The sequence below is a fragment of the Bordetella ansorpii genome (assembly GCF_900078315.1).
Classification (GTDB): domain Bacteria; phylum Pseudomonadota; class Gammaproteobacteria; order Burkholderiales; family Burkholderiaceae_B; genus Bordetella; species Bordetella ansorpii.
Window position 1 is genome coordinate 282,497 of record NZ_FKBS01000007.1, and the last position, 52,943, is coordinate 335,439.

The 52,943-nt window shown below is 68.1% G+C and carries 43 protein-coding genes (1 of these 43 cut by a window edge); 19 read left to right on the plus strand and 24 right to left on the minus strand.

Annotation, left to right across the window (positions count from 1 at the left end; all coding sequences use genetic code 11):
* Nucleotides 1-991, minus strand: the 5' portion of a protein-coding gene (locus A7W11_RS03670; protein WP_235816792.1) for an MFS transporter. Its footprint begins 251 nt before the window's first position; only the first 991 of its 1,242 coding nucleotides appear in the window; the start codon lies at nt 989-991; its stop codon lies off the left edge, out of view.
* 267 nt (nt 992-1,258) lie between these two features.
* Here A7W11_RS03670 and A7W11_RS03675 point away from each other — a divergent pair, with 267 nt between their 5' ends.
* From A7W11_RS03675 to A7W11_RS03690, 4 genes are all read left to right on the plus strand, one after another.
* Nucleotides 1,259-2,455, plus strand: a complete 1,197-nt coding sequence (locus A7W11_RS03675) for an efflux RND transporter periplasmic adaptor subunit (RefSeq protein WP_066408257.1) — start codon at nt 1,259-1,261, stop codon at nt 2,453-2,455.
* Between the two features lies 1 nt (nt 2,456).
* Complete coding sequence (locus A7W11_RS03680) at nt 2,457-4,421, plus strand: MacB family efflux pump subunit (RefSeq protein ID WP_066408622.1); 1,965 nt, start codon at nt 2,457-2,459, stop codon at nt 4,419-4,421.
* A gap of 2 nt (nt 4,422-4,423) precedes the next feature.
* The gene (locus tag A7W11_RS03685; RefSeq protein WP_082887072.1) at nt 4,424-5,875 is read left to right on the plus strand and encodes an efflux transporter outer membrane subunit; all 1,452 of its coding nucleotides are present in this window, start codon (nt 4,424-4,426) and stop codon (nt 5,873-5,875) included.
* 61 nt (nt 5,876-5,936) lie between these two features.
* Complete coding sequence (locus A7W11_RS03690; protein ID WP_066408261.1) at nt 5,937-6,794, plus strand: tRNA threonylcarbamoyladenosine dehydratase; 858 nt, start codon at nt 5,937-5,939, stop codon at nt 6,792-6,794.
* Nucleotides 6,795-6,910: 116 nt separating this feature from the next.
* On the opposite strand, the gene A7W11_RS03695 is transcribed toward A7W11_RS03690, so the two are convergent.
* From A7W11_RS03695 to A7W11_RS03705, 3 genes are read right to left on the minus strand one after another with little or no spacing between them, the layout of a single operon-like run.
* A complete protein-coding gene (locus A7W11_RS03695; RefSeq protein WP_066408264.1) occupies nt 6,911-8,029 on the minus strand; it encodes a siderophore-interacting protein in 1,119 nt (372 codons plus the stop codon).
* Between the two features lie 3 nt (nt 8,030-8,032).
* Nucleotides 8,033-9,169, minus strand: coding sequence for an ABC transporter substrate-binding protein (locus tag A7W11_RS03700; protein WP_235816793.1), 1,137 nt, complete (start codon nt 9,167-9,169; stop codon nt 8,033-8,035).
* Between the two features lie 10 nt (nt 9,170-9,179).
* Nucleotides 9,180-11,336: a TonB-dependent siderophore receptor gene (locus A7W11_RS03705; protein ID WP_066408266.1), complete on the minus strand. Its 2,157-nt coding sequence runs from the start codon at nt 11,334-11,336 to the stop codon at nt 9,180-9,182.
* A 294-nt stretch (nt 11,337-11,630) separates the two neighbouring features.
* On the opposite strand from A7W11_RS03705, the gene A7W11_RS03710 reads away from it, so the two are divergent.
* The gene (locus A7W11_RS03710) at nt 11,631-12,224 is read left to right on the plus strand and encodes a TetR/AcrR family transcriptional regulator (protein ID WP_156522987.1); all 594 of its coding nucleotides are present in this window, start codon (nt 11,631-11,633) and stop codon (nt 12,222-12,224) included.
* Nucleotides 12,225-12,272: 48 nt separating this feature from the next.
* Here the strand turns inward: A7W11_RS03710 and A7W11_RS03715 are convergent, their stop codons facing one another.
* From A7W11_RS03715 to uvrA, 4 genes are all read right to left on the minus strand, one after another.
* Complete coding sequence (locus A7W11_RS03715) at nt 12,273-13,262, minus strand: quinone oxidoreductase family protein (protein WP_066408630.1); 990 nt, start codon at nt 13,260-13,262, stop codon at nt 12,273-12,275.
* Nucleotides 13,263-13,350: 88 nt separating this feature from the next.
* Nucleotides 13,351-13,995 (minus strand): aminotransferase class IV family protein, encoded by a 645-nt coding sequence (locus A7W11_RS03720; RefSeq protein WP_066408269.1) that lies wholly within the window; start codon nt 13,993-13,995, stop codon nt 13,351-13,353.
* Nucleotides 13,996-14,133: 138 nt separating this feature from the next.
* Entirely contained in the window at nt 14,134-15,348 is a 1,215-nt protein-coding gene (locus A7W11_RS03725; protein WP_066408279.1) for an aminodeoxychorismate synthase component I, read from the minus strand.
* Between the two features lie 127 nt (nt 15,349-15,475).
* Entirely contained in the window at nt 15,476-21,280 is a 5,805-nt protein-coding gene (gene uvrA, locus A7W11_RS03730; RefSeq protein WP_066408281.1) for an excinuclease ABC subunit UvrA, read from the minus strand.
* Nucleotides 21,281-21,506: 226 nt separating this feature from the next.
* On the opposite strand from uvrA, the gene A7W11_RS03735 reads away from it, so the two are divergent.
* The 3 genes from A7W11_RS03735 (at nt 21,507) to A7W11_RS28970 (ending at nt 23,391) form a co-directional block, all read left to right on the plus strand.
* Nucleotides 21,507-22,151 carry a bifunctional 4-hydroxy-2-oxoglutarate aldolase/2-dehydro-3-deoxy-phosphogluconate aldolase gene (locus A7W11_RS03735; protein WP_066408283.1) on the plus strand — a complete coding sequence of 215 codons (645 nt, stop codon included), beginning with the start codon at nt 21,507-21,509 and terminating at the stop codon, nt 22,149-22,151.
* Complete coding sequence (locus tag A7W11_RS03740; protein ID WP_066408294.1) at nt 22,144-23,070, plus strand: sugar kinase; 927 nt, start codon at nt 22,144-22,146, stop codon at nt 23,068-23,070. The genes A7W11_RS03735 and A7W11_RS03740 overlap by 8 nt, the downstream gene beginning before the upstream one ends.
* Nucleotides 23,071-23,262: 192 nt before the next feature.
* Nucleotides 23,263-23,391: a hypothetical protein gene (locus tag A7W11_RS28970; protein WP_019936597.1), complete on the plus strand. Its 129-nt coding sequence runs from the start codon at nt 23,263-23,265 to the stop codon at nt 23,389-23,391.
* 157 nt (nt 23,392-23,548) lie between these two features.
* Here the strand turns inward: A7W11_RS28970 and A7W11_RS03745 are convergent, their stop codons facing one another.
* The 4 genes from A7W11_RS03745 to A7W11_RS03760 form a co-directional block, all read right to left on the minus strand.
* A complete protein-coding gene (locus A7W11_RS03745) occupies nt 23,549-25,834 on the minus strand; it encodes a TonB-dependent siderophore receptor (protein ID WP_066408295.1) in 2,286 nt (761 codons plus the stop codon).
* A 119-nt stretch (nt 25,835-25,953) separates the two neighbouring features.
* A complete protein-coding gene (locus A7W11_RS03750) occupies nt 25,954-27,180 on the minus strand; it encodes a siderophore-interacting protein (protein ID WP_082887064.1) in 1,227 nt (408 codons plus the stop codon).
* A gap of 12 nt (nt 27,181-27,192) precedes the next feature.
* A complete protein-coding gene (locus A7W11_RS03755) occupies nt 27,193-27,594 on the minus strand; it encodes a hypothetical protein (protein WP_066408299.1) in 402 nt (133 codons plus the stop codon).
* A gap of 48 nt (nt 27,595-27,642) precedes the next feature.
* Nucleotides 27,643-28,356, minus strand: coding sequence for a FadR/GntR family transcriptional regulator (locus A7W11_RS03760; protein ID WP_066408306.1), 714 nt, complete (start codon nt 28,354-28,356; stop codon nt 27,643-27,645).
* A gap of 158 nt (nt 28,357-28,514) precedes the next feature.
* On the opposite strand from A7W11_RS03760, the gene A7W11_RS03765 reads away from it, so the two are divergent.
* Together A7W11_RS03765 and A7W11_RS03770 are read left to right on the plus strand one after the other, a co-directional pair.
* Entirely contained in the window at nt 28,515-29,156 is a 642-nt protein-coding gene (locus A7W11_RS03765; RefSeq protein ID WP_066408316.1) for a DUF2239 family protein, read from the plus strand.
* A gap of 19 nt (nt 29,157-29,175) precedes the next feature.
* Nucleotides 29,176-29,607 carry a DUF1330 domain-containing protein gene (locus tag A7W11_RS03770; RefSeq protein WP_066408318.1) on the plus strand — a complete coding sequence of 144 codons (432 nt, stop codon included), beginning with the start codon at nt 29,176-29,178 and terminating at the stop codon, nt 29,605-29,607.
* 12 nt (nt 29,608-29,619) lie between these two features.
* On the opposite strand, the gene A7W11_RS03775 is transcribed toward A7W11_RS03770, so the two are convergent.
* Nucleotides 29,620-30,585 (minus strand): LysR family transcriptional regulator, encoded by a 966-nt coding sequence (locus A7W11_RS03775; RefSeq protein WP_066408325.1) that lies wholly within the window; start codon nt 30,583-30,585, stop codon nt 29,620-29,622.
* Nucleotides 30,586-30,685: 100 nt separating this feature from the next.
* Between A7W11_RS03775 and A7W11_RS03780 the strand changes: the two genes are divergently transcribed.
* Nucleotides 30,686-31,612 carry a glycosyltransferase family 2 protein gene (locus A7W11_RS03780; RefSeq protein ID WP_066408327.1) on the plus strand — a complete coding sequence of 309 codons (927 nt, stop codon included), beginning with the start codon at nt 30,686-30,688 and terminating at the stop codon, nt 31,610-31,612.
* A gap of 13 nt (nt 31,613-31,625) precedes the next feature.
* Here the strand turns inward: A7W11_RS03780 and A7W11_RS03785 are convergent, their stop codons facing one another.
* Both A7W11_RS03785 and A7W11_RS03790 read right to left on the minus strand, forming a co-directional pair.
* Nucleotides 31,626-32,219: a M23 family metallopeptidase gene (locus A7W11_RS03785; RefSeq protein WP_156522988.1), complete on the minus strand. Its 594-nt coding sequence runs from the start codon at nt 32,217-32,219 to the stop codon at nt 31,626-31,628.
* A gap of 67 nt (nt 32,220-32,286) precedes the next feature.
* Entirely contained in the window at nt 32,287-32,793 is a 507-nt protein-coding gene (locus A7W11_RS03790; protein ID WP_066408329.1) for a hypothetical protein, read from the minus strand.
* 161 nt (nt 32,794-32,954) lie between these two features.
* Here A7W11_RS03790 and ettA point away from each other — a divergent pair, with 161 nt between their 5' ends.
* The 3 genes from ettA to A7W11_RS03805 all read left to right on the plus strand — a co-directional run bounded on the left by ettA (nt 32,955) and on the right by A7W11_RS03805 (nt 35,665).
* Nucleotides 32,955-34,628 carry an energy-dependent translational throttle protein EttA gene (gene ettA, locus A7W11_RS03795; protein ID WP_066408332.1) on the plus strand — a complete coding sequence of 558 codons (1,674 nt, stop codon included), beginning with the start codon at nt 32,955-32,957 and terminating at the stop codon, nt 34,626-34,628.
* A 103-nt stretch (nt 34,629-34,731) separates the two neighbouring features.
* Entirely contained in the window at nt 34,732-35,265 is a 534-nt protein-coding gene (locus tag A7W11_RS03800; protein ID WP_412778696.1) for an isochorismatase family protein, read from the plus strand.
* A 178-nt stretch (nt 35,266-35,443) separates the two neighbouring features.
* Nucleotides 35,444-35,665, plus strand: a complete 222-nt coding sequence (locus tag A7W11_RS03805; protein WP_066408339.1) for a glycine zipper 2TM domain-containing protein — start codon at nt 35,444-35,446, stop codon at nt 35,663-35,665.
* Nucleotides 35,666-35,842: 177 nt separating this feature from the next.
* Here A7W11_RS03805 and minE read toward each other — a convergent pair whose 3' ends face one another.
* The 4 genes from minE to A7W11_RS03825 form a co-directional block, all read right to left on the minus strand.
* Nucleotides 35,843-36,103 (minus strand): cell division topological specificity factor MinE, encoded by a 261-nt coding sequence (minE, locus tag A7W11_RS03810; protein ID WP_066408342.1) that lies wholly within the window; start codon nt 36,101-36,103, stop codon nt 35,843-35,845.
* Between the two features lie 3 nt (nt 36,104-36,106).
* Entirely contained in the window at nt 36,107-36,922 is an 816-nt protein-coding gene (gene minD, locus A7W11_RS03815) for a septum site-determining protein MinD (RefSeq protein ID WP_066408345.1), read from the minus strand.
* Between the two features lie 107 nt (nt 36,923-37,029).
* Nucleotides 37,030-37,878, minus strand: coding sequence for a septum site-determining protein MinC (gene minC, locus A7W11_RS03820; RefSeq protein WP_066408348.1), 849 nt, complete (start codon nt 37,876-37,878; stop codon nt 37,030-37,032).
* A gap of 8 nt (nt 37,879-37,886) precedes the next feature.
* A complete protein-coding gene (locus A7W11_RS03825) occupies nt 37,887-39,647 on the minus strand; it encodes a glutamine--tRNA ligase/YqeY domain fusion protein (protein WP_066408359.1) in 1,761 nt (586 codons plus the stop codon).
* A 274-nt stretch (nt 39,648-39,921) separates the two neighbouring features.
* Between A7W11_RS03825 and A7W11_RS03830 the strand changes: the two genes are divergently transcribed.
* The gene (locus A7W11_RS03830; RefSeq protein ID WP_066408368.1) at nt 39,922-41,262 is read left to right on the plus strand and encodes a cytochrome ubiquinol oxidase subunit I; all 1,341 of its coding nucleotides are present in this window, start codon (nt 39,922-39,924) and stop codon (nt 41,260-41,262) included.
* Nucleotides 41,259-42,314: a cytochrome d ubiquinol oxidase subunit II gene (locus A7W11_RS03835; RefSeq protein ID WP_066408370.1), complete on the plus strand. Its 1,056-nt coding sequence runs from the start codon at nt 41,259-41,261 to the stop codon at nt 42,312-42,314. The genes A7W11_RS03830 and A7W11_RS03835 overlap by 4 nt, the downstream gene beginning before the upstream one ends.
* Nucleotides 42,315-42,402: 88 nt before the next feature.
* On the opposite strand, the gene risK is transcribed toward A7W11_RS03835, so the two are convergent.
* A complete protein-coding gene (risK, locus tag A7W11_RS03840; protein ID WP_066408373.1) occupies nt 42,403-43,788 on the minus strand; it encodes a sensor histidine kinase RisK in 1,386 nt (461 codons plus the stop codon).
* A gap of 12 nt (nt 43,789-43,800) precedes the next feature.
* Nucleotides 43,801-44,502, minus strand: coding sequence for a response regulator (locus A7W11_RS03845; RefSeq protein WP_066408637.1), 702 nt, complete (start codon nt 44,500-44,502; stop codon nt 43,801-43,803).
* A 243-nt stretch (nt 44,503-44,745) separates the two neighbouring features.
* On the opposite strand from A7W11_RS03845, the gene A7W11_RS03850 reads away from it, so the two are divergent.
* Together A7W11_RS03850 and recQ are read left to right on the plus strand one after the other, a co-directional pair.
* Complete coding sequence (locus A7W11_RS03850; protein ID WP_156522989.1) at nt 44,746-46,029, plus strand: fimbria/pilus outer membrane usher protein; 1,284 nt, start codon at nt 44,746-44,748, stop codon at nt 46,027-46,029.
* A gap of 80 nt (nt 46,030-46,109) precedes the next feature.
* Complete coding sequence (gene recQ / locus A7W11_RS03855) at nt 46,110-47,924, plus strand: DNA helicase RecQ (protein WP_066408378.1); 1,815 nt, start codon at nt 46,110-46,112, stop codon at nt 47,922-47,924.
* A gap of 46 nt (nt 47,925-47,970) precedes the next feature.
* Here recQ and A7W11_RS03860 read toward each other — a convergent pair whose 3' ends face one another.
* The 3 genes from A7W11_RS03860 to A7W11_RS03870 form a co-directional block, all read right to left on the minus strand.
* Nucleotides 47,971-48,834 (minus strand): DMT family transporter, encoded by an 864-nt coding sequence (locus tag A7W11_RS03860; RefSeq protein ID WP_066408382.1) that lies wholly within the window; start codon nt 48,832-48,834, stop codon nt 47,971-47,973.
* The gene (gene bioB / locus A7W11_RS03865) at nt 48,831-49,850 is read right to left on the minus strand and encodes a biotin synthase BioB (RefSeq protein ID WP_066408389.1); all 1,020 of its coding nucleotides are present in this window, start codon (nt 49,848-49,850) and stop codon (nt 48,831-48,833) included. Before bioB ends, A7W11_RS03860 begins: the two co-directional genes overlap by 4 nt.
* Before the next feature lie 452 nt (nt 49,851-50,302).
* A complete protein-coding gene (locus A7W11_RS03870; protein WP_066408398.1) occupies nt 50,303-52,282 on the minus strand; it encodes a bifunctional metallophosphatase/5'-nucleotidase in 1,980 nt (659 codons plus the stop codon).
* Nucleotides 52,283-52,537: 255 nt separating this feature from the next.
* Between A7W11_RS03870 and A7W11_RS03875 the strand changes: the two genes are divergently transcribed.
* A complete protein-coding gene (locus A7W11_RS03875) occupies nt 52,538-52,807 on the plus strand; it encodes a hypothetical protein (RefSeq protein ID WP_066123037.1) in 270 nt (89 codons plus the stop codon).
* Nucleotides 52,808-52,943: the final 136 nt, after the last annotated feature.

The following is a 52,943-nucleotide window of genomic DNA, read 5'->3' on the forward strand; positions in this document are numbered from 1 at the left end:
CCAGTCCCAGCACGAAAGATAGCCCGATCAACACGTTAACGTCTTCGAACAGCGGATAAATCATGAAATCCAGGGCTGTCGTGACGATGGCGACCCGCACCATCGTCCAGCCCCGCACCCGCCGCTGGATGATGGGTAGAAAGATGCGGATGATGAACGTTGCCGCCGAGAACGCGGCGAGAATCAGGCCGATGGTGGTGGCGGACAGCCCGATCCGGATGCCGTAGATGGGCACCACGAACAGATGCGTGTCCCAGGCCCCGGACAGGATGGTGTTGACCAGCATGACCCGGCGCAGCGCCGGCACGGCCAGGATCTCGCCCAGCTTGGGGCGTGTCTCCGGCACGCGGTGGCTGGCCACCAGCGCGGCGCTGAACGTGCGCAACGGCCGGCGCATCAGCACCAGGCCGCCGACCGACAGCAGGGGACAGAGCGCCAGGATGCCGAAGGCCAGCCGTGATCCCAGGTGGTCGATGGACAGGCCGGCGATCAGCGGCCCGCTGAAGCCCGACGCGGCCAGCGCCAGCGACAGGATCGAGAAATTGCGCAGCCGCCGCTCCTGGCCGGCGTGGCCCAGGATGTCCTGGGTGGCGACCTGGTGCAGCATGAAGCCGATGCCGATACAGCACGCGGCCACCAGCAGCGCGGGCTGGCTCTGCCAGATGAACGGCAGCAGCGTGCCGATACAGGTCAGGCCGGTGCCGATGACCAGCGGCCGGATGACGCCGATCTTGTCCACCCATCGGCCGGTATGCACCGAGGCCAGCATGGGCAGGATGGCGAAGACCGCCACCAGCATGCCGACCTGCAGGGTGGACAGGCCCAGCTTCAGCGCGGTCAGCGAGACGGTGATGCGTCCCCCCGTCAGCGCCACGTGGTTCAGCATGGACAACAGGCACAAGCCTGCCGTCCCCGAATATTCGGGGCCGTGGGGGGAACGCGAGGGATGTGGGCGGGGGGCGTCGGGCACGGCGTAGTCTTTTGTGCCCATTCTGTGCCTAACGTCTGGCTAAGTCGATGTTGCGCCGCCGCAAGTACGATGACAGGCAGTTGAACAGATAACGGCATGATCCTGGCCCGCTGTCGGCGGTTTTGGCGCGAAATCGCCGCAGATCGCTGCAAACCTTCATTTGCATCATCAAAGATTTCACTGACAACCATTGTCGCGTCCACGCAACGAGGCCGACGGCCGGGTTGCTTGAACGTCCTTAACGAGGGCCACGTAGAATGCAACGCTGTTGCTTTCTTCTCTTCTTCCATGAAACCCAAGACCAAGCGCTATCTATGGATTGCCGTGGTGCTGCTGCTGGCGGCTTTTGCCGTCAAATGGGCGTTCTTCTCCAACCCCCCCGCGCCCGCCTACACGACGGCCGAGGTGCGCCGCGCCGACCTGGAAGACAGCGTGCTGGCCAGCGGTACGCTGGAGGCCGTGCGGCAGGTCAGCGTGGGCGCGCAGGCCACCGGCCAGTTGAAATCGCTGAAGGTGCAACTGGGCGATCGGGTCAAGCGCGGGCAGTTGGTGGCCGAGATCGACGACCTGACTCAGCAGAACGACCTGCGCACCGCCCAGGCCACGATCAATGCCCGCCGCGCGGACCTGCGCGCCAAGCAGGCCAGCCTGCGGCAGGCCGAACTGTCGTTCCGCCGCCAGCGCGAGATGCTGGCCGCCGACGCCAGTTCGCGCGAGGACTATGAAACCGCCGAGGCCACCCTGAACGTGACCCGCGCCGAGATCGCCTCGCTGCAGGCGCAGATCGTGCAGGCCGAGGTCGAGGTCGATACCGCCAAGGTCAACCTGGGCTACACGCGCATCGTCTCGCCGATCGACGGCACCGTGGTGGCCGTGGTGACCAAGGAAGGGCAGACCATCAACTCGTTCCAGTCGGCGCCCACCGTCATCAAGGTGGCGCAGGTGGAAACCATGACGGTGAAGGCGCAGATTTCCGAGGCCGACGTCACGCGGGTGAAGGCGGGCCAGAAGGCCTATTTCATCATCCTGGGCGAACCGGACACGCGCCACTACGGCACGCTGAGGGCCATCGAGCCGGCGCCGGATTCCATCCAGAAAGACGATTCCAGCGCTTTGATGGCCAGTTCCTCGTCGTCGTCCAGCACCTCGTCGGCCGTGTACTACAACGGCCTGTTCGACGTGCCCAACCCCGACGGCAAGCTGCGCATCTCGATGACGGCGCAGGTCTTCATCGTGCTGGGCGAGGCCAAGGGCGCCCTGGTGGCGCCGTCCGCGGCATTGGGCAAGACCCACCCCGACGGCACCCGCACGGTGCGCGTGCTGCAGGCGGATGGCCAGGCTGTCGAGCGGCAGGTCAAGGTAGGCCTGAACAACAACGTCGATGCGCAGATCCTGGATGGCCTGAAGGAAGGCGACAAGGTCGTCACGGGCAATGGTCCCGGGGCGGCGCCGGTGCCCGCGTCGGCCGCCGCGCCGGGGGGCTGACGTGGCCGAGGCGTTGATCAGGCTGGAAGGGGTGCGGCGCGAGTTCGTGTCCGGCGAGCAGACCATCGCGGTGCTCAAGGACGTGAACCTGGAGATCGCCGCGGGCGAGATGGTGGCCATCGTGGGGGCGTCCGGGTCGGGCAAGTCCACGTTGATGAACATCCTGGGCTGCCTGGACCGGCCCACGCGCGGCACGTACCGCATCGGCGGGCGCACCACGGGCGAACTGTCGCCCGACGAACTGGCCGAGCTGCGCCGCGAGCACTTCGGCTTCATCTTCCAGCGCTATCACCTGATGGGCGACCTGACGGCGCGCGGCAACGTCGAGATGCCCGCGGTCTATGCCGGCCGCGCCAGCGGGCCGCGCCGCGAGCGCGCCGAGGCGCTGCTCGAGCGCCTGGGCCTGGGCGAACGCGTGGATCACCGCCCCAGCCAGTTGTCGGGCGGCCAGCAGCAGCGCGTCAGTATCGCGCGCGCCCTGATGAACGGCGGGCAGGTGATCCTGGCCGACGAGCCGACCGGCGCGCTGGACACGCACACCGGGCAAGAGGTGCTGCGTATCCTGGAAGAACTCAACGCCGCCGGCCACACCGTCATTATCGTCACCCACGACCTGGAAGTGGCGCGGCACGCCCGCCGCATCATCGAGATCCGCGACGGCGACATCGTGGCCGACCGGATCAACGACGACCGGCGGCCCGTGACGCCGCCGCCCGCCGCCGAGGAACCGCCGCAGGCGCGCGCCCGGCCCCGCTGGCAAGGCGCCGTCGAACGCACCGGCGAAGCGCTGCGCATGGCGCTGGTGGCCATGAACGCGCATCGCCTGCGCACCGCGCTGACCATGCTGGGCATCGTGATCGGCATCGCGGCCGTGGTGTCCGTGGTTGCGCTGGGCGAGGGCTCGCGCCAGAAGATCCTGAACGACATCAGCCAGATGGGCACCAATACGGTGGACGTGTATCCGGGCGAGAACTTCGGCGACGAGAAGGCCGCCCGCATCCGCACGCTGGTGCCGGCCGACGCGGATGCGCTGGCGCGCCAGCACTTCGCCGACAGTGTCACGCCGCAGGTCTCGACCAGCGTGTCGCTGCGCTATCGCAACGTGTCGGTGAACGGCACCGTGCAGGGTGTGGGCGAACAGTTCTTCCGTGTGCGCGGGCTGAAGCTGGCGCAGGGGCAGTTCTTCGACGCCACCGCCGTGACGCGCCGCAGCCAGGACGTGGTGATCGACGAGAACACGCGCAACCGGCTGTTCGGGGCCAACGTCAATCCCATCGGCCAGGTCATCCTGCTGGGCAGCGTGCCCAGCCGCGTGGTGGGCGTCACGCAGAAGCAAGAGGCGCTGTTCGGCGCCGCCGATACCCTGAATGTGTACATCCCCTACACGACCGCACTGAGCCGCGTGCTGGGCCAGCAGCATCTGCGCAGCATCACGGTGCGGGTGTCCGACGACACGCCGACCAAGACGGCGGAGACGGCCATCGTCAAGCTGCTGACGCAGCGCCACGGCACGAAGGACTTCTTCGTCTTCAATACGGATTCCGTACGCCAGACCATCGAGCGCACCACGGCCACCATGACGCTGCTGGTGTCGATGATCGCGCTGATCTCGCTGGTGGTGGGCGGCATCGGCGTGATGAACATCATGCTGGTGTCGGTCACCGAGCGCACCCGCGAAATCGGCGTGCGCATGGCCGTGGGCGCGCGGCGCGCGGACATCATGCAGCAGTTCCTGATCGAGGCGGTGCTGGTCTGCCTGATCGGCGGCCTGGCCGGCATCGGGCTGTCGCTGGGGTTGGGCGTGCTGGTGTCGCAGGCCACGGGCGGCTCGTTCCAGATGGTGTATTCGGTCAACTCCATGGTGGCGGCGTTCGTGTGTTCCACATTGATCGGGGTGGCCTTCGGCTATCTGCCGGCGCGCAACGCGGCGCGCCTGGACCCCATTGAATCCTTGGCCCGGGAATGAAGATGTCCTTACCGTTTTCGCACGCGTCGTTGCCGAAGTTTCGTCCGCAGGGCCGGGCACGCGGATTTCGGCTCGCCGGCGTGGCTTTGGCGGTGTCGCTGCTGCTGGGCGGCTGCGGCCTGCTGGACAGCCGCTACGAGCGGCCCGCCGTGCAGGTACCGATGCAATGGAACCAGGGCCAGCCGGCCGACGCCGCCGCGCTGTCTGGCCCGTGGTGGCTGGCCTTCGGCGATGCCGAGCTGAACCAGCTGATCGAGCAGGCCCTGGCGCGCAACAATGACCTGGCCGCGGCCGGCGTGCGCGTGCGCCGGGCGCAATTGACGGCCGGGCTGGCGCGCGCCGACCTGTTCCCGCTGTTCGGCGGCAATGTGGACGTGAACCGCTCGCGCAACCTGTATGGCGACCGGCTGATCACGCGCAGCAACCAGGCGCAGTTGACCGTCAGCTACGAGCTGGATCTGTGGGGGCGCCTGTCGCGCGCCCGCGATGCCGCGCAATGGGAGGCCGAGGCCACCGAGCAGGACCGACAGGCCACCGCGCTGAGCCTGACCGGCACCACCGCGCAGTTGTACTGGCAGATCGGCTTCATCAACCAGCGCCTGGCCACCAGCACCGAAAGCATCGCCTATGCGCAACGCACGCTGGATCTGGTGCGCGCGCAGTACGCGGCCGGCGGGGCCTCGGCGCTGGAGGTGGCCGAGGCCGAACAGAACCTGTCCAACCAGCAGGCCGCGCATACCGACCTGCTGCAGCAGCGCGTGGAGTACCGTAACGCGCTGGCGATTCTGTTCGACGGCCCGCCGGGCCGCATCGTGACCGATCCGCAGGCCTTGCCCCAGGCCGCGCCGCCGCCGGTGCGAGCCGGCCTGCCCGCCGACCTGCTGGGCCGCCGTCCCGACCTGCGGGCAGCCGAGCTGCGCCTGCGCGGCGCACTGGCCAACGTCGACGCCACGCGCTACAGCTATTACCCCCCCATCACGCTGACCGGCGCCCTGGGATCGGCCAGCACGGCGCTGGGCAACCTGCTGCAGAATCCCGTGGCCACGCTGGGCGCGGGGCTCAGCTTTCCGTTCCTGCAACTGAATTCGATGCAGTTGAACATCGACATCTCGCGCACCGATTTCGAAGAACGCGCGATCAGCTTCCGCCAGGCGCTGTACCAGGCCATGGCGGACGTGGAGAACGCCTTGTCGGCGCGCACGCAGTTGACCGAGCGCGCGCGGCTGCTGGCGCTGTCGCTGGAGTCGGCCCGCCGCGCCGAACGCCTGTACGAAGTGCGCTACCGCTCGGGCGCGGTGTCGCTGCGGTTCTGGCTGGATGCGCAGGAACAGCGCCGCAATGCCGAGATCGCGGTGGCAGAGAACGGGCTGAACCGGCTGGTGAACCAGGTGTCGCTGTACCAGGCGTTGGGCGGCAGTGATGTGCCGGCCGTGGCGCAGATGCCGCCGCGCTAAGCCTGCCCGGCCCGCACGCAGGAAGCGCCGCCGCCAAGGAAGTGGGAAAATACCGCCCACCATGACGATTACCCCACCCGACCTCACGCCTTCCTGCGGCATCGACGCCGAACGCCGTTTCGGCGGCCTGGCCCGCCTGTACGGCCCCGGCGCGCCCGCGCGCCTGTATGGCGCGCACGTCGCCGTCGTCGGGCTGGGCGGCGTGGGTTCCTGGACGGCCGAGGCGCTGGCGCGCTGCGGCGTCGGCGCGCTGACGCTGATCGACCTCGATCACATCGCCGAATCCAACGTCAACCGCCAGATCCACGCGCTGACGCCCACGCTGGGCCAGTCCAAGATCGAGGCCATGGCCGCGCGCATCCGCGACATCAATCCGGGCTGCGTCGTCACCTGCGTGGATGAATTCGTCGATCCCGACAACGTCGGCCAACTGCTGGCCGGGCACTATGCCGCCATCGTCGACTGCACGGACCAGGCCGCCGCCAAGATCGCGATGATCCTGCACGCGCGCCACCGCGGCGTGCCGCTGCTGCTGTGCGGCGGGGCAGGGGGCAAGACCGACCCGCTGTCATTGCGTGCGGGCGATCTGTCCGACGCGGCCAACGACGCCTTGCTGTCCAAGCTGCGCAACAAGCTGCGCCGCGAACATGGCTTTCCGCGCGCGTCGGATGCGCAGGGCCGGGCGTTGAAGCGCGTGCCGCGCATGGGCGTGCGGGCCTTGTGGTTCGACCAGGCGGCGATTCTTCCGCAGGCCTGGACGCAGGCCGCCGAGATGGACGACGACATGGGCGCGCAAGGACTGGCCGCTGCCGCGCCGCAGGGCCTGTCGTGCGCGGGGTATGGGTCGGTGGTGATGGTGACCGCGGCGATGGGCATGGCGGCCGCCAACGAGGCCGTGCGGCTGGCGCTGGCGGACTGACGTGCGCGACGCGGCGGGCGCGCGGTTGAACCGGCTGGCGTGTTTGCCGTCACGCGGGCCGAAGCACGGATAGCCACGGCACGGCCACAGGCGTGGTCCATCGACGGGCGCCTGCCTCATTCCGGCAGATACGCGTCACCGCCGATCTCGATGATCTGCTCTTCGCTCAGTGCGCGATGCCAGTGCGAATACAGCACCTGCTGCCTGGGCGAAAGACCGACCTCCTGCTTCAGATGGCGATGGATGTCCCGGAAGGCACGGTGCTCGCAGCCGCCCCACACGAATACCTCTTGCCGATCCGCGGGCCACGCCAGGCCGCGCACGGCATCCGGCAGCAGCGAAGTCGTGCCGGCTGGCGCGCCCTGGCGATGCAGCCAGTTCAACCCAATGCCGGGCGGCCGGGCCAGCGGCAGTTCCTCCGCGCCGTCGCGCACTTCGATGAAGGCATGGCCGCGCGCATCGTCCGGCAGCGATTCGAGAATGCGCGCGATCCCGGGCAGGCCGGTTTCATCCCCTACGAAGACATACCAGGACGCCGGCCTGGGGCCGCCCGCCGCGGGGCCAACCACGCCCACCTGATCGCCGGGCCCGGCGGCCAGCGCCCAGCGCGTGGCGGGGCCGGCGGCGGCGTGCAACGCGAAGTCGATGGTCAGTACGCCGCGTTGCGCATCGATGGCCCGGATGGTGTAGACGCGCGTCGGCATCTTCCGGCCGGGCCACACCACGTGGCCCCGGTCGTCCAGCATCGGCCAGATGGGATTGGCTTCGTCCCGAGGGCCGAAGATCAGCCGGCAATGCATCTGGTCCGCGCGGTCCAGGTGCGCCAGGTTCTCGCCCTGGAATTCGATCCGTCTCATGCCTGGCGTCAATGAATGGACCCGCGCCACGCGCACCACGCGGAAATCGTCCAGCGGCACCAGCCCGGCCTGGTCACCGGTCCAGGCGATGTCCAGGCGTTCGCGCGCCGCGATGAATCCGATGGGGCCCGCCAGCGCGTGCTTCATGCGGTTCAGGGCATGCCGGTGTGCCGTGACGATGGCGATATGCAACTGGCCGGGCAAGATTTCCAGCGTGGCCTGCCCGAAGACGGACCGTACCTGGTAGCCGCCGTTGACTTGCGTCACGGTCATGTCGTGCGTGGCGATGGCATCGAGAATGGCCGGCAGGTAGTCGGCCAGCCTGGGAAAGTCGATCAGGGCCTGCGCCCTACAGGACGCGGATGGTGTGTCGGACAATGTTCACTCCTGGATCGAGGCCCATAGCGGCCCATCGATCGGCGTGCCGAGAAAGCGGCGGTTGATGTCGGCCAGGGTCTGCGCGGGATCGAGGTCGCGGCAGCGCTCCGGATGCAGCCACTTGGCCGCGACCTCGACGAAAAGCAGGTTCAGCGGTACGACGGCGATCAGGCCGGTCCAGATGCCGTGCACGCGGTGATGCCGGGTGCTGGCCAGGCCCGCGAAGCCCTGGCGGGCCACCAGCCGCTGCAATCCCGCGCGGCCTTCGGCGGGGTCCAGGCCGGGTCCGATGGCCGGCCGTCCCCCCGACGCCCAGCCGCCGCCCGAGGCGATGTAGACGTCGTGCGGCGTGCTCAGCAGGTACTCCAATTGCAGCTTCTGGAACCAGGGCGCGGTCACCCCCGGCAGGGTTCGGCCGCCGGCCAGGGCCAGCAGTTCGCCCCAGACCTGCGTGCCCGCGGCCCAGCAGCAGTCGTTCAGAGTGGATTGCACTTCCAGATAGGTGGTCACGCGCGGCGCATCCGCCAGCCGTTGCGCCACGCCAGCCAGGCGCTCATCGACGTAGGCGGCGTAGGCCGCCGCGCGGCCGGGAGCGCCGAGGATCCCGCCCCACATGCGCATCTGGCGATGCAGGGTTTCTCCAGGGCCGGCCCGTGAGGCCTCGGCGGCATTGCTGGACACGTCGCTGAACACGACGGGGATGCCCAGCCCCTGCAGCCGTTGGACCACGCCGCCGCCATCGGCCTGCGAGGCCATGAAGGAACTGGCCACCACGAGGTCGGGCTTCAGTTGCAGGATGCCTTCCAGCGACACCGAGCCCGGCGCCTGCTTGCCGACCTCGGCGATGGGGCGCCCGTCTGGACGGCGCCTGCCTTCAAAGCGGGCCTGCAAGGCCGCGCTGTCGATGCGGTCGGCCGCGGCCCAGCCCACCACCAGCGAGGCCGGATCGGGGTGCAGGAAGGACATGGTGACGATGTCGTGCGCCTCCAGCAGCACGATGCGGCGCGGCACGCCGTTCAGCGTGACGGCACGGCCCGCCATGTCGGTCACGGTGCGAGCCTGCGCGCGGGCGGGTGCGCCGGGCAGCATGCCCGCCATCGCGCCCGACAGCGCGGCCGCGCAGAAACGGCGTCTGTTCATCGTCCCGGCCTCACCAGCGGTATCGGACGCCCGCGATGATCTGGCGGCCGTTGCCGTACTGGCAGTAGAAGTTCGAGCTGCAGCTGCTGTAGTACGTCTTGTCGAACAGGTTATTGACGTTCAAGCGGCCTTCCAGGCCCTTCAGGCTGGGGATGCTGGCGCCGAAGTCGTAGCGCAAGGCGGCGTCGATCAGCGTGTAGCCGTCCGCCTTCACCTGGTTGGCGTTGTCGGCGTAGCTCGACCCCACCACGCGCACGCCCGCACCCAGTTTCACGCCGGGCAGCACGTCAGGCGCGAAACTATAGTTCGCCCATAGCGAACCATAGTAATCGGGCACGGCCTGGGGATGCTTGCCGCTGTTGCCGGGCACGGCGGCCTGGGTCACCTTGGTGTCCAGCAGCGTCAGGGCCGCCACCAGTTCCAGGGCGGACGTCACCTGTCCGCGCGCCTCGAATTCCAGGCCACGCGAGCGGATGCGGCCTTCCTGGGTGTTGAAGCCCAGCGTATCGGGCACCAGCGCGTCGCGCTGGCGGATGTCGAAGGCCGACACGGTGAACAGCGCGTCCAGGCCGTTCGGCTGGAACTTCAGGCCCACTTCATACTGGCTGGCCTTGCTCGGCACGAAGGGCTTGCCGGTGGCGTCGACGCCCACGTTGGGTTCGAACGAGGTCGAGTAGCTGGCGTAGGGCGCCAGGCCGTTGTCGAACTGGTAGAGCAGGCCCGCGCGGTAGCTGGTGGCCTCGTTGTTCTGTTCGGTCGAGGCGCCGGCCAGCCGGTTCTCGGTGTCCTGCGAGGTCCAGTCGTGGCGCACGCCCAGCATGCCGCGCCAGCCGCCGAATTTCAGCTGGTCCTGCACGTAGGCGCCCGTCTGCCGCAGGGTCTGTCCGCTGTCGATGATGGTGGTCAGCGCGCCGATGGCCTGGCCGTACTGCGGGTTCAGTACGTTCAGCGCCGGCGCGGGGCCCCAGTCGTAGGCCCAGTCGCTGCGGGCGTGCTGGTAATCCAGCCCCGTCAGCAAGGTGTGCCGCACGCTGCCCGTGGCGAAATCGAACTGGGCCTGGTTGTCCATCGAGACGCCTTTCACGCTTTCGATGGAACGCAGGGCCTGCCGTGCGATGGTGCCGTCGGCGGCCAGCGGCGCGGCCATCTGCAGCGAGCGGAAGTCACTGTCCACGTCGGAATAGCGCAGGCGCGAGCGCAGTGTCAGCAGCGCATTGGCCCGGTGCTCGAACTGGTAGCCGATGCCGTGCTGTTCGCGCTCGAACGAATCGAAGTCCGGATCGCCGATGTTGAGCTTGCGGCCCAGCGCGTGCTTGTACTCGGCGGGAGCCAGGAAGCGCGGGTACAACGAATTGAAGTAGCCGCCGTACGGGTCCTTCTGATAGTAGGCCGACAGCGTCAACGAAGTATCGGCGTCCGGTTGCCAGGTGATGGACGGCGCCACGGCGTAGCGGCCTTCCCTCACGCCGTCGTAGCGGGTGTCGGCGCGGCGGCCGATGGCGTTCAGGCTGTATTGCAGCGTGCCGCTTTCATTGAGCGCGCCGCGCGTGCCGAAGCCGGCCTGCGCACGGCCGTCCGAGCCCGTTTCCAGCAGGATCTCGCGGGCGGGTTGCGCGGAGGGCGCGCGGCTGACCTGGTTGACCAGGCCGCCCGGGCTGACCTGGCCATAGAGCAGGGCGGACGGCCCCTTCAGCACGTCGATGCGGTCCAGCAGATACGGATCGATGGACGCCTGCGCGAAAGCCTGGCCGCGCGGCAGCTTGAGTCCGTCCAGGAAGTTGACGTAGCTGGTCGCGGTGCCGAACGCGCCGAAGCCGCGCAGGAAGATGGAGTCGTAGCGGGTATTGGAATCGCGGTCGGACAGCACGCCGGAGGTGTACCGCAGCGCTTCGCCAACGGTCTGCGCGGCCTGGTCGTCCATCTGCTTGCGGGTGATGGTGCTGACGGATTGCGCGGTCTCGGCCACCGGCGTGCCGCTCTTGGTGGCCGATGCCGCGGCGGGGACGAACAGCCGGTCGCTGGTGTCCGTGGGGTCGGGGGCCTCGCCCTTCACGATCACCGGACTGAGCTGGACCGTGTTCTGTTGCTGGGCCTGGACCGTACCCGCCAGCGCCAGGCAGCCGGAAACCGTCCCGAGCATGACGGCTTCCCGCACATCAATCGCCATTTTCACACCTCATTGCAAATGATAAAAAATCTCAGTTGCAGTTATCTTCCCATAAACGGGACGGTAGCGTCCAGTTATTTTGAGAGGAGGCAAACCCGCATTCATTGGGTGACAACGGGATGTTTGCGTATGGTTGTTTGCCGTGCAGGGGTTCGTGCGGGACAATACGGCGCTTGATCACCCACGAGACACCAGGATCGGATGCCCACCAGACCTCCCCGGACGGCCTCGGCTGACGCTCATTCCCCTTCGCCTTCGCGCGGTGGACGGCCGACTCGCGAGGCGGCCGCGCAGATGGAACGCCGCATCCTCGATGCCGCCGCCGAGCTGTTCGCGTCGCAAGGGTACGCGGCCACGTCGATGGAACAGGTGGCCGAGGCCTGCCAGGCCGGCAAGGACACCATCTATCGGCGCTACGCCTCAAAGGGGGCGCTGTTCACGGCCCTGATGGATCGGTTCCGCATCCAGGTGCAGGACGAACTGGCCGCCTGTACGCCGGATGGCGGCGAACCGCTGCAGCGCCTGCAACGCTATGCGCGCACCCTGCTGGACATCAATCTGCGGGTGCAGATGGTGGCGCTGAACCGGGTGGCGCTGGCCGAGGCGGTGCCGTCGAAAGGGGTGCAGCTCACGCCGTCCGAGCAGGATCCGCTGATGCGCCGCATGGCCGAACTGGTCGGGCAGGCGCAGGCGGCGGGCAGCCTGGGCGAGGGGGATGCCTTCTTCATGGCCGAGCAATTGCTGTATGCCACGTCGATCAGGCCGCTGGTCGCCGCCATGCTGGGCGATGCCCGGTTTTCGGGGCAGGCGGCGCAACAGGATTATTTCGACCAGGCCTGGGCCTTGTTCTTGCAAGGCGCGGCCTGCAAAGGCGCGGGACGGCGCTAGCGGGGATGCAGGCACGCGTCCGGGCGTTTTGCCGGCTGCCCGCGGAGGCTAGATCCAGGCGACGGCCTTGCCGATCTGCTGGCGCGCCTCGATGCGGGCGTGTCCCTGCGCGATGCTGTCGAAATCCAGGTGCTCCGAGATGTCCACGCGTAGCTTGCCGGCCAGTATGGCGGCGAATACGTCGTCGGCGCGCCGTTGCACGGTGGCGGCATCGGCCATATGGTCGGCCAGGCGCGGCCGGGTCAGGAACAATGAACCCGCCTCGCCGAGTTCGTAGGGGTCGAGGTCCTTCACGGACCCCGACACGTTGCCGTAGTTGACGATCAGCCCACGAGTGCGGGCGGCGCGCAGGCTGTCGCGCAAGGTCGCCTTGCCCAGCGAATCGAACACCACGTCCACGCCTTGCCCGTCCGTCAGGGTGCGTATCCGTTCGGCGAATCCGCCGTTGTCGTACAGCAGGGCCGACGCCGCGCCCAGGCGGCGCGCGACGCTGCATTTCTCCTCGGTGCTGGCCGTGGCGTAGACCGTGACGCCCAGCGTGCGCGCCATCTGGATGATCAATTGGCCGATGCTGCCGGAGGCGGCATGGATGAGGCAACTGCCGCCGGATTGCAGGCGCGCGACGTCGTGCACCAGGTAATGGGCGGTGCATCCCTGGAACATGGCCGCGGCCGCGGTGTCGAAGCCGATGGCATCCGGTATCGTGGCCGCCAGCCGGGCGGGGATGCTGGCGTATTCGGCAAAGCTGCCCCAGGCGATGCACCACGCCACGCGTTGGCCCGGAGCCAGGTGCGTGACATCGTCGGCGGCGGCCACCACCACGCCGGCGCCTTCCATGCCCAGCGTGCACGGCAGGCGCACGGGATAGGTGCGCGAGTCCGCGTACTTGCCCTGCCGGGTGTGGATATCCATGAAGTTGATGCCGGCGCAGGCCACCTTCACCAGCACCTCGCCGGGGCCCGGCGCCGGCACTGGCGCGTCGTCGCGGCGTTGCACGACGTCAGGTCCGCCGTACCGGTCGATGGCCAGGGCGCGCATGGACTTGGGAAGCGATGCATCGACAGGCATGGCAGGGGCTCGCGGTCAGGGTTGAACTGCGGTGAAGGCCGTGCCGGGCGCGGGGAGCTCAGTTGACGTCGGCCGGCGCCGCCAGGACCACGTCGAACCATCCGCGCAAGGCATTCGACAATCTTATTCCTTCCGCCTGCCGCAGCATGGCCGCGGTCAGCACGCGCTCTTGCGCGGCGCCCTGTTCCAGCAGCTCGGCGCGCTGCACGCCGGGCAGGCAGCCCGACGTCACCGCGGGCGTGAACCACTGCCCGGCCAGCTTCAGGTAGACGTTGGTGCGGGTGCCTTCGCACAGCTCGCCGCGGGTATTCAGGTAAATCAGGTCGAACACCTTGGGGTGCTCGGCCAGCCAGGCCGTCGAGGCCTGATACCAGGGGCGATGCGTGGTCTTGTGCCGAAGCAGCGGCTCGGCCGCGTCCAGCGGTTCGGTGGCCAGCATGACCCGTTGCACCGGTCCCAGCGCGGGCAGCGGCGAGGCCTGCACCGTGCGGTCGCCGGCGCTGTTGAGCAGCAGGCGCAGGCGGTGCGGCCCCTGGGCCAGCGCCATGCCGGCGGCGGCGCGCACGTCGGCCTCGATGGCGGGCAGGTCGCACGGGTAGCCCAGCGCCTGCGCCGAGGCGTTCAGCCGGGCGAGATGCCGGTGCAGCAAGGGAATGTGTCGGCCCGACGTGACCAGCATGGTTTCAATCAGTTCGGGCCGCATGCACGCTCCTCTGTGCGGGTCAGTGGGATCGCGTGCTGTCTGGCGCGCGCCTTGCCTTGCAGGCCGCGGCCGCCAGGGGCCGTGTCGCGGCGGGAAAACAAAAGGGCGGCCGAAATCGCCGGGCCGCCGCGGTGGGCATCAGCCCAGGATCCGGGCTTTCCAGTGGCACTCCTGCCATTCCCGTTCGGGATCGGAGTCGTGCACGATGCCGCCGCCCACATGGTACACGCCACGCCGGGCCGTGCCGCCGTCCGACGGCAGCACCAGGGTGCGGATCGCCACGTTCAGCGAGAAGTCGCCGTCGGGCGCCAGCCAGCCGATGCTGCCGCAATACAGGCCGCGCGGCGCGGCTTCCATGCGGCGGATGCGGCGCATGGCGGTGATCTTGGGGGCGCCGGTGATGGAGCCGCACGGGAATAGCGCGGCCAGCACCTGCGCAAGGGTGGCATCGGGCGCATCGGCGGAGATGGTCGAGGTCAGCGTCCAGACGCTGGGGTATTGCTCGAGCGAGAACAGCGCATCCACCCGCACCGAGCCGGGCCGGGCCAGCCGGCCCAGGTCGTTGCGCAGCAGGTCGACGATCATCAGGTTCTCGGCGCGGTCCTTCGGGCTGGCCTGCAGCGCCTGGCCCAGCCGCTGGTCTTCGTCCGGGTCGGCATGGCGCGGAGCGGTGCCCTTCATGGGGCGCGTCACCAGCCGGGCGCCCTGGCGCGCGACGAAGAGTTCGGGCGAGAAGGACAGCACGGTGCGCGCGCCGTCTTCCACATAGGCCGCGTGGCCGACGGGATGCCGCGCGGCGATCCGGCGGTACAGCGCCTGGGGATCTCCTTCGACGTCCACGTCCAGGGGCATGGTGTAGTTGACCTGGTACAGCTCGCCCTGCGCGATGAGTTCGCGGATGCGGGCGATGTGCCGCACGTAGTCGTCGTGGACCATGCGCGGCGTGACGCCAAGAATGCTTGCCGGGTCGGCGCCGGCTTGCTGCGGCGCGGGGCGGCCGGGCGCCGGCGCCGCGCCGTGGCCGTCGATGGCATCGGGCGCCGGCCACGGCGCTTCCTGCCGTGCGCGGTCGAACACCAGCGCGGTCAGGCGGGGGCTGCCATCGTCGGGGCGCAGGCCGGCCACGGGGCCGGGGCCCGCTTCGTCGGGCGGGGGCTGCGTCGCTTCGGGCAGCAGCCATTCGCCCAGTTCATAGTCCAGCAGCAGGCCCACCCAGCGGCCCGCCGCGCGCGCGGCCTCGATGGCCTGCAATGCCGAGGGGACTTCGTCGCGGTGGCACGCGACGATGCGCTCGCGGAAATCGAGCAATTCCAGCGCGTGGCCGGCCAGGCGATCTTCGAAACGGCACTTCATATCAGTCTTGCCGGACTGTCCCAGGGAAAAGAGGCGCCGCTATCCGGGACAAAAAAGGATGACGCCGCACGCGTGCCGCATGTCTCGATGACCCGAGGCATGCGGCGGGCGTGAGGGTAACGCCATTTCAGGCCTGCTGCCGGGCCTGGTCCATGAATTCGCGCAGGATGCGCCCGGTATGCGAGGCATCCTTCGCAGCCATCACGTCCTCGGGCGAGCCTTGGGCCACCAGCTGACCGCCGCCCGTGCCGCCTTCGGGGCCCAGGTCCAGCAGCCAGTCGGCTTCGGCGATCACGTCCAGGTTGTGCTCGATCACGACCACCGTGTTGCCGGCCTCGACCAGGCGGTGCAGCACGTGCACCAGCTTCTCGACGTCGGCCATGGACAGGCCCACCGTGGGCTCGTCCAGCACGTACAGCGTGTGCGGCGCGCGCGAGGCGCGGCCGGTCTTGAACACGCCTTCGGTCATGCGCGCCTTGGACAGTTCGGTGACCAGCTTGATGCGCTGCGCCTCGCCGCCGGACAGGGTGGGCGAGGGCTGGCCCAGCGTCAGGTAGCCCAGGCCCACGTCCTGCATCAGTTGCAGGGGCCGCAGGATCTTGGGATGCGAGGCGAAGTAGCCGATGGCGTCGTCCACTTCCATGGACAGCACCTCGCCGGCGTTTTTGTCGCGCATCTTCACGCTGAGCGTGTCGCTGTTGAAGCGCGCGCCATTGCAGGCATCGCACGGCACCTTCACGTCGGGCAGGAAGCTCATTTCGATGGTGCGCATGCCCTGGCCTTCGCAGACCGGGCAGCGGCCGTCGCCGGTATTGAACGAGAAGCGCGCGCCGGTCCAGCCGCGCACGCGCGATTCGCGCATTTCGGCGAACAGCTTGCGCACGTCGTCCCAGAAACCCACGTAGGTGGCCGGGCACGAACGCGGCGTCTTGCCGATGGGGGTCTGGTCCACTTCCAGCACGCGGTCAAGCAGCTCCCAGCCGGTGATGCGCTCGCAGCCGCCCCAGGCCGGCGCCTTGCGCTGCGAGACGGCCTGGGTCAGGTTGTCCAGCAGCACCTCGCGCGCCAGCGTGGACTTGCCCGAGCCGGACACGCCGGTGACGACCGTGAGGCGGCCCACCGGAATGCGCGCGTCCACGCTGCGCAGGTTGTGCAGGCGAGCGCCCTTGATCTCGATCATGGGCGTGTCGGCCTCGATGGGCCGGCGGCCATTCAGCGGATGCGCCAGCGGCTTCGCCAGGTAGCGGCCCGTGACGGACTCGGGCGAGGCCACCAGGTCTTCGGCCGTGCCCTGCGCCACCACGCGGCCGCCGCGGATGCCCGCGCCCGGTCCGATGTCGATGATGTGCGAGGCGCGGCGGATGGTGTCGTCGTCGTGCTCGACCACCACCAGCGTGTTGCCGTTGCCTTCCAGGCGCGCCAGCGCGTCCAGCAGGATGCGGTTGTCGCGCGGATGCAGGCCGATGGTGGGTTCGTCCAGCACGTAGCACACGCCCTGCAGGTTGGAGCCCAACTGCGCCGCCAGGCGGATGCGCTGGGCTTCGCCGCCCGACAGCGTGGGCGCGGCGCGGTCCAGCGCCAGGTAGCCCAGGCCGACCTCTTGCATGAAGGTCAGGCGGCCGCGGATCTCGGCCAGGATGTCGCGCGCGATCTCGCCTTCGCGCCCGCGCGCCACCAGGCCGGTGAAGAAGGTGTGCGCATCGCTGACCGGCAGCGAGGCCAGTTCGGCGATAGAGCGGCCGCGCCATTGCACGGCCAGCGCCACGCGGTTCAGGCGTTGGCCGTGGCATACGCCGCAAGGCTTGGCCTCGCCCTCGTACCAGGCGTTCCAGGCGGTTTCCTCGCCGGTCTGCTCGGCATCGAAGCCCTGCAATTGCAGGCCCGTGCCGAAGCAGCCCGTGCACCAGCCGTGCTTGGAGTTGTACGAGAACAGGCGCGGATCGGGTTCGGGGAAGCTGGTGCCGCACGACGGGCAGGCGCGTTTCACCGAGAAATGCTGGTGCTGCAGGTCGCTGTCCAGCGCCTCGTGCAGCTTGTCCACCGGCCACACCACGTTGAGGATGCCCTGGCCGTGTTCCAGCGCGCTCTTGACCGCGGCGCGCAGTTCATCCTCGCGCGCCGGATCGACCACCACGTCGGCCACCGGCAGTTCGATGGTGTGTTCCTTGTAGCGGTCCAGGCGCGGCCACGGCGATACCGGGATGAAGGCGCCGTCCACGCGCAGGTGCGTATGGCCCTTGCCCGCGGCCCACTTGGCCAGATCGGTGTAATAGCCCTTGCGCGCGGTGACCAGCGGCGCCAGGATGCCGATATGCTGGCCCTTGTGTTCGCGCAGCAGGCGCGCCACGATCTGGTCGGTGTTCTGCGGTTCGACGGCCACGTGGCAATCAGGGCAGAACTGCGTGCCCAGCTTCATGTACAGCAGGCGCAGGAAGTGGTGGATCTCGGTCATCGTGGCCACGGTCGACTTGCGGCCGCCGCGGCTGGTGCGCTGTTCGATGGCCACCGTGGGCGGGATGCCGAAGATGGCGTCCACGTCCGGCTTGCCGGCCGGCTGCACGATGGCGCGCGCGTAGGCGTTCAGCGATTCCAGGTAACGGCGCTGGCCTTCGTTGAACAGGATGTCGAAGGCCAGGGTCGATTTGCCCGAGCCCGATACGCCGGTGATCACCGTGAACTTGTCGCGCGGAATCTCGACGCTGACGTTCTTCAGGTTGTGCTCGCGCGCGTTCAGGATCTCGATGGCCTGGTTGGCCTTGCGGCGGCGCCGCATCAGCGATTGCAGCGGCGTGCCGGCCACCGTCGCCGCGGCTTCGGCGTCCGGGCCATAGGCCGCGCCCGGTTCGGCCAGCGCCGGCACCAGTCCGGTCTGCTCGGCTTCCTGCGCTTCCATGTCGGTGGACACCACCACGTCGGCGGGCACGGGCGAGGCCGGCAGCACCGAGCCTTCGTATTCGCGCAGCGCGTGGCCCGTGTACGAACGCGGGTTGTCCATCAGGTCTTGCGGCGTGCCCACGCCGACCAGTTCGCCGCCGGCATCGCCGCCGTCGGGGCCGAGGTCGATCAGCCAGTCGGCCGCGCGGATCACGTCCAGGTTGTGCTCGATGACCAGCAGCGTGTGGCCCGCGGCCAGCAGCTTGCGGAAGGCGCGCATCAGCCGCGCCACGTCGTCGAAATGCAGGCCGGTGGTGGGTTCGTCGAACAGGAACAGGCTGCCCTTCTTGGCGACACGGGCGGTGGAGATGCCGCTGCGCGCCGCCTCGGCCAGGTGGCCGGCCAGCTTCAGGCGCTGGGCTTCGCCGCCCGACAGCGTGGGCACGGGCTGGCCCAGGCGCACGTATTCCAGGCCCACGTCGGCCAGCGGCGCCAGCCCGGTCTGCACGTCGCGCAGGCCCTTGAAGAATTCGAGCGCCTCGTTGACGGTCATGTCCAGGACTTCGTCGATGGACGCACTCTTGCCCAGGTGCTCGACGCGGACTTCCAGCACCTCGGGGCGGAAGCGCTTGCCGTCGCAATCGGGACAGCGCAGGTACACGTCGGACAGGAACTGCATCTCGACGTGTTCGAAGCCGGTGCCGCCGCAGGTGGGGCAGCGGCCATCGCCGCTGTTGAAGCTGAACGTGCCGGCGGTGTAGCCGCGCTCGCGCGACAGCGGCGCCTGCGCGTACAGCTTGCGGATGGCGTCGAACGCGCCGACGTAGCTGGCCGGGTTGGACCGCGCGGTCTTGCCGATGGGCGTCTGGTCGACCATGACGACCTCGGCGATCTGCTCGGCGCCCAGCAGGCGGTCGAATTCGCCGGGGGACTCGGTGGGCTTGCCCTGGTGCTTCAGCAGCGCGGGATACAGCACGTCCTGCACCAGTGTGGACTTGCCCGAGCCGGACACGCCGGTGACGCACACCAGGCGGCCCAGCGGCAGTTCGACCGAGACGTTGCGCAGGTTGTGCGCGCGCGCGCCTTCCAGGATGAGTTTGGGCGTGTTGGCCGCCACCGGCATGGGCCGCGGCGCCTCGACGCGCTGGCGGCCGCCCAGGTAGTCGCCCGTCAGTGTCGCGGACGCGCGCAGTTGCTCCGGCGTGCCGTCGAACACGATGCGGCCGCCGCGTTCGCCGGGGCCGGGACCGATGTCGATGATGCGGTCGGCCGCCACCATGACCTGCGGATCGTGCTCGACCACCACCAGCGTGTTGCCGGCATCGCGCAGGCGATGCATGACCTCGACCACGCGGTGCATGTCGCGCGGATGCAGGCCGATGGAGGGCTCGTCCAGCACGAACAGCGTGTTGACCAGCGAGGTGCCCAGGGCGGTGGTCAGGTTGATGCGCTGCACCTCGCCGCCCGACAGCGTGCGGCTCTGGCGGTCCAGCGTCAGGTAGCCCAGGCCCACGTCGCACAGGAAGCGCAGGCGTGCGCGGGCCTCGGTCAGCAGCAGGTCGGAGGCCGCGTCCATCACGCCTTCCAGGCGCAGGCCGTCGAAGAACTTGCGCACACGCTCGATGGGCAGCAGCATCATGTCGTGGATCGACAGGCCGTCCAGCGAGTTCAGCAGGTCGCGGCTCCAGCTGACGCCGACGGGCAGGAAGCGCTTGTAGCGTTCGTCATCCGGTGGCAGGACCGCATCGGCGTCGGCTTTCGACCCCAGACGCCACAGCAAGGCATCCGACTTCAGGCGCGCGCCGCCGCATGTGGGGCAGGGCGTGTAGCTGCGGTACTTCGACAGCAGCACGCGCACGTGCATCTTGTAGGCCTTGCTTTCCAGCCATTCGAAGAAGCGGTGCACGCCGTACCACTGCGTCTTCCAGGCCTGGCTGCCGCCCTTGAAATCGGGGTCGCCGTTCAGCACCCAGTCGCGCTGCGCCTGCGTCATGTTCTTCCACGGCACACCCAGCGGGATGCCGGCGCGTGGCGCGTACTTCGCCAGCTCGACCTGGCATTCCTTGAACGACGGGGTCTGCCAGGGCTTGATGGCGCCTTCGAGCAGGGTCTTGCCTTCGTCGGGGATGACCAGGCCGAGGTCGATGCCGATGACGCGGCCGAAGCCTCGGCAGCTTTCGCATGCGCCCAGGGGCGAGTTGAACGAGAAGCTGCTGGGCAGCGGGTCGTTGTATTCGATGTCGCAGTCGGCGCAGTGCAGCCGGTCGCTGTATTTCCAGACGGCGCTGTCCTGGCCTTCGTCGTTGACGACGTGCACGGCCAGGTGGCCGGCGCCCATGCGCAGCGCGGTGTCCAGCGCCTCCATCACGCGCTCGCGCTCGGCGCCCGCGAAGCGGAAGCGGTCCTGCACCACGTGCAGGATGCGGCGCGCCGCGACGGGCTCGGCCGTCTTGCTCTTGCCCTTGCCGCGCGACACCTGCTTGACCGCGCCCTCCTTGGGCTCGGACTCGGCGTGCACGCGGGTATAGCCCTGCTGCTCGAGAAAGCCGCGCACTTCGTCTTCGGTGAAGTTGGCGGGCACGGGCAGCGGGAAGGTGATGACCAGGCGGGGATCGCCCGCGGCCTGCGCCTGCTCGGCCACCGCGCGGTGGATGGAGTCGGGCGAGTCGCGCCGCACCGGCTTGCCGCAGCAGCGGCAGAACAACGTGGCGCCGCGCGCATACAGCAGCTTCAGGTGGTCGTTCAGCTCGGTCATCGTGCCGACGGTGCTGCGCGAACTGCGCACCGGATTGGTCTGGTCGATGGCGATGGCGGGCAGGATGCCCTCGATGCGGTCGACTTGCGGCTTGTCCATGCGGTCCAGGAACTGGCGCGCATAGGGCGAGAAGGTTTCCACGTAGCGGCGCTGGCCTTCGGCGTACAGCGTGTCGAAGGCCAGCGAACTCTTGCCCGACCCCGAGACGCCGGTGACGACGACCAGTTCGCCGGTGGCGATGGTCACGTCCAGGTTCTTCAGGTTGTTCTGGCGGGCGCCAACAATGCGGATTTCGGAGCTCATGGGGTGATCGTAGCCTGTGTCCGGCCGGGCGCCGGAAATGAGGGGCGGATAGGGAGGGGCGCAGAGATATCTGTATATATGAACAGTATCTCAGATTCACATGGTCTTACGCCATAGCTGGGGACAGACGCGCATAATCAAAGCAGGAAATGAGGCCGGCACGCCGTTTTTCCGGGCGCGCCGGACGATCCGTCCCAGCGGGATGCTCCCTGCCGACAGAGGTGCCATGACCGATCCTGATTCCCTGCATGCCCGCCTGCTGGCCGCGCGCGTCGTGCCGGTGCTGCGCTATACCGATCCCGCCCAGGCCGCCTACGCCGTCGAGGTGGCCGTGGCCGCCGGTTGCGGCACCCTGGAACTGACCTGCACCATCCCCGGCGTGGCCGACCTGGTGCGGGTGCTGCGCGAGAAACATGGCAACGCATTGTTGCTGGGGGTGGGCACGGTGCTGCACGAAGACCAGGCGCGCGATGCCCTGGTGGCGGGCGCCGACTTCCTGGTGTCGCCGGGCCATACGCCCGGCCTGGTCGAGATGGCCCATGCCGCCGGCGCCTTGTGCCTGCTGGGCGCCTTCACGCCGACCGAAGTGCTGGCCGCGCGCGATGCGGGGGCCGATCTGGTGAAGATATTTCCTGCCGAGACGGGCGGCCCCGGCCACGTGGCGGCGCTGGCATCCGTGTTTCCCGACACCGCCTTCTGTCCCACGGGCGGCGTCACGCGGCAGAACATGGGCGCGTATTTCGCGGCGGGCGCGGCGCTGGTGGGCATGGGCGGCAACCTGTACGACAAGGCTGCGTTCGCGGCGCGCGACACCGCCGCGCTGGTCAGGCAGGTCGGGCAGATCCGTGAGGAGGCGATGCATCATGACTGAATTCGATGTCGTGGGATTGGGTGAGGCCCTGATCGAGTTCAACCAGACGCGGCCCGGGCAGCCCGAGTATCGGCAGGGGTTCGGCGGCGACACCTCCAATGCGGTGATCGCCGCGGCCCGCCAGGGCGCGCGCTGCGCCTACCTGACACGCGTGGGCGAGGATGCCTTCGGACAGCAATTGCTGGACCTGTGGGAAGCAGAAGGAGTGGACACCCGTGGCGTGCAGCGCGATGCCGATGCCCATACCGGCGTGTATTTCGTGCAGCATGGCCCCGATGGGCATGTCTTCAGTTATCTGCGGCGGGATTCCGCCGCCGCGCGCATGCGGCCCGAACACATCGACGTGGACCTGGTCGAGCGCGCCCGTTTTTTGCACGTGTCCGGCATCAGCCTGGCCATCAGCGACAGCGCCTGCGACACGGTGTTCGCCGCCATCGCGCGGGCGCGTTCGGCGGGCGTGCAGGTCAGCCTGGATTCCAATCTGCGCCTGGGGTTGTGGCCGCTGGACCGGGCGCGGGCCATCCTGCGCGAGGCGCTGCGGCATGCCGACCTGTTCCTGCCCAGCCTGGACGACCTGCGGCATTTCACGGGCCATGAAGATCCGGGCCGCACGCTGGACTGGATCCGCGAGGCCGGCGCGCCGGACACCGTGGTGCTGAAGCTGGGCAAGGACGGGGCGATGCTGGACGAGGGCGGCCGGCGCACGGCCATCGCCAGCCAGCGCGTGCAGGCCGTCGACGCAACGGGCGCGGGCGACTGTTTCGCGGGCAACCTCCTGGCGCGGCGCTGCCAAGGCGATGCGTGGCAGGATGCGGTGCGCTATGCCAACGCGGCAGCCGCGTTGTCGACGCTGGGTTATGGGGCGGTCGACCCCCTGCCGCGGCCCGGGCAGGTGCGGCAACTTCTGCAACAGGGTTGATCCCGCATCCGCCGGGCCGCCGTGGCGTTGCGCCGTTTTAACGTCCCCGTTTTTCATTGAGAGGGCCATTTGCCAGATGGCCGATTCCAAGGCTAGAATTCCGAGTTATCCCTGATTTCGCCGTCCGCCTTTTCGGCCTGATCCGAGCAGACCCGAAACACAATCGAATAGAACCTCTACCGGAGAATAGTCATGGCCGAACGTAAACGCGTCCGTCGTAACACCCTGGAACGCCGCTGCCTGGGCAAGGCCTTCAAGCGCCTGTTCGTCAAGTCGCCCAAGGGCGTGTTCAAGATGCTGGAGAAGGTCAAGCGCGTGTAATTGCGCTGGCGGTGGTGGGCAGTTTGCCCGCCGCAAATCTCTGCGCGAACGTCTGTCCAGACGCTGGACCGTTCAGCCCGTTCGAGATCCAAGGCCTGGGTCCGGTGCCACACCGGACCCAGGCCTTTCGCATTGGGCTCGACGTCCGCTTGCGGCGCTACATGCGCCAGCGCAGCGTCATCATGGCGTTGCGCGGCTCGCCGTAGATCACGTTGCTGTAGAACGACGTGCCCAGGTAATACTTCCTGTCGAAGACATTGCTGACGGCCAGGTTCGCGCTCAGATTCCTGGAGATGTCGTAGCGCGCCATCAGGTTCGCCACGGCGTAGCTGCCCTGCCTGAAGCGGACCGTGGCGCCTTCGCCAGCAAGCACGCCCGCCGCCGGCCTGGCGAGGTCGCTGTAGGTGCTGCTATTCCAGTCCACGCCGCCGCCCACCGTCAGCCGGTTGAACGCGCCCGGAAGCTTGTAAGTGGTGAACAGGCGGAACACGCTGCGGGGGATATCCGGATTGACCCGCGTGCCCGCACTGTCCTGCGCGATCTGATGCGTGTATCCGGCCCCGATGTTCCAGCCGGGTCGGATCTGTCCATTGATCTCCAGTTCGATGCCCTTGGAGCGCACGCCCGGCGCCGCTCGGTAAAAGGTCGACGTTCCGTGTGTGCCGGCGGCTTGCGCGAGGTTGTCCTGGTCGATGCGGAACAGCGCCGCCGAGGCATTCAGCGCGCCACCGAAGTATTCGCCCTTGACGCCGGTTTCATAGGCGTTGCCACGGGCCGGAGGAAGCACGCTGCCCTGCTCGTCGACGTCGTTCTGCGGGTGGTAGATCCTGGTGTAGCTGGCATAGGCGGAATGGTGCGCGCCCATGTCGTAGACCAGGCCGGCATACGGAGTGATGACACCGTTTTCCCGGTTGTCGTAGCGGGTGTATTGGGTCGGGGCGGGATTCGTGTTGTCCTGCTGCCGCCGGTAGCTGGCCACGCGCGCGCCGAGGATGACCGCCAGCCGGTCCGTGGGATGCAGCCGCGCGGCGCCATACGCGCCCAGATCCACGTTCTTGCCGGTGTAGTGTTCGGGATCGCGCATCGGGGGCATCGGATCGTCGTGATCCCACGTGTAGATGCTGCTGGAAAGCGCCGGGTACGCCAGGGGATACCAGGCTCTGCCGTCGTGGGTCTGGCGCGAAGCGCCGATGCCCACCACCAGCTCATGCGTGCGTCCGCCCCACTGGAATGGGCCGGATGCATAGACGTCCACGGCGTTGGTGCGGTCGGCTTCATCGAATTTGCCGGGGAACTGGAAGGCATTGCCCCCCGTGGCCTTGTCCGGATACACCCCGCGGACCGCCCAGCCACCCCATGCGCTCAGCTCGGAAGCGAATCCGCTGCGATAGTGGTTGAAGCTGGCCTTGATCTCCCAGCCATTGCCGAATGCGCGATCGAGGGTGACGAAGACGTTGCGCGTATCTTCGTCCCACCAGCTCCAGCGCGTGGCGGTGCTGTAGGCGCGGGAAAAGTGAGTGCGGGTGCCATCGCTCCAGAACGGCGGCAGGCCGCCCCAGGTTACGCCGGTCGCCTTGTTGGTTTGCGTGTCCATGCCGAGGGTCAGCACGGTCGACGGCGTCAGGTCTGCCTGGATCACGCCGTAGCCCACCGTGCGGCGTTTCGCGTAGAAATCCATGAACGAGTTGCCGTCGGAATAGGCGCCCACGATGCGTCCTCTGACGGTTCCCGCCGCATTCAACGGCCCGGAGAGGTCCGCTTCCGCCCGATGGCGGTCCCAGGATCCCGCGCTCAGCGCCGCAGAGGCCTGGAAGGCGGACGTCGGCATCTTGCGCACGAGATTGAGGCTGGCCCCCGGATTGCCGGTGCCGGTCATGAGGCCGCTGGCGCCCCGCACGATTTCGACCCGGTCGTAGATGGCCATGTCGGACTGCTTTTTCCCGTTGCTGGAGTACTGGTCGCTGGCATAGGAGGGCACGCCGTCGTAGAGGATGTCGTCCACCCGGAAGCCCCGCGCATAGAAGTGCACGCGTTCGGAATCCTGCGGCTGGATGCTGATGCCCGGGCTCTGCCCGACCACCTGCGTGATGTCGTTCAATTGCTGGTCTTCGATGCGCTGCCGCGTCATGACGGTCACGGACTGCGGTGTCTGGCGCAGGGACAGCGGCAGCCGGGTCGATGCCGCCGTCTGCGCCGTGGTATAGGAGGCCGTGCCTTCGGTGGTCGGACTGGAGGCGCCGCCGGTCACCGTCACGGTTCCCAGCGTGGCGATCGAGGCCTCGTCGGCGGCGGACCGGGCCGCTCCAGCGTCATCCTGCGATTGGGCCCAAGCCGCCAGCGGCGCCGCCAGCGCCAGTGCGCAGGCGGTTTGCGCAAGCGGGATATGCGGTCGGCGCGCGCGTGGGCGCGGTCCCGCCGTCGTGGGGGCAGTGCGGGTCTTCATGGTGATCCTTCAGGTCGGCGCAGGCGCGGAGCGGGCGGCCAATCGTCCTTCCGGCACGGTCCGAAAATTATTGAACGAGACGTATTTCTATCTTTAGGCAAATAAAAAGGCATCCGGTCCTAGCCGGCGGCCACATCCTTGTGATCCCGCGTGCCGTGTTTCCAGTAGCCCACGTCGTGGGACTTGATCCTGCCGCCGCAAGCATGCATGGCCAGGTAGCGCCGGGCCTTTTGCGCGACGGCAGCCTCGGCCGCGATCCAGACCAGGCCGGGTTGGCTGCCGGGCAGTGACTGTCCGGCCAGCAGGGCAAGCAGGCCGCCGTCGTCGCCGGGGCGGGCCAACGCGCTGGTGACCGATACATTGGCCCGGTGCGGCAGGACGTGCTCGTCGTCCTGTGACGGCAGCGTCAGCAGCACGCGGATCGGCGTGCTTTCCGGCGCATGCTCGATCAGGCTCGCCATGGCCGGCATCGCCGAGGCGTCTCCCGCCAGGACCATCCAGGCATGCCTGGCCTCGATATCATGGCCGCCGCGCGGCCCGGCAATCTGGACCGCATCGCCGGTGCGCGCGGTCCCTCCGGCCCACTGAGAGAGCGGGCCTGCCGCTTCATGCAGGACGACATCGACGTCGATCTCTCCCGCCGCGGGCCGGTGACGGCGCACCGTGTAGGCACGCCCGACCGCGCCATGAGGATCCGAGTCGTTCGGCAAGAACAGCTTGATCCATTGCGCCGCCCTGGTCACCGGAAGACCGTGCAGCGCATCGCCGGCCAGCGTGATCCGCCTGATGCTGGGACTGATCTGGCGCAGGCGCGCCACGCGCGCCGGATGCCGCCGGTAGCTCGACGATGCGCCGATCACGAGCGGCTCGGCCTCCAGTCGACGTTGGCGCGCCGCGATGAACTGGCGCGGCCCCACGGAGATGCTGGCCTGGTTCATTGCCTGCGCGCATTGGAAGAATGCGTGGAGCAGCGACGTCCGGTCCAGGCCGGACGTGGCCGCGCCCGGGGGAGGCGCCCGATCGAGCGAGAGCCGGTGCAGCGTGGCGAGGACGCTCAGCTCGTCCATTGAGACGAATGGCGACGCGGGGCCGTAGAGCGTCAGGCCGCGCGTGGCTTCGGCCAGCAGGCGGCTCAGCTTGGCGAATGCCCAGATTCCTTCGGGCGAGATGCGCAGCGCCGCCAGCGTGCGCCCCGCATCGGCGCTGTCTTCGCTGCCACGCGCCAGCTTCCGCAAGGCGAGGATCAGGTGCCGTTCGATGCGGGTGCAGTGATTGCGCAAGGTCCAGAGCACAGGGGGGCTTTGCCTGCCGTCCTGCGGCCGATGGCCGGGCGTCGTCGTGGACATGGCCGGCCCGGTTCAGCCCTGCTTGTCCGACACGGACGAACGAGCCAGGTCCAGCGCCTGCGCGTGCGTCGCGGTGGCCGTCTGCGGAACGCCGAAGGCCCGGCTGAGACCGTCCAGTTGTGCCTGCAACGCCTCGCGTCGCTGCTCGTCGGGTTCGATGGTGACCAATGCCCGGCACAGCGCCGCCAGCGCGTCGCGATATTGCTTGAGCCACTGGCCCCTGATCTTGCGGTCCTCGTGCGTTTCGTCGAACGAGCTTTCGGGATAGATCACCGCGAAAGGCTCGCCCCGGGCGAGCAGCGCGTCCATGTCCTGCACCCATCGGGCCGCGTAGCCTGGTACGGCCGCCTCGGGAAGAAAGCGGATGACGGGATAGGTATCGACGGCGTGGACCGACAGCAGAGGGGGGGACATGGTGGACTCCTGGGCAGGCATTCGGGGATGGGGGAGATGGGCCGCGCGTCAATGTTCGGCGGCCTCGCCGGGGCGCAGCAGATCGATCAGTGGGGTCAGCAGCGCGTGGGCACAGGCGGCGGCACGTTCGGGGGTGTGGGCCGCGATGGCTTCGACCAGGCAGGCGTGGGCAGCCAGGTCCGGCTCGGGCAGATCGCCGACGGCCATGATGGCGCAGTTGTGGCTGCGCACGGCCGCAGAGAAATGGTGGTAAAGCGCCTGCAGCGCGTCATTGTGGGCGGCGTCGGCGACGGCCAGGTGCAGCGCGGCGTCCCGGTCCAGGAATGCCTCCAGTGCGTCGGCCGGCGTGTCTTCGGCCTGGCGGTATTCGCCGCGTTGCGCCAGGGCCGCCCGCAGGCGTTCGATGTCCTGGGCAGTGGCGCGCCGGGCCGCGAAGCGGGCCGCCTCGGTTTCCAGCATGCGCTGCATTTCCAGGTGGTCCAGCAGGCTGGCTCGGGACAGGCCGCGCAGGGTTTCGGCGGGATCGACCGCGCTGCGCACATAGGTGCCGTCGCCCTGGCGGACTTCGAGCATGTGCGAATGGGAGAGCACCCGCACCGCCTCGCGCACGGTATTGCGGCCGACGCCGAACTGCCCGGCCAGATCCGCTTCCGGCGGAATGCGTTCTCCGACCGGCCATTGCCGGCTGCCGATCTGCTCGCGGATGGCGGCGATCGTGGCGTCGACCAGGGAACGGCGTTCGATGGGCGGGAGGGTAGGCATGATGAGGTCTCTGAAAATTTACAGGATGATCCTAACATCCTATGTTTTGGCGCGTCAATGAGAATGCATACGTTTCTCTGGGTGTTATTCGCAAAATTTACCCTGGTAAAATAAATATAATCCGGGTAAAATTAGGTATATCTTCAAGGAGCCCCGCGATGTCCGATCCCCTTTTCAAGCTATCCACCGCGTTCGTCGGCCATCGACTGCTGGCCAGCGGCGAATTGGTCGAGGTTGCGCTGGCCGTGAAGGCGGCCAATGAGAATGGCGTGGCCGACCCCGTCCTGGTGTTCGACGACGCCACGGGTCGCGTCATCGACCTGGATCTGCGCGGCACCAAAGCCGACGTGGTGAAGCGATTGTCGCAACCGGTCGACCTGCCGCGGGGCCGTTACGCACCCAAAGAGGAGGCCGAAGGCGCGCCGCAGGACGATGCCCAGCCCGAGCCGCGCGGCCGTGGCCGTCCCAGGTTGGGTGTGGTGTCGCGCGAGGTGACCTTGCTGCCGCGCCAGTGGGAATGGCTGTCCGCGCAACCCGGCGGGGCGTCGGCCGTCCTGCGCCGCCTGGTCGACGACGCGCGCCGCAATGGCGCCGCGCAGCAACGCCAGCAGCGCCGCGCCGCGCAGGAGGCGGCGTACCACGTCATGCTGGCCGTCGGCGGCAACCTGCCGGGTTATGAAGAGGCAACGCGCGCGCTGTTCGCGGATGACCGCGAGGGCCTGGAAGCGCGCATCGCGCAGTGGCCGGACGATGTGCGGGCTTACGTATTGCGGCTGGCGTTCGCGCCCGCGTCCGCCTGAACGCGGCCAGGAGACCGGCATGGACACGCTTCGCCATCTCGACCCGACCCAACGCGCCGGCTGGCAATTCATGCAGCGCGGCATCGAGGGGCCGGTCATCATGCTGAATCTGCTGCGCTTGCGGGCGCAGGCCGATTATTCGGCCCATCCGGAACTGGCGCCGGTCCGGCCCATCAGCGGGGCGCAAGCCTTCGACCGCTACATCCGCCATACCCTGCCGTTCCTGCGCGAAAGCGGCGGCGACCTGACGCTGCTGGCCACCGGCGGTCCTTGGCTGATCGGCCCCGAGGACGAACGCTGGGACCTGGCCATGCTGGTGCGGCAGGCCAGCGTGGCCTCGTTCCTGGCCTTCGCCGGCCACCGCGAATACCTGGCCGGCATCGGGCATCGCACCGCCGCGCTGGAGGATTCGCGGCTGCTGCCGCTGGCCGAGCTGCCGCGGCCGGCCTGAGCGTGCGCAGCTTCAGGCCGCGGCCGGGTCCTCGTCCGCCGGCTTGAGCATCGGCATGATGAATTCCATGAAGGCGCGCGTCTTGGCCGGCAGCAGGTTCGACGGAAACACCGCATAGACAGACATCGGATCGACCGTCCAGTCGGGCAGCACGCGGTGCAGCGAGTTGCGCTTGATCACCGGGTCCAGCGCCGGACAGTAGGGCAGGCGCGTGATGCCCATGCCCAGTCCGGCCAGCGTGCCCATCACGCTGATGTTGTTGCCCGCCACGTGGCCGTCCACGTGCACCCGCATGCTGCTGACGCCGTTGTGCAGGTTCCAGTGCGAATAGGCCTCGTCGATGGCCGTGCGCAGGCATTGGTGCTGCGCCAGGTCGGCGGGTGAGCGCGGCTCGCCGTGGCGCTCCAGGTATTCGGTGGAGGCGTACAGATAGCTGTCCAGTGTCTGGACTTCCTGCACGACCGCGTTCACGTCCGCGCCGGCATCCACCTGGTCGCGGCCGAAGCGCAGGATCACGTCATAGGGGGTGCCGTGCGAGTCGGAGCTGGAGCGCATGCTCAGGTCGAACTCGCAGTCCAGTTCGGGATACTGGTTGGTGAAGCCGCGCAGCGCCTCGGGCAGCAGCCAGATGGCCAGGCTGTACGGCATGGAGATGCTCAAGCGCCCCTTGGGCCGGTCGGACAGCGCCAGCAGCTGTTCGTGCGCCAGCCGGGCTTCGTCGATCAGGCCCTGGCAGCGTTGCAGATACACCGAGCCAGCGTCGGTCAGTTCCAGCCGGCGCGTGTTGCGGTTGATCAGCCGCATGCCGATGGCCTGTTCCAGCTGGTTGATGCGCCGCGACAGGGTCGAGGTCGGCATGTCCAGCGCGCGGGCGGCCAGGCTGAAACTCTTGCGCCGCGCCACTTCGACGAACAGGGCAATATCGTTCAACTGCACGTGATGCGCGTCCTGCTCGGCGGCGCTGGTTTGCGGTGTCATATTCGATTGCAAAATCCGGAAATTCCGATACTTGCGCGGGGCGCGTATCCCATAAACTCAAGTTCTCTTCCGCCCGACCGCCTGCTTACACGGCTTGTGCATGACGGATCAACCCTGTTCCATCTCGGTGGTCACGCCCACCTACAACCGTGCGAATACGCTGCCGCGCGTGTTCGCTTCATTGAACCGGCAGACGTGCCGCGATTTCGAGTGGGTGATCGTGGACGATGGCTCCACCGACGGCACGCACCAGATCGTGCAGGCCTGGCAGGCCCGGGCGGATTTTCGCATACGGTACGTCTGGCAGCGCAATCAGCACAAGAAGGCCGCCATCAATCGTGGCGTGCGCGAGGCGCACGGGCAGTGGCTGGTGGCGCTGGACAGCGACGATGAAATGCCGCCCGACGCCCTGCAGATATTCCGGGACGAATGGGAGGCCATCCCGCCCGACCAGCGCGATCGCTACGTGTCGGTCACCGGCCTGTGTGCCCGGCCGGACGGCACCATCGTCGGCGACCGATACCCGGACAGCCTGCACGACGGCACCGCGCTGGACATGTACTTCCAGCACAAGGTGCGCGGAGAGAAATTCAGCTGCATGCGCACTGACGTGCTGCGCCGCTTTCCGTATCCCGAGGACGTGGCCGGCTTCGTGCCGGAAAGCCTGGTCTGGTGGGCGGTGGCGCGCGCCGGCTACCGGCAGCGCTTCGTCAACAGGGTGGTGCGCATCTATCACGATTCGGCCGAAAGCCTGACGCGCGGCGGCGTGTCGGGCAGCAACGTGCAGGGTCTGTACCTGCTGGCCTGGGATACCTTGCAGCACCATATGGCGATGTTCCGCTGCCGGCCCAAGGTCTTCCTGATGGCGGCGGCGCGGTATACGCGATTCCGCCTGTACCTCGAGCGCTCGGGGCTGCCCAGCGCGGTCAGCAAATACCGCCTGACCAATCCCTCGGCGCTGGCCCTGGTGTGGCTGCTATGGCCGATGGGGTATGCGTTGTACAGGCGCGACAAGCGGCGGCAGTAGGCGCGTCGCCCCATCACGCTGGTGGCCGCCCATGCGCCGTCAGCAAGGGATACGGATTGATCGCGCCGCCCGTCTGGTAGATGCCGTAGTGCAGATGTGGCGGCGTGCCGCGCGCATTGCCGGTATTGCCCACGTAACCCACGGTGTCGCCCGCCGCGAGCAGGTCGCCGCGCGCGATGTCGGCGTAGTCGTCCAGGTGGGCGTAATAGTGCATCTGCCTTCCCGGCCCCACGATCCACACCACCTTGCCGCCCAGATTATTGGTGCCGACCTGCGTGACCACACCCTCGGTGCTGGTGACGACGGGCGTGCCGCGCTTGGCGAAGATGTCGATGCCCTGATGCGTACGGCCGCGGCTGCGCGCGGCGCCCCAGGTGTCGGCCAACTGGCGCGGCGAGATGCCGGCCACCGGTACGGGCAAGGACACGGGAATGGGTTTGAGGGCCAGCCGCATCACGTGCCACGGCGCGCGCCAGGCGGAGGGGACGCGGGGCCAGCTCCACCAGCCGGCGGCGCCGAACAGGGCCAGCACGACCAGCCAGGTCAGCCATCCGCGCAGGCGGCTGCCGAAGGTGCGGGGGGGAACGGGCGTGGCGGCATCGGTCATGTCGGGGTCCTGTCCGTCTGCAAGCGGATTGGACCCCGGCAGGGCGGACGGGGTTCCCGCCCCGTGGTCAGTCGCGCGAAGCGGGCGGCACGTGGTCGCGCATGTCCGCGTCGTCGTCGCCGTCCTCATCTTCGTCGTCGTAGTCTTCCTCGTCCAGTGCGTCTTCCTGCAGCGAGAACGGCAGCACGTCGACCAGCTCGTCGGACCAGGCGGCTTCCTCGCCGTCCTGGTCGATCTTGACGAAGCGTTCGCCCTCGTTGGTCGAGATCTGGACGGCCCACAGGAACAGGCAGTCGTAGGGCTCGACGCTTTCCGGCAGGCCGCCGCGCTGGCCCAGCAGGCGCGTCCCCGCGCCGCCCAACTGCACGTGCAGCGGCTGCTCTGTTTCGTCGTCGTCCTCGGCCAGCGTCATGCCGAAGCTGACCCATTCGAGGCCGGCTTCGTCGGTGCCCACTTCGGCCAGCACGGGCTGGCCCAGGTAGGCGCTCATGGCGTCGGCTGTCTTGGACAGCATGTCGAGTTCGGGTTGGCTGAAGCGGGCGACGGAGGCGGGCGGCGTGGCGGAGGCGGACATGGCGGCGGCCTGAGGAAGAATCGGAAAGACCGCTATTGTCTCCCGATCCGGATACGGCTGCATGACGCCCGCTCCGATAGTGCGCGCCCGCGGCGGCGGCGCAACGTCGAAGGGCCTACAATCGATGCTTCTGCAACCCGCATCCCCCCATTCACGCATCCATGGCCCAATACGTCTACACCATGAATCGCGTCGGCAAGATCGTGCCGCCCAAGCGTCAGATCCTGCGCGACATCTCGCTTTCCTTCTTCCCCGGCGCCAAGATCGGCGTGCTGGGCCTGAACGGCTCGGGCAAGTCCACGCTGCTCAAGATCATGGCGGGCGTCGACAAGGAGATCGAGGGCGAAGCCATTCCCATGCCCGGCCTGAACATCGGCTACCTGCCGCAAGAGCCGCAACTCAACCCCGAGCACACCGTGCGCCAGGCCGTCGAGGAAGGCCTGGGCGCCGCGATGGCCGCCAAGAAGCGCCTGGACGAGGTCTACGCGGCCTACGCCGAGCCCGATGCCGATTTCGACGCGCTGGCCGCCGAACAGGCCGAGCTCGAGGCCATCATCGCCGCCGCCGCTTCCAGTGGCGCCGACGACATCGAACACCAGATGGAAATCGCCGCCGACGCGCTGCGCCTGCCGCCCTGGGACGCCAACGTGGGCAAGCTGTCCGGCGGGGAAAAGCGCCGCGTGGCGCTGTGCCGCCTGCTGCTGTCCAAGCCCGACATGCTGCTGCTGGACGAACCCACCAACCACCTGGACGCCGAATCGGTCGAATGGCTGGAGCAGTTTCTGCACAAGTTCCCGGGCACCGTGGTCGGCGTCACCCACGATCGCTACTTCCTGGACAACGCCGCCGAATGGATCCTCGAACTGGACCGCGGCCACGGCATCCCCTGGAAGGGCAACTACAGCACCTGGCTCGAACAGAAGGACGCGCGCCTGAAGCAGGAAGAGGCTTCCGAGTCCGCCCGCCAGAAGACCATCAAGAAAGAACTCGAATGGGTGCGCCAGAACCCGAAGGGCCGCCAGGCCAAGGCCAAGGCTCGCCTGGCCCGCTTCGAGGAACTGTCGTCCTACGAATACCAGAAGCGCAACGAAACCCAGGAAATCTTCATTCCGGTGGGCGAGCGCCTGGGCAACGAGGTCATCGAGTTCAACAACGTCAGCAAGGCCTACGGCGACCGCCTGCTGATCGACAACCTCAGCTTCAAGATTCCGCCGGGCGCCATCGTCGGCATCATCGGTCCCAACGGCGCCGGCAAGTCCACGCTGTTCCGCATGATCGCCGGACGCGAGCAGCCCGATTCGGGCGAGGTGGTCATCGGCCAGACTGTCAAGCTGGCCTACGTCGACCAGTCGCGCGACGCGCTGGAAGACAAGAAGACCGTGTTCGACGCCGTGTCCGACGGCGCCGACATGCTCACCATCGGCAAGTTCGAGATGTCGTCGCGCGCCTACCTGGGCCGCTTCAACTTCAAGGGCGGCGACCAGAACAAGGTGGTCGGCCAGTTGTCCGGCGGCGAACGCGGCCGCCTGCACATGGCCAAGACGCTGATCGCCGGCGGCAACGTGCTGCTGCTGGACGAACCGTCCAACGACCTCGACGTGGAAACCCTGCGCGCGCTGGAAGATGCGCTGCTGGAGTACCCCGGCAGCGTCATGGTCATCAGCCATGATCGCTGGTTCCTGGACCGTATCGCCACGCACATCCTGGCCTTCGAAGGCGATTCGCAGGTGGTGTTCTTCGACGGCAACTACCAGGAGTACGAAGCCGACAAGAAGGCGCGCCTGGGCGAAGAGGGCGCCAAGCCCCGCCGCCTGCGCTACAAGGCGCTGAAGTAAGTCTTCTTGCGATGCGCGGATTGCCCTTGGGGCGATCCGTTTCAAGATGATCACGGGCCGCTGATGCGGCCCGTGCCACACCGGAAGCCACGCCATGCCCGCCATTTCGCTGCAAGCCTCGGATTGCACCCTGCTGGTCATCGACATGCAGGAGAAGCTGCTGCCCGCCATCCATGAAGGCGACGCGGTGCTGGCGGCCACGCTGAAGCTGGCCCGCGCCGCGCGCCTGCTCGACATCCCCGTGGTGGGCACCGAGCAGCAGCCCGGCAAGCTGGGCGCCACCGTGCCCGACCTGGCGGGCGAGCTGCAGGCGGTCTACGCCAAGACGCACTTCTCGGCGGCGCGCGAGCCGGGCTTCGAAGAGTGGCTGCCGTCCGCGCGGCGCACGGTGCTGGTGGCGGGTGTCGAGGCCCACGTCTGCGTGCTGCAGACCCTGCTGGACTTGCGCCAGCGCGGCTGGCAGGTGGCTTTGGTGTCCGATGCCGTGGGCTCGCGCAAGCCGTCCGACCACCATGCCGCATCGCGGCGAGCCCGAGCGGGCGGCGCCGACATCGTCAGCGCCGAGATGGCCATTTTCGAGTGGATGGAGACCTGCGAGCATCCGCGTTTCCGCGACGTGTTACGGCTGGTCAAATAAGATGCACCCTCGGGGGCGGTGACAGGCATATGTCAAACGATTGACACAAATCCTGGGCAACCCTCACACCTGTCAGGCGGCCGTTCTGCGAACCTGAAGGCTCCGGAAAAGAGCGCGCACCGTGCCGGCTGTCGAGGTTGCGTTGCGGGCTCACCGTACGAGAATCAGGAGTCTCGCCATGAAAATCCAGACACTAACCAAGGCTTGTGCCGCCGCCGCGCTCATCGCCACGATGGCCGGCTGCTCCACCTGGGACGGCATGAGCCACCGCCAGAAGGGCGCGGTGGGCGGCGCCGCCTTGGGCGGCGTAGCGGGCGCGGTCATCACCAACGGCGGCGTGCTGGGCACGGTGGGCGGCGCGGCCCTGGGCGGCATCATCGGCGACCAGGTCAGCAAGTAAATCCCGCGTGCCTGTGCACGTTGCGGTATCCGAAAGGCCCGGCGGGGGATCGCCGGGCCTTCGTCATGTCGGCAGGCCTGAAACGCGCGGGGAAGGCAGGGTCCGGCCACTGCCGCGGACGACCCTATGCAATGCGCCCGGACATGCCGGGCGCATTGCATTCGGAACCGGGGCGCCTCAGGCGTCCGGCTGCGGGATCTCGATCTTCACTTCGAGCACTTCCAGGGTGTCCTGGCGTTCGAGGTTGACCTTGATGTCTTCGGGATTGATCTGCACGTATTTCGAGATGACGGCCACCAGCTCTTGTTGCAACTGCGGCAGGTAGTCGGGCGAATCGCCACGCCCCGAGCGTTCGTGCGCGAGGATGATTTGCAGGCGTTCTTTGGCCACCGCGGCCGTCTTCTTCTTTTCGCCCAGCAGGAACGACAAGAACGACATCGTTTACTTTCCTCCGAAAAGCCGCTTGAGGAAACCGGGCTTGGTGTAGTCGACGAAGCGCAGCGAACGCTCTTCGCCCAGATAGCGGGCGACCACGTCCTTGTAGGCCTCGGACACGTCGGTGTCCTTCAGGTGGATGGCGGGCAGGCCCTGGTTGGAGGCTTGCAGCACCGCTTCGGATTCGGGCACGACGCCGATCAGCTTGATGCGCAGGATGTCTTCGATGTCGGTCAGCGACAGCATTTCGCCGTCATTGACGCGCTTGGGGTTGTAGCGCGTCAGCAGCAGGTATTCCTTGACCGGATCCTCGCCCTCGATGGCACGGCGCGATTTTGCGGCCAGGATGCCCAGGATGCGGTCGGAGTCGCGCACGGAAGAGACTTCGGGATTGGTGACCACCAGCGCGTCGTCGGCGTAGTAGGCCGCCAGCAGCGCGCCCGTTTCGATACCGGCCGGCGAATCGCAGATGATGTAGTCGAAGCCCATGGTCTTGAGCTCTTCGATCACCTTGCCCACGCCTTCCTGCGTCAGGGCGTCCTTGTCGCGCGTTTGCGAGGCGGGCAGCACGAACAGGTTCTCGAGCTGCTTGTCCTTGATCAACGCCTGCTTCAGGGTGGCTTCGCCCTGGATGACGTTGACGAAGTCGTACACGACGCGCCGTTCGCAACCCATGATGAGGTCGAGATTGCGCAGGCCGACGTCGAAGTCGATGACCGCCGTCTTGTGCCCCCGCATCGCCAATCCGGACGAGAAGCTCGCGCTGGTGGTTGTCTTGCCCACACCGCCTTTGCCGGAAGTCACCACAACGATACGTGTCATGACTGTGAAACCCTTATCAAATAAACCGCGTTATCGTAAAGCAAAAAGCCCGTGTAAGGCTTATTGCAAGATGTATGGCGAACGCCTGTTCGCCAGTATGTTCTTACTCAGCTTTTCAGTGCCTCGACCCGCAGCGCTTCGCCGTCCAGCCAGACCAGCGCGGGCTGATTGTGCAGCTTTGCATCGAGCTTGGCTTCCACCACGCGATACACGCCCGCCACCGCAAGCAGTTCGGCATCGAGCTGCGTGGTGAAGATGCGCGCATTGGTGTCGCCGCGCGCGCCGGCCATGGCCTTGCCGCGCAGCGGGCCGTAGACGTGCACGTTGCCGTCGGCAATGACTTCCGCGCCCTGGCTGACCATGCCGATGACCACCAGGTCGGTCTGGCGCGCGTACACGCGCTGGCCCGAACGCAATGGCCGGTTGATGACCATCGCCGAGGACGACGGCGCCGGGGTGGGCGCGGCCGTCGGGGCTGGCTCGGGGTCCGGTACGGGTTCGGGTTCTGGCTTGGGCGCGGCCTGTACAGGCGCGGCAGGGGCCGGTGCGGCGGCAGGAGCCGATGGCGCGGCCGGCACGGGCACCTGGGCGAATTCGGCGGCGCGCACGGCGGCGGCCGCATCGGCCGGCGCCGTCGGGCGCGCGTTGGCCGTGGACAGGTCGACCGGCGTCAGGCCGGCTTCGCGCGCGGCGGCCAGGTTGGCGCCTTCGGCGACCACGCCGATGGGCGGCAGGTTGTGCTGGCGCAGCGCCTGCAGCAGGCGTGGCCAGTCGATGGTTTCTTCCACGCGGCTGGCGTCGATGACGACCGGCTCGTGTTCGAAGAAGCTGCCCGCATCGGCCATGCGCTGCGCCAGCGCATCGGCCAGCCTTTCGGTGTCCGCGCTTTGCAGCACCACCCGCACGGCATACAGCGTGGCGCTCTTGAAATCCAGGGCGAGCGATTCGGTGTTCATGGCGATGCTCAGGCGGCCCAGGAGTCGCGCAGCGTGACCACGCGGTTCAGCACGGGGGCCTCGGCGGTGGACTCGACGCGGTCGGCCGTGAAATAGCCCAGGCGCTCGAACTGCCAGGTGGCGCCGGGTTCTGCGACGGTGCCCGGTTCGAGCCAGGCCTGAACCGTCTGCTTCGAATTCGGGTTCAGGCAGGTCAGGAAGTCTTTCTCGCCGGCGTCGGGATGCGGGTCGGCGAACAGGCGGTCGTACAGATGCACTTGCGCCGGCACGGCATGCGCCGCGCTGATCCAGGTGATGGTGCCCTTGACCTTGACGCTGTCGGCGCCCGGCGTGCCGCTGCGGGTTTCCGGCAGGTATTCGGCGTGCACCTCGATGACGTTGCCGGCCTCGTCCTTGCGCAAGCCCGTGCATTGCACGACGTAGCCGTACTTCAGGCGCACCTGGTTGCCCGGGAACAGGCGGAAGTACTTCTTGGGCGGCTCTTCGCGGAAGTCGTCGCGCTCGATCCACAGTTCGCGCGAGAACGGGAATTCGCGGTGGCCGGCTTCGGGGTCGTGCGGGTTGCGGGGGGCGGTACAGAGGTCGGTCTGCCCCTCGGGGTAGTTGGTGATGACCAGCTTGAGCGGATCCAGCACGGCCACGGCGCGCGGCGCGATCGGATCGAGGTCGTCGCGCACGGCCTGCTCCAGCAGGCTGTAGTCGATGCGCGAGTCGGACTTGGACACGGCGGTGCGGTCGCAGAACAGGCGGATGGCGGCCGGCGTGTAGCCCCGGCGGCGCAGGCCGAACAGCGTGGGCAGGCGCGGGTCGTCCCAGCCCGCCACGTGGCCTTCGCGCACCAGTTGCAGCAGCTTGCGCTTGCTGGTGACGATGTACGTGAGGTTCAGGCGTGCGAATTCATACTGGTGCGGCAGCGGCGCGGCCAGTTTGCCCAGCTCGGCCAGACGCGCCAGGATCCAGTCGTAGAACGGACGCTGGTCTTCGAACTCCAGCGTGCAGATGCTGTGCGTGATGCCTTCCAGCGCGTCCTCGACCGGGTGGGCCCAGCTGTACATCGGATAGATGCACCAGTCGTCGCCCGTGCGGTGGTGCGTGGCGTGACGCACGCGGTACATGACCGGATCGCGCAGGTTGATGTTGGGCGAGGCCATGTCGATGCGGGCGCGCAGCACCAGGCTGCCGTCCGGATGCTTGCCCTCGCGCATCTCGCGCAGCAGCGTCAGCGACTCGGCCGCGGGGCGGTTGCGCCACGGCGAATCGGTGCCGGGTTCGGTCAGCGTGCCGCGGCTGGCGCGGATCTGATCGGCGTTCTGTTCGTCGACGTAGGCGTGGCCGGCCTCGATCAGCGCTTCGGCGAACTCGTACATGTAGCCGAAGTAGTCGCTGGCGAAGTACTGGTTGTCGTTGCCGTCGGCGCGCCAGTCGAAGCCCAGCCATTGCACGGCCTCGGCGATGGCGTCGACGTATTCCTGCTCTTCCTTTTCGGGATTGGTGTCGTCGAAGCGCAGGTGGCAGACGCCGCCGTACTCGCGCGCCATGCCGAAGTTGACGCAGATGCTCTTGGCGTGGCCGATGTGCAGGTAGCCGTTGGGTTCCGGCGGGAAACGGGTGCGGATACGGGCCGGATCGGGACCGCCCTGCTGCTGCACGGCCGCCGGGCCGGGCCGGCCGGCCCAGCGCTTGTCCTGGAAGCGACCCGACTCCAGGTCGTCCTCGATGATGTTGCGCAGGTAATTGCTGGCGGCAGGCGGCGTCGGAGCAGTGGTCATTCTGGACAGAATCGAAATGGCAGCGATAAAGCGTCAATTTTGCCACGTTCGCGGCGGTAACCCATGAGGCGCGCTGCGCTGATCTGCTTTTTTGCGAACGCCAGCCTTGTCCCGGACTCATGCCAGTGCCGCCGGCCCCATCCAGGGCACGGCGGATCCGGCTCCGCCGGTCCGCCAGGTGCCGCCCCTGGAGGGGCGCCGTGCAACGGGCGCGCGTAAGCGCGTAGGGGGGTGGGCCCTGTCCTCTACCCATTCGACTACACTACCGGCCATCATGGAAATCCCCTCGCTTTTGCTGGCCCGCGCGCAGTTCCTGGCCAGCTTCAGTTTCCTTGCGCTGTTCATGGCCGTGGCGCTTGCGCTGGCCTGGTTGCTGCTTTTCTTCAAGATCCGCGCGCGCGTCACCGGGCAGGCCGGCTGGACGGCCGCCTACCGCTTCTGGGTCCGCATCTTTGCCCTCTGTTTCGTGCTGGCCCTGGGGGCGGCGTTGCCCGTGCTGGTCCAGATGGGCAGCCTGTGGGGCGGGGTGATGGACCGGATCGGCAACGTGGCCGGTCCGTTGGTGGGCTACGGCGTGCTGTCGGTCTTCGTGCTGAAGTCCTGTTTCCTGGGCGTCATGCTGTTCGGGCAGCGCCGCGTGTCCGACGCGGCCCATACCCTGGCGGTATTCATGGTGGCCGTCGGCCAACTGGTCGCCGCGGGCTGGCTGGTGGCCCTGCATTCCTGGATGCAGACGCCCGATGGCGCCGCGCTCGTCGAGGGGCGCTATCAGGTTTATGACTGGCCTGCGGTGGTGTTCAATCCCTCGTTCGGCTGGAGCATGGCCCTGACCGCGCTGGGCGCCTTGCTGGCCGCCGCGTTTCTCATCATGGGCGTGATCGCGCTGCAGACGCTGCGCCGTCCGCCCGGTGACGGCGAACGCAATGCGTTCAAGGCCGCGGCGGTGGTCGCCGCCATTGCCGCTCTGCTGCAGGCCCCGGCCGCGCTGGGCCTGGCCGAACTGGTCGCGGTGCACCAGCCCGCCAAGGCGGCGGCGGTGGCGGGCTACTGGCAGACCGGCGCCCAGCCCGAGCTGGCCCTGGTCGGCTGGCCCGACGCCAAGACCCAGACCAATCTGTATTCCTGGACGATCCATTCCGGCACCCGCCTGCTCGGGCGTACCGCGCAGGGCGAGTTCGTGGGCCTGGACCGCTTCGCGGGCATGCAGCCCCCCGTGGCCGTGGTGTTCTGGTCGGCACGCGTGGCCGTGCTGCTGGGCGTGGCCATGCTGGGGGCGGCCTGCCTGACGCTGCTGCTGGGCTGGCGCCGCAATCTCGATCCCTCCGCGCTGCCCGCCTGGTGGCTGCGCGCGCTGATCGGCATGACTTTCGCTGGCGGCATCGCCGCAGTGGCCGGCTGGTGGGTGTCCTTGGCCGGCCTGTTGCCCTACATCGTCAACCGCACGGTCACGCAATCCGAAGTGCTGAGCAGCGCCTCGCACACCTCGCTGGGCTATGGCCTGCTGGCCTACCTGCTGCTTTACCTGGCGCTGGGCCTGGCGTTCGTCGGCATGCTGCTGCACGCCGCGCGTTATGGCGTGGTGCCCGTACGCAAGACCATCGGAAGCGCCGCATGATCGATACCCTTGCCGCCTCGCTGGGACTGACGCCGGGCGACCCCGCCTTCTGGATGCCGCTGGTGTTCATGGGCCTGCTGTTGCTGCTGATCGTGGCCGGCATCGTGCTGGATGGTTTCGACATCGGCGTGGGCGTGCTGCTGCAGCTCGCGCCGTCCGAGATGCGCGGCCGCATGATGGGCCTGCTCAGCCCCTGGCGCGACGCCAACGAATTCTGGCCCCTGCTGGGCATCGGGCTGTTCTGCGCGGCGTTCCCCTTTGCCTGGGGCTCGGTGTTCAGCAAGCTCTATGGGCCGTTGGCCTGCATGGGGTTCGGCATGCTGCTGCGCAGCGTGTCGTTCGAATTCCGCATCCGGGCCCGCAACGAACACAAGCCGCGCTGGATCGTGGGCTTCTGGCTGGGCTCGGTGCTGACCGCGGTCGGGCAGGGCGCCGTGCTGGGCCGGGTGGCCACCGGCTATCAAAGCGATGCCGGCTATGGCTGGTTCTCCATCTTCACCGGCGTGTGCGGCATCGCCGCCTACGCTCTGCTGGGCGCCTGCTGGCTGATCATGCGCGTCGATGGCGATCTGCAGCGCCGCGCGGTGGCCTGGGCTCGCCATGCCACGCGCTGGACCTCGGTCGGCATGGTGGCGGTGGCCGTGGCGCTCGGCCTGGCCAACTCGGGCGTGTTCTACCGCTGGAGCGACGATGCCCACCTGGGCCTGGCCGTGGCCGTATGGGTGGCGATGCTGCTGTGCTTCGTGGGCATCGAGATGCTGCTGGCCCGCCTGCCGGGCCGCGCGGACCGCTTCGACTGGCTGCCGTTCGTGCTGTGCGTGCTGCTGTACGTGCTGATGCTGGCGGGGCTGACTTACAGCTTCTTCCCCTACCTGATCCTGGACGACCTGACCATCTGGGACGGGTCCGGCGCGGTGGCGTCGATGCGCCTGGTGCTGGCCGGCGCGGTGATCGGGGGGCCGGTGGTGCTGATCTTCAACGTGCTGGCGTATCGCACGGTGTTCGGCCGGGAGCGCCGCGCGGCGGCGCAGCCGGTGTTGCCGCAGCCCTGACCGGCGCACGCGCCCACTTGCAGGGCAAGCCTGGGACAGCGCCGCGTCGACAGCGCCGGCCGTCCTCCTGCGCCCATCCGTGGCCTTCCTACGCCGCCAGCGGCAGCGAAATCCGCACCAGCAATCCGCCTTCCGGCGCATCCAGCAATTCCAGCGTACCGCCATGCACCCGCGCGATCGAATCGGCCAGGGCCAGCCCCAGGCCGACATTGCCGGTGCGGGTGCGCGCGTCGTCCAGGCGGGCGAACGGACGCAGGGCTTCCTGGCGCCGTTCGGGTGCGATCCCCGGGCCGTGGTCGGCCACGTCCAGGATGGCCAGATCGCCTTCCCGGCGCAGGGCGATGTCCAGGGGCAGGGCGCCGTGGTGCAGGGCATTGCCGATCAGGTTGTCCAGCAGCCGGCCCAGCGCGACCGCGTCGCCGTTGACCACCAGGTCGGGATCGTCCGGCGATTGCAGCGTGACGTCGGTGCCGGCGCCTTTCCAGGCGCCCACGCGGTCCTCGATCCATTCGGTCAGGGACAACGGGGTGCGATGGTAGGCCGCCGGGTCGGTGCCGCGCACGAAGCCGATGAACTGGTCGACCATGTGCTGCATGTCCTGCAGGTCTTTGCGCAAGCCGTCCTTCAGCGCCGAGTCGTCGGCCATCTCGATGCGCAGCCACATGCGCGACAACGGACCTTTCAGGTCGTGGGGCAGGCCGGACAGCAGGGTGCGGCGCACCGAGTCGGATTCGGCCAGCGCGTCCAGCATGGCGTTGAAGCGTTCGCCCAGCACGCGCGTTTCGTGCGGGCCGGAGGGCTCGACGCGTTGCGGCTGGCCCGCGGCCAGCCGGTCGGCGGCGTCGGCCAGCCGGGTGATCGGCCGGGTGATGTGCCAGGAGAAGCCCGCGGCCAGCAGCAGCACCATCCCCAGTCCGCCCAGCCAGATGGCCAGCAGCGGCGTGGACACGGGGGGATCCAGCCGTTCCAGCGGAATGACCAGCCACTCGCGCAGCAGCGGCGCGTCTTCCGTGGCCGGGTTCGGCGCCAGCGAGATGTACAGCTCGGGATCGGGGCCGCGCGACAGGGCCACCCGGGTGCCGTCGTTCAGCCGGTCGTTCAGCTCGCGCACCAGGCCGCGCAGGTTGCGCCTCACGTCATCGGTGTCGGGCGGGTCGCGACGGGGCGGCAGGTGCTCGCGGCGTTGCAGCCGGGCTTCGGCGGGCAGCACGCGCGACCATAGCCGCCATTGGTTCTGCGAGGCCACCCGCACGAAATCGGGGCGGTCCTCGGCGGGCACCTGCGACAGCGCCGCGCGCAGCGTGCGGATGGTCGTGGTGAGATAGTCGATGCCGACGTTCTCGATGAACTTGTCGCGGAAGTACGCCGCGCTGGTCAGCGTGGCGGCCTGCGCCAACAGTACGGCGCCCAATACCAGCAGGATCAGGCGGGTGCGCAGCGAACGCGGCAGCAGCAGGCGGGGATGCAGGCGCATGGCAGCGCCGCCTTATGGGGAGAACCGGTAGCCGATGCCCCAGACCGTCTGGATCCAGCGCGGCTGCTTGGGGTCTTCCTCGATGGCGCGGCGCAGCCGCAGGACGGCGATGTCGATGGCCCGGTCGTTGCGTTCGCCGCTGTCGTCGTCGCGGGCCAGCGACAGCAGGCGTTCGCGCGACAGCGGCTTGCCGGCGTTGCGCACCAGCGCTTCGAGCAGGTTGATCTCGCCGCCGGTGAGCTTGACGGGCGTGCCGTCGCGCAGCAGCTGGCGCGTGGCCGGGTCGAAGACGAACGGGCCGAACGAGACGGGCGAATCCTTGGTCAGCGCCGACGGGCCGCGCTTGCGGCGCAGCACCGCCTCGATGCGGGCCAGCAGCTCGCGGGGGTCGAAGGGCTTGCCCAGGTAGTCGTCGGCCCCGGCCTCCAGGCCGATGATGCGGTCGACGGCCTCGTCGCGCGCGGTCAGCAGGATGACGGGCAGGTCTTCGCCCTGCTCGCGCAGCTTGCGGCAGGCATCGGCGCCGTCGCCGCCGGGCAGCATGCGGTCCAGCACCAGCAGGTCGGGTGCATAGCGGGTGATGCGCGCGGCCAGGTCGTGGGCATCGGGCGCCAGCAGGGTGTCGTAACCGTGCCGGTTGAGATAGTCGGCCAATAATTGCCGCAGCGCGGGATCGTCGTCGACGACCAACAGCTTGGTGTGGGGCTGATCCATGGGCGGCATAGTGACTCGGCGGAAGGCGCCCGGCAAGGGGTGGAAATCAATTGAAATATGCTGCGGCATTATTTTGCTATGTCCCTGCTTTGAAGGGAACCCGAGGCTGGCCTTAAAATCGAATCTGTCCGTCGCGCCCGGCCGCGGCAGTACTCAGGACACTTTTTCCCTATGCCGTGCCCTCGTTTCCATTTCTGGATGCCTGCGTTTGTCCGCGCGCGTCAGCGGATGGCGACGCGCGTCATGTTCCTGGGCCTGGCAAGCACCTGCACGCTTGGGGCCTGCGCCACGCTGGACGGCAGTCCGTCCTCCGAGGCCGATGCCGCGCCGCAGTCCGCCAGGCCGCAGCCGGTGAGGGTGGCGCAGGCCACCCCGCGCCGCACACCCTCGTCCAACCGCGGCTGGGCGGGCGACGGCGACGTGGCCCGCTACGGCATCGGCGTGCTGGCGCCGGCCTTGCCCATGCGGGTGGCGCCGGTGGCCGAACTTGAGGCGCACGAACTGCCCCCCGACCCCTGCCTGGAGGATGACGACGTAGGTCTCCTGTGCGCGACCGCGTTGGCCGATCCCGACGCCGTGCCGCCGCCCGAGCCGGACCCCGCCTATGCCCTGGGGCTGGAGGCCGCTGATTTCGGCCCGGGCACGAAGGTGCAGGTGGTCTACGGCATCGCCAAGCCGCGCAAGCGCTGGTTCGCCTCCGTCGGCTCGCAGACCGGCATGGTCTATGGCGACCGCAGCTGGACGTATCGCGAGGCAGACGGGCCGTCGGTGGCGGTGGGCAACCTGAGCACGACGGCGCTGACCTGGGGCAGTTCGGCTTTCGCGATCGGCGGCTTGCAATTGTCGAGCCCGGCGCCCACCACGACCTCGTCCGGCACGCTGGAGCCGGGCCAGTTCGGCTACTCCTCGTCCATCGGCCGCCTGAACAACACCGACATGACGGCTACTTCCGGTGCGGTGACCTACGGTCCGTCGGTGGGCACCGGCAGCTTCCGGTACGGCCTGACCTCCGACGTGACCCTCGAAGCGCAGGTCCAGAGCGCGCCCTCGCTGGCCGCGCACGGCCTGGGCACCACTTATTCGGCGGGCGAGTACGGCAGCGTGCAGGCCGGCATCACGCAAAGTTCCTACGATGCGGTCGGCGCCCGCCGGTACCGGCTGGGCTACAGCGTCGATGTCATCGAGGATCTGAAGGTGGGGCTGATCACCGAGCGCACGCAGAACGGCTTCAGCGACCTGGCCACCTATCAATCGGGCGGCGCGCAGCCCTACAGCCGCAACATCTACAGCGCCGGCGTACCGGTGTCGGGCATCGGCACGCTCAGCGGCACCTATACGCTGGGCAATGGCCTGACCCCGGCGGACGACGAGCGGCGCATCGGCCTGGTGCAAAGCGTGCAACTGGCGCCGAGCGTGCAGTTCGCCCTGGGCGCCGACCGCGACATCGTCACCGGCGACTACGACGTGCGCGCCAACCTGAGCATGCCGGTGGATACCTTCATGCGGGGTCGTTGGTGGCTCCGTTAGCGCGCCGATTCGTCACGCCGGGCCGGCCGGTCCGAAAATGGGGCTTAAAATCCCCCGCATGATGCTTTCGGCTGCTTTCCATGTCTGACCCGCGCGCCCTGTCCGTACTGCAGCGCGTCTTCGGCTACGAATCCTTCCGCGGTGACCAGCAGGACATCGTCCAGCACGTCATCGACGGCGGCGATGCCCTGGTGCTGATGCCCACCGGCGGCGGCAAATCCCTCTGCTATCAGGTGCCCGCGCTGGTGCGCGAAGGCACCGGCGTGGTCGTGTCCCCGCTCATCGCGCTGATGCAGGACCAGGTCGACGCGCTGACCGAGCTGGGCGTGCGCGCGGCCTTCCTGAATTCCACCCAGGAGTGGCGCGTGGCCCGCGAGGTCGAACAGGCCTTCCTGGCCGGCGAGCTCGACCTGCTGTACGTGGCGCCCGAGCGCCTGATGACCGACCGTTGCCTCGAACTGCTGGAACGCGGCCGTGTGGCCCTGTTCGCCATCGACGAGGCGCATTGCGTGTCGCAGTGGGGGCATGATTTCCGGCCGGAATACCTCGGGCTGTCGATGTTGCACGAGCGCTGGCCCGACGTGCCGCGCATCGCGTTGACGGCCACGGCCACCGCCGCCACGCGCGACGAGATCGCGCAGCGCCTGGCACTGGATACGGCCCGCCATTTCGTGGCCAGCTTCGACCGGCCGAACATCCGCTATCGCATCGTCGAGAAAAACGAAGTGCGGCGCCAGTTGCTGGACCTGATCCGCACCGAGCACGCGGGCGATTCGGGCGTCATCTACTGCCTGTCGCGCGCCCGCGTGGAAGAAACCGCCGAGTTCCTGTGCAACAACGGCGTCAATGCCTTGCCCTATCACGCGGGGCTGGGGGCGCAGGTGCGCGCGGCCAACCAGTCGCGCTTCCTGCGCGAGGACGGCATCGTCATGGTGGCCACCATCGCGTTCGGCATGGGTATCGACAAGCCCGACGTGCGCTTCGTGGCGCACATCGACCTGCCGAAATCGGTCGAGGGCTACTACCAGGAAACCGGCCGTGCCGGCCGCGACGGCCTGCCCGCGTCGGCCTGGCTGGCGTATGGCCTGCAGGACGTGGTGCAGCAGCGCCGCATGATCGACGAATCGCCGGGCGACGAGGCCTATCGCCGCCGCCTGGGGCAGCAACTGGACGCCATGCTGGGCCTGTGCGAGACGGTCGAATGCCGCCGCGTGCGCCTGCTGGCCTACTTCGGCCAGACCATCACCGCCTGCGGCAACTGCGACGTCTGCCTGGATCCGCCCCAGGCCTGGGACGGCACGGTGGCCGCGCAGAAGGTGCTGTCGGCGGTCTACCGCCTGCAGCAGCGCGGCCAGCGCTATGGCGCGGGCCACATCATCGACATCCTGCGCGGCAAGAGCACCGAGCGCACGCGCCAGCACGATCACGAATCGCTGACCGTGTTCGGCATCGGGGCCGACCTGTCCGACCAGGCCTGGCGCGGCGTGCTGCGCCAGTTGCTGGCGCAGGGGCTGCTGATGGTGGACCACGAAGGCTACGGCACCCTGGCGCTGACGGAAGACAGCCGCACGGTGCTCAAGGGCGAGCGCCAGTTGATGCTGCGCCGCGAGCCGGAGAAGAAAGAGCGCTCGCGCGGCGCGCAGCGCGCCCGTGCCGAGGCGGTGGATCTGCCGCCCGAGGCCAAGCCGCTGTTCGATGCCCTGCGCGCCTGGCGCGGCGAAGTCGCCAAGAACCACGGCGTGCCGGCCTACGTGATCTTCCATGACGCCACGCTGCGCGAGATCGCCACCGCGAAACCCGAAACGCTGGAAGACCTGGGGCACATCAGCGGGGTGGGCGCGCGCAAGCTGGATGCCTACGGCGAGGACATCCTGCGGCACGTGTCGCAGGGATGATCCACGCATGACGGGCGCCGCGGCGCCCGTCACCGCTTTCGCCGATTCAGCGCGGCATCATCACCACGATGGCGCCGAGCGCCAGCACCAGGCCCACCAGGTTCAGCGGGCTCAGGCGTTCGCGGAACACCAGCGCGCCCACCAGGGTGCCGACCGTGATCACGCCCATGTTCATCGACGCGAACACCAGCGCCGGATTGCCCGGCAGGCTCTGGTGCGCCTTGATGTAGGTGATGATGTTGCCGTAGTTGAACAGTCCCAGGACGACGCCCGCGCCCAGGCTGCGCCATTGCCACTGCACGCGGCGCGCCACCAGGTACAGCGTGGTCACCAGGCCGGCCAGGATGAACACCACCAGCATCGTGCCCGGAAAGGCCGAGCCGGCGCGCGCCATCTGCTTGTACAGCACGTCGATCACGCCGTAGCCCACCATGACCGCCACCGGCCACAGCCAGGCGCCGCGCGTGGCGTCGGGATCGGCGGCCTCGTTGCGTGGCCGGCGCAGCAGGCAGGCCAGGGCGCCGAAGGCCAGCGCGATGCCCGCCAGCTTGTGGCCCGTCAGTTGTTCGCCGAACAAGGCGAAGGCGGCCAGCAGGGGGATGAACAGGGCCAGGCGCTGCGCGGCGTCGCTGCGCACGATGCCCGCGTGGCGCACCGATTGCGCCATCGCCATGAAGACGGAAGGCATCAGCACCGCCAGCGGCGCCAGCAGCATCCAGGCGCCGGGCGTGGACAGCGCCTGCACGGGCTGGGGCGACAGCGTCAGCCAGCACAGGATGGCCGCGATGCCGTAGTTGGCCGCGAAGGACTGGCGCACGTCGATGCCGTGGCGGCGGGCCAGTTTCAGCAGCACGGAAACCGTGACGCTGCACGTCACGCTGATGGCCAGCAACAGAAGGCCGGGGGTCATAGGCATACAGCCTCCATGGGGGGAAGGGCATCGCCGGCACGCATGCCCAGGCGCGCCAGAAGGCGGCGGTCGGCGTCGGCCTGCGGGTTGGCGGCGGTCAGCAAGGTGTCGCCGTAGAAAATCGAGTTCGCGCCGGCCAGGAAGCATAGCGCCTGTTCGGCGTCCGCCAGCGACTCGCGGCCCGCCGACAGGCGCACCATGGCGCGCGGCATGGCGATGCGGGCCACCGCGATGGTCCGCACCAGTTCGAAGGGGTCGAGCGGTTCGGCATCGGCCAGCGGCGTTCCGGGCACGGCGATCAGGTTGTTGATCGGTACCGATTCGGGATACGGGCGCAGGTCGGCCAGTTGGGCGATCAGCGCGGCGCGCTCGCGGCGCGATTCGCCCATGCCGATGATGCCGCCGCAGCACACCGACAGTCCGGCGCCGCGTACGCGCTGCAGCGTGTCCAGGCGGTCCTGGTAGGTACGGGTCGAGATGATGTCGCCGTAGAAGGCCGGCGACGTGTCCAGGTTGTGGTTGTAGTAGTCCAGCCCGGCGTCCTTCAATTGCTCGGCCTGGCCATCGCGCAGCATGCCCAACGTCACGCAGGTTTCCAGGCCCAGCGCCTTCACCGCCGCCACCATCTGGGCGACGGCTTCCAGTTGATGCGGCTTGGGGCTGCGCCAGGCCGCGCCCATGCAGAAGCGGCGCGCGCCGCTGTCGCGGGCCGCGCGGGCGGCCTGCAGCACGTCTTCCAGCGGCAGCAGAGCCTGCGAGGTCACGCCGGTGTCGTAGCGGGCCGCTTGCGGGCAATAGCCGCAGTCCTCCGGACAGCCGCCGGTCTTGATCGACAGCAGCGTGGAGAGCTGCACCGTGTCGGCGGCGAAATGCTTGCGATGCACCGATTGCGCGCGGTGCAGCAGGTCGGGCAGCGGCAGGTCGTACAGCGTCATCAAGTCGTCGACTTGCCAGGCGGCGTCCGCCGAGAGGGCGGATGGCTGGCGCGCGGGGGCAGCCACGGGCTGGGTGTGCATGGGGGCTCCTTCTTCACGGCCGAGGCGGGGGCCAGCGGCTGGCGCATCGTAAGAAGGGTGGGGCGAGAAAGGCAATTCCGTCAAAAATCGCGAAATTGGCGTTATTTTGGCTGATGTTAAAAGAGGTAGCCTGAAAATTGCGTGCTGGTTGCTGGTAACGCGCAGGCATCTTGCGGACCGACCAGGCGTCTTAATTGTTGTATCTGAAAGTAAATTTAAGATGCGCCTTGTGCCCGAGGCCTGGAAGAGCGGCGTTTCGCCAAGCGGGCCTTGTCTTTCAGAGATCCGGCCTGCCGCGAATGCAAGCCGGTCACGGTCGCCATGCCGCGGGGGCCGCCAGACCGTCCGTCCAAAAGTTCGCCCGCCACGCCTGGCGGCCATTTCTGGCCACCCGGCAGGCGGGCGTATCGGACACCGAGGCTCAGCCTTTTACAGGCCGAGCGGCGTGCCTATCAGGGGTTGAACGACTTCGTGCTGTACAGCGCGCCGTCCACGCGCTCGATCACCGGCAGGTTCGTCGACGAATCGACGGTCTGGCGATCGATGTAGGTCTGGAAGGCGTCAGCGTCGAGCACGCCGATGTCTTCGCGGCGCTCGGCCGGGATCGTGGCCAGGACCTTGTAGCCGTCGCCACCCTGGGCCGCGAAGCTCAGCGTGAACAGCTTGTAGGTCTTGGCAGGGTCGATGGCTTCCCACACGCCGGTGTCGCGGTTGCGCACTTCCAGGTTGCTGGCGCGGCTGCCGTAGGCTTGGGCGTAGTTCACGTCGAAGCGCAGGCCGCCCGTGTAGGGGTAGGGGCCGGTCGAGCCGCCCGTGCCGAACACGGCGTTCAGGCCATCTTCCACCATGGTCTTGACCTCGGCGCCGGTCAGCTCCAGGCGCCACAGCATGTTGCTGAAGGGCAGGACGGTCAGCACGTCGGCAGCCGTCACGCGGCCCGTGACGGTGTCGATGGGCAGGGCCACGCGCACGCCGCCGCCGTTCTGCAGCGAGATGTCGGCGCCACCGTAGTCGCTGTTGGCGATTTCCAGGAAGGCCTGAGCGACATACTGCTGGATGTCGCCGCCGCGCAGGGCGACGTTGCCTTCGGTGTTGCAAGTGTCGCTGCTGTTGCTGACGTCGGCGATGGCGGGGTTGGGCGGCGTGCCGGGAACGCGGCGACGGCACAGTTCCTGCATCGTGATGGCGACTTCCTTGGCGCGGAACTCATCCACGAAGGCCTTGAAGGGCTTCAGCAGTTCGGCGGCGGCGGTGTCGGGGTGCGTGATGCGCAGGAAGCCGCTGGCGGCGATGTCGTCACGCATGGCGCGCAGATCGGCCGCGCTGGGCGTGGCACCGCTGACGCTGATGTTCTCGTCGATCAGCACGTGAGGCGTACCGCCGCAGTTGGTGACCTTGCCGTCCTTGTCGAACGAGACGTTCAGTTCGCCCACGACCTGCGAGTATTCCCAGGCGTGCACCAGGCACACGGGGCTGCCGTCCTTGTCGGCCAACTGCTCGGCATACTTGCCGGCGGGGGTGCCCACGCCGTAGTCGGTCAGCGAGTCCGGGCCCAGCAGGGTGTGCGAGTCGCCACCGACCACGACGTCCACGCCGCTCAGGTTGGCCAGCACCTGCTTGTCGTACTCGTAGCCGATGTGGCTCATGACGACGATCTTGTTGATGCCCTGTGCCTTCAGTTCGTCGATCGAACGCTGCGCGGCAACGGTTTCGTCTTCGAACGTGGTGTCGGCGTCGGGGCTGGACGAGTTCTTGGTCTTGGTGGCGATCGTCAGGCCGACGATACCGATCTTCTGGTCGCTGCGCTCGACGATGGTGTACGGGTTGACGTAGCCCGGGGCGCGCGACGGGTTCAGTTGGGAGTTCTCGCCGAAGTGCACGTTGGCGCTGATAACCGGGGTCTGGCAATCGCCGGCGTGCAGGCGGTCGATGAAGCCCTTGAGTTCGGTGTCGCCCTTGTCGAATTCGTGGTTGCCCAGCGTGAAGGCGTCGAAGCACACGGTGTTCATCATCGTGGCATCGGCTTCGCCCAGCGCGCCGGCGCGGTTGTAATACAGCGTGCCGGTCAGGGCGTCGCCAGCGTGCAGCTTCAGCACGTTGCTCTTGCCAACGGACAGCTCTTTCATGGCCGCGGTGACGCGCGGGAAGCCGGCGGCCTCGACGCTGACCGCCGTGCGGGTGCCGGCGGCATTCTTCAGGTTCAGCGTACGGTTCTTGGCATCCAGGTTCGAATGGTGATCGTCGATGTGCAGGATGGTCAGGTCCATCGGCTCGCCAGCGACCGGCGGCGTGGTGGCCTGGTCGTCGTCGTGGTCGCTGCCGCCGCAAGCGGCGACCAGACCTGCGGCGGCCAGGGCCGCGGCGATGACTTTCAGACGATGGTTCCAACGGGACTCGGACCCGTTGCGGCCAAAGGACGGCTCAGCGTGCATGACTCTCTCCTCGATACAAAAAGAGGCGTCATGGTTGCCTGGGGTAATGACGTAGCTGTTACGCAGCTGAATGAAAAAGGGTTTCTGTCGTTTCCCTGAAACGGTGTGTATTAATGTGTCGGCCAGTCATGCTGACGTAATTTGAATATGAGGGACGCAATGTTCCTTCTGCTCACATCGGTCATGGATCGTGACCGCGCGCCGCCGGCAACAGGCCTACCATTGGATCACCACGTTAAAAAACCGGAGACCACGATGGCCCAGAAAGAAGAACGTACCGCCGATGAGATCCGCCTGTATGTCCAGCAGGCGGTGGATGGGCTGACCTCGCCCGCGGGCGACGTGAAGATCGTCATCCCGCCGCCGCAACTGCTGCGGGACGACCAGGGCGCCGGCAACTGGAACATGCCGCCCTATGCCGGCGACAAGACGTATGCCGAGGTGGTCGCGCGCGTCGTGAGCGAGGCGCAGGCCAAGTACCGGTTGAGGGTGGTGGTGGCGGAGGATGACGACGACGAGGACTGACGTCGCCGCGCCGGCTGCGGCAGGCGGAAATGAAAAAGGGTTGGCTCGATCTGCATCGAACCAACCCTTTGAATTTTGGCGGAGCGGACGGGGCTCGAACCCGCGACCCCCGGCGTGACAGGCCGGTATTCTAACC

Excerpts from the sequence above, each read along its gene's own strand:
- A7W11_RS03675 (WP_066408257.1), top strand. The coding sequence starts at position 1,259 with ATGAAACCCAAGACCAAGCGCTATCTATGGATTGCCGTGGTGCTGCTG.
- A7W11_RS03685 (WP_082887072.1), top strand. The coding sequence starts at position 4,424 with ATGTCCTTACCGTTTTCGCACGCGTCGTTGCCGAAGTTTCGTCCGCAG.
- A7W11_RS03690 (WP_066408261.1), top strand. The coding sequence starts at position 5,937 with ATGACGATTACCCCACCCGACCTCACGCCTTCCTGCGGCATCGACGCC.
- A7W11_RS03700 (WP_235816793.1), bottom strand. The coding sequence starts at position 9,169 with ATGAACAGACGCCGTTTCTGCGCGGCCGCGCTGTCGGGCGCGATGGCG.
- A7W11_RS03705 (WP_066408266.1), bottom strand. The coding sequence starts at position 11,336 with ATGGCGATTGATGTGCGGGAAGCCGTCATGCTCGGGACGGTTTCCGGC.
- A7W11_RS03710 (WP_156522987.1), top strand. The coding sequence starts at position 11,631 with ATGGAACGCCGCATCCTCGATGCCGCCGCCGAGCTGTTCGCGTCGCAA.
- A7W11_RS03715 (WP_066408630.1), bottom strand. The coding sequence starts at position 13,262 with ATGCGCGCCCTGGCCATCGACCGGTACGGCGGACCTGACGTCGTGCAA.
- A7W11_RS03720 (WP_066408269.1), bottom strand. The coding sequence starts at position 13,995 with ATGCGGCCCGAACTGATTGAAACCATGCTGGTCACGTCGGGCCGACAC.
- A7W11_RS03725 (WP_066408279.1), bottom strand. The coding sequence starts at position 15,348 with ATGAAGTGCCGTTTCGAAGATCGCCTGGCCGGCCACGCGCTGGAATTG.
- uvrA (WP_066408281.1), bottom strand. The coding sequence starts at position 21,280 with ATGAGCTCCGAAATCCGCATTGTTGGCGCCCGCCAGAACAACCTGAAG.
- A7W11_RS03735 (WP_066408283.1), top strand. The coding sequence starts at position 21,507 with ATGACCGATCCTGATTCCCTGCATGCCCGCCTGCTGGCCGCGCGCGTC.
- A7W11_RS03740 (WP_066408294.1), top strand. The coding sequence starts at position 22,144 with ATGACTGAATTCGATGTCGTGGGATTGGGTGAGGCCCTGATCGAGTTC.
- A7W11_RS28970 (WP_019936597.1), top strand. The coding sequence starts at position 23,263 with ATGGCCGAACGTAAACGCGTCCGTCGTAACACCCTGGAACGCCGCTGC.
- A7W11_RS03745 (WP_066408295.1), bottom strand. The coding sequence starts at position 25,834 with ATGAAGACCCGCACTGCCCCCACGACGGCGGGACCGCGCCCACGCGCG.
- A7W11_RS03750 (WP_082887064.1), bottom strand. The coding sequence starts at position 27,180 with ATGTCCACGACGACGCCCGGCCATCGGCCGCAGGACGGCAGGCAAAGC.
- A7W11_RS03755 (WP_066408299.1), bottom strand. The coding sequence starts at position 27,594 with ATGTCCCCCCCTCTGCTGTCGGTCCACGCCGTCGATACCTATCCCGTC.
- A7W11_RS03760 (WP_066408306.1), bottom strand. The coding sequence starts at position 28,356 with ATGCCTACCCTCCCGCCCATCGAACGCCGTTCCCTGGTCGACGCCACG.
- A7W11_RS03765 (WP_066408316.1), top strand. The coding sequence starts at position 28,515 with ATGTCCGATCCCCTTTTCAAGCTATCCACCGCGTTCGTCGGCCATCGA.
- A7W11_RS03770 (WP_066408318.1), top strand. The coding sequence starts at position 29,176 with ATGGACACGCTTCGCCATCTCGACCCGACCCAACGCGCCGGCTGGCAA.
- A7W11_RS03775 (WP_066408325.1), bottom strand. The coding sequence starts at position 30,585 with ATGACACCGCAAACCAGCGCCGCCGAGCAGGACGCGCATCACGTGCAG.
- A7W11_RS03780 (WP_066408327.1), top strand. The coding sequence starts at position 30,686 with ATGACGGATCAACCCTGTTCCATCTCGGTGGTCACGCCCACCTACAAC.
- A7W11_RS03785 (WP_156522988.1), bottom strand. The coding sequence starts at position 32,219 with ATGACCGATGCCGCCACGCCCGTTCCCCCCCGCACCTTCGGCAGCCGC.
- A7W11_RS03790 (WP_066408329.1), bottom strand. The coding sequence starts at position 32,793 with ATGTCCGCCTCCGCCACGCCGCCCGCCTCCGTCGCCCGCTTCAGCCAA.
- ettA (WP_066408332.1), top strand. The coding sequence starts at position 32,955 with ATGGCCCAATACGTCTACACCATGAATCGCGTCGGCAAGATCGTGCCG.
- A7W11_RS03805 (WP_066408339.1), top strand. The coding sequence starts at position 35,444 with ATGAAAATCCAGACACTAACCAAGGCTTGTGCCGCCGCCGCGCTCATC.
- minE (WP_066408342.1), bottom strand. The coding sequence starts at position 36,103 with ATGTCGTTCTTGTCGTTCCTGCTGGGCGAAAAGAAGAAGACGGCCGCG.
- minD (WP_066408345.1), bottom strand. The coding sequence starts at position 36,922 with ATGACACGTATCGTTGTGGTGACTTCCGGCAAAGGCGGTGTGGGCAAG.
- minC (WP_066408348.1), bottom strand. The coding sequence starts at position 37,878 with ATGAACACCGAATCGCTCGCCCTGGATTTCAAGAGCGCCACGCTGTAT.
- A7W11_RS03825 (WP_066408359.1), bottom strand. The coding sequence starts at position 39,647 with ATGACCACTGCTCCGACGCCGCCTGCCGCCAGCAATTACCTGCGCAAC.
- A7W11_RS03830 (WP_066408368.1), top strand. The coding sequence starts at position 39,922 with ATGGAAATCCCCTCGCTTTTGCTGGCCCGCGCGCAGTTCCTGGCCAGC.
- A7W11_RS03835 (WP_066408370.1), top strand. The coding sequence starts at position 41,259 with ATGATCGATACCCTTGCCGCCTCGCTGGGACTGACGCCGGGCGACCCC.
- risK (WP_066408373.1), bottom strand. The coding sequence starts at position 43,788 with ATGCGCCTGCATCCCCGCCTGCTGCTGCCGCGTTCGCTGCGCACCCGC.
- A7W11_RS03845 (WP_066408637.1), bottom strand. The coding sequence starts at position 44,502 with ATGGATCAGCCCCACACCAAGCTGTTGGTCGTCGACGACGATCCCGCG.
- A7W11_RS03850 (WP_156522989.1), top strand. The coding sequence starts at position 44,746 with ATGTTCCTGGGCCTGGCAAGCACCTGCACGCTTGGGGCCTGCGCCACG.
- recQ (WP_066408378.1), top strand. The coding sequence starts at position 46,110 with ATGTCTGACCCGCGCGCCCTGTCCGTACTGCAGCGCGTCTTCGGCTAC.
- A7W11_RS03860 (WP_066408382.1), bottom strand. The coding sequence starts at position 48,834 with ATGACCCCCGGCCTTCTGTTGCTGGCCATCAGCGTGACGTGCAGCGTC.
- bioB (WP_066408389.1), bottom strand. The coding sequence starts at position 49,850 with ATGCACACCCAGCCCGTGGCTGCCCCCGCGCGCCAGCCATCCGCCCTC.
- A7W11_RS03870 (WP_066408398.1), bottom strand. The coding sequence starts at position 52,282 with ATGCACGCTGAGCCGTCCTTTGGCCGCAACGGGTCCGAGTCCCGTTGG.
- A7W11_RS03875 (WP_066123037.1), top strand. The coding sequence starts at position 52,538 with ATGGCCCAGAAAGAAGAACGTACCGCCGATGAGATCCGCCTGTATGTC.